34 protein-coding genes are annotated in these 40,501 nt (G+C 51.6%); 20 read left to right on the forward strand and 14 right to left on the reverse strand.

What is annotated here, in order from left to right:
* A partial coding sequence (locus RW092_RS02330; protein WP_316009408.1) for a transposase occupies window positions 1–314 on the reverse strand: 314 nt, incomplete at its 3' end.
* 980 nt (window positions 315–1,294) lie between these two features.
* Here RW092_RS02330 and RW092_RS02335 point away from each other — a divergent pair.
* From RW092_RS02335 to RW092_RS02345, 3 genes are all read left to right on the forward strand, one after another.
* Window positions 1,295–2,080 carry an amino acid ABC transporter substrate-binding protein gene (locus RW092_RS02335; protein WP_016313237.1) on the forward strand — a complete coding sequence of 262 codons (786 nt, stop codon included), beginning with the start codon at window positions 1,295–1,297 and terminating at the stop codon, window positions 2,078–2,080.
* An 86-nt stretch (window positions 2,081–2,166) separates the two neighbouring features.
* Window positions 2,167–2,826, forward strand: a complete 660-nt coding sequence (locus RW092_RS02340; protein WP_016313236.1) for an amino acid ABC transporter permease — start codon at window positions 2,167–2,169, stop codon at window positions 2,824–2,826.
* A gap of 12 nt (window positions 2,827–2,838) precedes the next feature.
* Window positions 2,839–3,588, forward strand: coding sequence for an amino acid ABC transporter ATP-binding protein (locus RW092_RS02345; protein ID WP_316009409.1), 750 nt, complete (start codon window positions 2,839–2,841; stop codon window positions 3,586–3,588).
* 80 nt (window positions 3,589–3,668) lie between these two features.
* Here RW092_RS02345 and RW092_RS02350 read toward each other — a convergent pair whose 3' ends face one another.
* Window positions 3,669–5,480, reverse strand: coding sequence for a stalk domain-containing protein (locus RW092_RS02350; RefSeq protein ID WP_316009410.1), 1,812 nt, complete (start codon window positions 5,478–5,480; stop codon window positions 3,669–3,671).
* A gap of 183 nt (window positions 5,481–5,663) precedes the next feature.
* Between RW092_RS02350 and RW092_RS02355 the strand changes: the two genes are divergently transcribed.
* The gene (locus tag RW092_RS02355; protein ID WP_316009411.1) at window positions 5,664–6,842 is read left to right on the forward strand and encodes an SGNH/GDSL hydrolase family protein; all 1,179 of its coding nucleotides are present in this window, start codon (window positions 5,664–5,666) and stop codon (window positions 6,840–6,842) included.
* A gap of 1 nt (window position 6,843) precedes the next feature.
* On the forward strand, window positions 6,844–8,850 hold the full coding sequence (locus tag RW092_RS02360) for a GTP-binding protein (RefSeq protein WP_410055502.1): 2,007 nt from the start codon (window positions 6,844–6,846) through the stop codon (window positions 8,848–8,850).
* Window positions 8,851–8,868: 18 nt separating this feature from the next.
* Here RW092_RS02360 and RW092_RS02365 read toward each other — a convergent pair whose 3' ends face one another.
* The 4 genes from RW092_RS02365 to RW092_RS02380 form a co-directional block, all read right to left on the reverse strand.
* The gene (locus RW092_RS02365) at window positions 8,869–9,972 is read right to left on the reverse strand and encodes a Ger(x)C family spore germination protein (protein ID WP_316009413.1); all 1,104 of its coding nucleotides are present in this window, start codon (window positions 9,970–9,972) and stop codon (window positions 8,869–8,871) included.
* The gene (locus RW092_RS02370; protein ID WP_316009414.1) at window positions 9,965–11,047 is read right to left on the reverse strand and encodes a GerAB/ArcD/ProY family transporter; all 1,083 of its coding nucleotides are present in this window, start codon (window positions 11,045–11,047) and stop codon (window positions 9,965–9,967) included. The genes RW092_RS02365 and RW092_RS02370 overlap by 8 nt, the downstream gene beginning before the upstream one ends.
* 9 nt (window positions 11,048–11,056) lie before the next feature.
* On the reverse strand, window positions 11,057–12,523 hold the full coding sequence (locus RW092_RS02375; RefSeq protein WP_316009415.1) for a spore germination protein: 1,467 nt from the start codon (window positions 12,521–12,523) through the stop codon (window positions 11,057–11,059).
* A gap of 175 nt (window positions 12,524–12,698) precedes the next feature.
* Window positions 12,699–13,421 (reverse strand): HAD family hydrolase, encoded by a 723-nt coding sequence (locus tag RW092_RS02380; protein WP_316009416.1) that lies wholly within the window; start codon window positions 13,419–13,421, stop codon window positions 12,699–12,701.
* 201 nt (window positions 13,422–13,622) lie between these two features.
* Here RW092_RS02380 and RW092_RS02385 point away from each other — a divergent pair, with 201 nt between their 5' ends.
* The 3 genes from RW092_RS02385 to RW092_RS02395 all read left to right on the forward strand — a co-directional run bounded on the left by RW092_RS02385 (window position 13,623) and on the right by RW092_RS02395 (window position 17,643).
* Entirely contained in the window at window positions 13,623–15,380 is a 1,758-nt protein-coding gene (locus tag RW092_RS02385) for a sensor histidine kinase (protein WP_016313227.1), read from the forward strand.
* Window positions 15,377–16,174 (forward strand): response regulator transcription factor, encoded by a 798-nt coding sequence (locus RW092_RS02390; protein ID WP_016313226.1) that lies wholly within the window; start codon window positions 15,377–15,379, stop codon window positions 16,172–16,174. Before RW092_RS02385 ends, RW092_RS02390 begins: the two co-directional genes overlap by 4 nt.
* Window positions 16,175–16,311: 137 nt before the next feature.
* On the forward strand, window positions 16,312–17,643 hold the full coding sequence (locus RW092_RS02395; RefSeq protein WP_316009417.1) for an extracellular solute-binding protein: 1,332 nt from the start codon (window positions 16,312–16,314) through the stop codon (window positions 17,641–17,643).
* Between the two features lie 61 nt (window positions 17,644–17,704).
* Here the strand turns inward: RW092_RS02395 and RW092_RS02400 are convergent, their stop codons facing one another.
* A complete protein-coding gene (locus tag RW092_RS02400) occupies window positions 17,705–18,628 on the reverse strand; it encodes an AEC family transporter (RefSeq protein WP_316009418.1) in 924 nt (307 codons plus the stop codon).
* Between the two features lie 229 nt (window positions 18,629–18,857).
* Here RW092_RS02400 and RW092_RS02405 point away from each other — a divergent pair, with 229 nt between their 5' ends.
* Entirely contained in the window at window positions 18,858–19,718 is an 861-nt protein-coding gene (locus tag RW092_RS02405; RefSeq protein ID WP_316009419.1) for a GNAT family N-acetyltransferase, read from the forward strand.
* Window positions 19,719–19,733: 15 nt separating this feature from the next.
* Here the strand turns inward: RW092_RS02405 and RW092_RS02410 are convergent, their stop codons facing one another.
* Together RW092_RS02410 and RW092_RS02415 are read right to left on the reverse strand one after the other, a co-directional pair.
* Window positions 19,734–20,192: a threonine/serine exporter family protein gene (locus tag RW092_RS02410; RefSeq protein ID WP_085278439.1), complete on the reverse strand. Its 459-nt coding sequence runs from the start codon at window positions 20,190–20,192 to the stop codon at window positions 19,734–19,736.
* 28 nt (window positions 20,193–20,220) lie between these two features.
* On the reverse strand, window positions 20,221–20,979 hold the full coding sequence (locus RW092_RS02415; RefSeq protein ID WP_016313221.1) for a threonine/serine exporter family protein: 759 nt from the start codon (window positions 20,977–20,979) through the stop codon (window positions 20,221–20,223).
* A 192-nt stretch (window positions 20,980–21,171) separates the two neighbouring features.
* Between RW092_RS02415 and RW092_RS02420 the strand changes: the two genes are divergently transcribed.
* Entirely contained in the window at window positions 21,172–22,236 is a 1,065-nt protein-coding gene (locus tag RW092_RS02420; RefSeq protein ID WP_316009420.1) for a GGDEF domain-containing protein, read from the forward strand.
* An 82-nt stretch (window positions 22,237–22,318) separates the two neighbouring features.
* Window positions 22,319–24,304, forward strand: coding sequence for a methyl-accepting chemotaxis protein (locus tag RW092_RS02425; RefSeq protein WP_316009421.1), 1,986 nt, complete (start codon window positions 22,319–22,321; stop codon window positions 24,302–24,304).
* Between the two features lie 58 nt (window positions 24,305–24,362).
* Here RW092_RS02425 and RW092_RS02430 read toward each other — a convergent pair whose 3' ends face one another.
* Window positions 24,363–24,659 carry a hypothetical protein gene (locus RW092_RS02430; RefSeq protein ID WP_016313218.1) on the reverse strand — a complete coding sequence of 99 codons (297 nt, stop codon included), beginning with the start codon at window positions 24,657–24,659 and terminating at the stop codon, window positions 24,363–24,365.
* Window positions 24,660–24,907: 248 nt separating this feature from the next.
* Here RW092_RS02430 and RW092_RS02435 point away from each other — a divergent pair, with 248 nt between their 5' ends.
* The 6 genes from RW092_RS02435 (at window position 24,908) to RW092_RS02460 (ending at window position 35,567) form a co-directional block, all read left to right on the forward strand.
* Entirely contained in the window at window positions 24,908–25,912 is a 1,005-nt protein-coding gene (locus tag RW092_RS02435; RefSeq protein ID WP_016313217.1) for a LacI family DNA-binding transcriptional regulator, read from the forward strand.
* Between the two features lie 158 nt (window positions 25,913–26,070).
* The gene (locus RW092_RS02440) at window positions 26,071–27,414 is read left to right on the forward strand and encodes a glycoside hydrolase family 30 protein (RefSeq protein ID WP_085169349.1); all 1,344 of its coding nucleotides are present in this window, start codon (window positions 26,071–26,073) and stop codon (window positions 27,412–27,414) included.
* 36 nt (window positions 27,415–27,450) lie between these two features.
* On the forward strand, window positions 27,451–30,684 hold the full coding sequence (locus tag RW092_RS02445; RefSeq protein WP_316009422.1) for a cellobiose phosphorylase: 3,234 nt from the start codon (window positions 27,451–27,453) through the stop codon (window positions 30,682–30,684).
* Window positions 30,685–30,816: 132 nt separating this feature from the next.
* A complete protein-coding gene (locus tag RW092_RS02450) occupies window positions 30,817–31,968 on the forward strand; it encodes a winged helix-turn-helix domain-containing protein (RefSeq protein WP_316009423.1) in 1,152 nt (383 codons plus the stop codon).
* Window positions 31,969–32,056: 88 nt separating this feature from the next.
* Window positions 32,057–33,376 carry an MFS transporter gene (locus RW092_RS02455; protein WP_316009424.1) on the forward strand — a complete coding sequence of 440 codons (1,320 nt, stop codon included), beginning with the start codon at window positions 32,057–32,059 and terminating at the stop codon, window positions 33,374–33,376.
* Window positions 33,377–33,647: 271 nt separating this feature from the next.
* Entirely contained in the window at window positions 33,648–35,567 is a 1,920-nt protein-coding gene (locus RW092_RS02460; protein ID WP_127575334.1) for a sensor histidine kinase, read from the forward strand.
* 43 nt (window positions 35,568–35,610) lie between these two features.
* On the opposite strand, the gene RW092_RS02465 is transcribed toward RW092_RS02460, so the two are convergent.
* From RW092_RS02465 to ytaF, 3 genes are all read right to left on the reverse strand, one after another.
* Complete coding sequence (locus RW092_RS02465; RefSeq protein ID WP_009226249.1) at window positions 35,611–35,856, reverse strand: NHLP leader peptide family RiPP precursor; 246 nt, start codon at window positions 35,854–35,856, stop codon at window positions 35,611–35,613.
* A gap of 97 nt (window positions 35,857–35,953) precedes the next feature.
* Entirely contained in the window at window positions 35,954–36,895 is a 942-nt protein-coding gene (locus tag RW092_RS02470) for a hypothetical protein (RefSeq protein WP_316009425.1), read from the reverse strand.
* Window positions 36,896–37,023: 128 nt separating this feature from the next.
* A complete protein-coding gene (ytaF, locus tag RW092_RS02475) occupies window positions 37,024–37,641 on the reverse strand; it encodes a sporulation membrane protein YtaF (RefSeq protein ID WP_009226251.1) in 618 nt (205 codons plus the stop codon).
* Window positions 37,642–37,801: 160 nt separating this feature from the next.
* On the opposite strand from ytaF, the gene RW092_RS02480 reads away from it, so the two are divergent.
* Window positions 37,802–38,029, forward strand: a complete 228-nt coding sequence (locus RW092_RS02480; protein ID WP_009226252.1) for a twin-arginine translocase TatA/TatE family subunit — start codon at window positions 37,802–37,804, stop codon at window positions 38,027–38,029.
* A gap of 139 nt (window positions 38,030–38,168) precedes the next feature.
* Here RW092_RS02480 and RW092_RS02485 read toward each other — a convergent pair whose 3' ends face one another.
* A complete protein-coding gene (locus tag RW092_RS02485) occupies window positions 38,169–39,128 on the reverse strand; it encodes an MraY family glycosyltransferase (RefSeq protein ID WP_028539018.1) in 960 nt (319 codons plus the stop codon).
* A 201-nt stretch (window positions 39,129–39,329) separates the two neighbouring features.
* Here RW092_RS02485 and RW092_RS02490 point away from each other — a divergent pair, with 201 nt between their 5' ends.
* Window positions 39,330–39,710, forward strand: coding sequence for a DivIVA domain-containing protein (locus tag RW092_RS02490; protein ID WP_016313209.1), 381 nt, complete (start codon window positions 39,330–39,332; stop codon window positions 39,708–39,710).
* Window positions 39,711–39,968: 258 nt separating this feature from the next.
* On the forward strand, window positions 39,969–40,433 hold the full coding sequence (locus tag RW092_RS02495; RefSeq protein WP_016313208.1) for a Dps family protein: 465 nt from the start codon (window positions 39,969–39,971) through the stop codon (window positions 40,431–40,433).
* The last annotated feature ends 68 nt before the right edge of the window (window positions 40,434–40,501 follow it).

A 40,501-nucleotide genomic window follows, 5' to 3' on the forward strand; every position in this document is an offset into this window, starting at 1 on the left:
ATCACCTGACTCAACCGCAGCGCCGAGATGCCATCTGGGAGCAGGAACAGCTCCAATGCTTGGAACCATTTCACCAAAGGCAAATGGGTTCTTTCAAAAATGGTGCCGACCAAAGGCGAGGCTTGATAGCCACATTTTCCGCATTCAAATAAAGGAATATGTCGAGTGGACAGACGGGTGCACTCGGTATAAGCACAGCGCGGGCAGACAAAGCCATTTGGCCACTTCATCGCGATAATCGCCTCGATACAGTCGGCCTCGCTTTGAAAACGGCTACTGATAGATTTAAGCCCCATGCTCGTACCTAATTCCATGTCCGATCCCTCCAATTGAAGTTCCTCTAGTCACTGAATACGCACGTGCGTTCCCTTTTTTCTCATTATAGCAAACATACGTTCTTGTATCAACTAAAAAATCCCAAATCTTCACGAAAAATGTGGATGTTCAGATCACTGTGCAGCCTTAGTTTAATCCCCCTGATCGATTCGCCAATTCTGAATCAAAGGGATAATCGTGCAAAAGGTGGGACTGGGGGGAGAAGCCCCCTAATCTCTCAATTCTGATCAAAAGGGATAATGATGCAAATAGGCACAGCAGGGCGTACTAAGGCGCGAAGAGCCGCAATAAGGCGAAAAAAGTTAAAAAGGCACAATAGAAGAAATAAATAAAATATGCAAAATAAATGAAATAAACAAAATAAGCGCAAAAAGCGAAAGAAGTAAAAGAAGTGAAAAAAGTGAAAGAAGTGAAAGAAATGAAAATAGCGAAAATAACGATAATAACGAAATAGCGGAAAAAGAGAAAGTAGAGAAAGTAGAGAAAGTAGAGAAAGTAGAGAAAGAAGTGAAAGAAGCGCCATAGGACCAATAGGGCGAAATTAAATTGAGAAATAAGACGCGAAGGGCGCCTCTCTTTCTCGATCTCTACATGCTGAATGAAAGTACTGAATGAAAGGGATAATGGTGTAAAAGGGCAAGCGGTTAGGTAGTCAAGGGTTCAATCAGACATGGGTTCTATCAGTCATACGTCCAATTAGTCATACGTTCAATTCATCAGTCATGGGTTCGAGCAGGATGGGTTCATGCGTTCAAGTATTCGTGTGGTCAAGTCAGTCAAGCGGTCGTGAAAATTGTTCGAAGACCTGTCACATTACTTCGGGAGTTTCTGACAAACGGCTGGGATTCTATCGACTCTTTTCTGGTAGTATGGTATTATGATAGTCTGATAACGTATTAGCGAACTAAAGCGGTGTTTTGAGTTGAGCTAATAGTATTACTCAGGGGGAGAGAGATAGATGAAAGTTAATAGAAAAATGGTTTTGATGAGCCTCGTGATGGCTCTGGTGTTGACGATGCTGGCCGGGTGTTCAGGGTCGGGAGCCGGGAAAGAGGATAATCAACTGGTGATTGGGATCGATGATAAGTTTGCACCAATGGGATTCCGCGATGAAAATAACGAGATTGTGGGCTTCGATATTGACTACGCTAAAGCGGCGGCGGAGAAAATGGGAATGGAAGCCACGTTCCAGCCGATCGACTGGTCGGCTAAGGAATCTGAGTTAAACAGCGGACGGATCGATCTGATCTGGAACGGATATACAATTACGGAGGAGCGCAAGGGCAAGGTCCTCTTTACGAAGCCTTATTTGAAAAATAGCCAAGTGGTCGTAACGCTGGCCGATTCGGAAATTACTCAGTTGAGTGATCTAGCTGGCAAGACAGTGGGTCTGCAGGCGTTGTCTTCCGCAGCGGATGCGCTGGATGCAGCTCCGATCAAGAGCGAGATCAAAACGATCTCGGAGTTCCCGGACAACGTACTTGCACTTACGGATCTCAAAACGAAACGGCTTGATGCAGTTGTAATCGACGAAGTTGTAGCGAGATACTACATGGCGAAAGAAGAAGGTACGTTTAAGCTGCTGGATGAGTCGCTGGCGCCTGAAGAATACGGCATCGGCGTGAAGAAAGGCAACGAGGAGCTGCTGAACAAGCTGCAGAAAGCGCTCGACGAGCTGAACCAGGACGGTACCGCTTCGGAAATTTCGAAGAAATGGTTTGGCGAAGATAAAGTGCTGAAGTAGATACGAAAGCGTAGAAACCGGATTGCTTCGGAATCCGGTTTTTTGCTGATTAAGTTAAAATTCAAGATGTTCCGAGGAGAGCGATCATGAGTCTGGAGTATTTGTTAAGTATCCTAGGGCCGATGCTGGAAGGAACGAAAACGACGATTTGGCTGTTTCTGCTTGCCATTGTGACCTCGATTCCGCTGGGCTTCGCCTTTACCTTTATGGTTCGCAGCCGAATCAAGCCGGTCGCTTGGTTTGCCGGAGCTTATATTTACGTCATGCGCGGTACGCCGTTGCTGCTGCAAATGCTGTTCGTTTGCTTTGGGTTGCCGGTTATCCCGGGTATCGGCGAGTACCTCGTCATGGATCGGTTTGTTGCTGCTTGCGTTGCTTTTACGTTGAATTACGCGGCGTACTTCGCCGAGATCTTCCGGGGCGGCTTGCTGGCGATTGACAAAGGACAATATGAAGCCGCAAAGGTGCTAGGGCTTAGCCGCTGGCAGACGACAACGCGAATCGTGTTGCCGCAGATGCTGCGCATCGCGCTGCCCGCTGTCTCCAATGAGTCGATTACGCTGATCAAGGATACAGCGCTGCTTTATGCAGTGGCTGTTCCCGAGCTGCTGCATTTCGCGCAAACGGCCGTCAACCGGGATTTTACGATCGTACCTTTTGTACTTGCAGGCGTGTTATATCTGTTGATGACATTGGTGTTGACCGTGCTGTTTAAGGCGTTGGAACGGAAGTTCAAATTTGAGTAAAGGGCTGGAATCATGGATCAAGCAATCGTTCAAGTCGAGCATTTACGTAAATCGTTTGGCCACCTGGAGGTGCTGAAAAACATTTCCTTTAATGTCGCTGCGAGCGAAGTGCTGGCGGTGATTGGGCCGTCCGGATCGGGCAAGAGCACGATGCTGCGCGCCTTGGCCCATCTTGAGGAAATTGATGGGGGGACGATCCGGATTGGCGGGGAGCCGCTGGTTGACAATGGGCGGTATGCCGGCAGCGCCAAGCTCAAGGAAATTGCTACCCGCATGGGCATGGTGTTCCAGCATTTTAATCTGTTCCCGCACCTTACGGTGCGCGGGAACCTGGAGCTCGCGCCTAAGCTGGTAAAAAGGCAGCCGTCTGCCGACATCCGCTCTAAAGCGACGGAGTTGCTGGAGAAAGTGGGGCTCTCCGATAAAGCGGAGGTCTATCCGTCTAACTTGTCCGGGGGGCAAAAGCAACGGGTTGCCATCGCCCGGGCCCTGATGATGAACCCGGAGATCCTGCTGTTCGACGAGCCGACCTCTGCGCTGGATCCTGAGTTGACGGGCGAGGTACTGCAGGTGATGAAGCAGCTCGCCGAAGAGCGGATGACGATGATTGTCGTCACGCATGAGATGGGTTTTGCGCGGGAGGTAGCCGACCGCGTGATGTTTATGGCGGACGGGGAGATTATCGAGTCCGGCCCGCCGGAGCAGCTGTTTGGTGCGCCGCAGCATGAGCGTACGCGGTCCTTTTTGCAGCGGGTGCTGTGATCACTAAATTCAACAACGGCGGCAGCCTCGGAACTTCAACTACGAAGTTTGAGGCTGCCGCCGTTTTTTACCACCCTATTTTATTTCACCGAGTAAACCCCTTCTTTGTAAATCAACGTATAAATCATGCCCGAATCGGTCAGAACGTACTGGTCCACGGCATCCTTGGACAAGCGACGTTGTTTCCCGTCGGCAGCAATATGGTATATGCCGGGCTCATAACCGTGGGATACGTAGTAGACACCGGACTTACTGACCTCAAAGGTCGTATCAGCCGTCGCACCGGGCGCCAGAGCAGCCAGCCTCTTCTCTTGACCTGTTGCTGGGTCAAACCGGAATAACTCCATGTCCGTGCCGCTGGCGGACGTATAATAAAATACGTTCTCATACATCCGGATCTGGGAAATGTTCCGTGACGACAAGGCAACGGCGGGCTTTCCGCCATTTAACCCGGTGCGCATCAAGTGACCCGAGCTGTCTTCTAGATAATACAGTTGCTCGCCAATCACCCAGAATTGGCTTGCACCCGCGGCCAGCTTCACATGTGCCCGGCCGGTTGTATCGATCTGGTACACGGAGTTCGGATCCTTCGGATCGCTGTCATTAAAGCCGATCGTATAAAGGGCTCCGTTTTTCAGCACCAACGAGGAATCGGTTCTGTACCCGACCCCGCCGTTTTCTTCCACCGAACGGGCCACGCCGTAGGCATATCCGGGCTCTCCGAGCAATTCCTTCTCTCCGGTTGTCATGTTAAACCGGCTCAAGTTGTTCGCCACTTCCGTCATAAACCGGAAATCGGTATAGTACAGGGCTTCCCGGTCTGAGGCAAGACCGGCCAAACTTTTCGCCGACAAGACCTCCTGCAATGCTCCGTTCTTCACCCGGTACAACATGTCCCCGCCCATCGTTAAATCGCCGACATGCAGGTTAACAAATAGTTCGTTATCTGATTTCCATACATCCGTCAGCCAGCCATCCTCCGGCCGCCAATCGCCGAGCGTGGCGATTTTTTCGGCCTGTTGCTTTTTAAGGTCATAGGCGTACAGGTACGCTTGATTCTTCACCGTGGACACGTAGTAGAAAAGATCGCCGATCCGTTTTCCCGAATGGAACACTGGTGTACCGGGTACCTGAACTCGCGTCGCTTTGTTGCTTCCCGATTTCCGGAAAAGCTGCTCTTCTACGGAAGCACCGTTGTTCAGGTATACAGTTTTCATGTAATAGACGTCGGTTTCATACTGCGTCAACGGGGTCGCTATCTTCTCATAGTCCACCCGTTTCCGTCGATCGGTCAGTTGTGTTTTAATCGAATCTTTGACTGCTAGCGTATCCGGGTGCTTCAGGTTAATCGGCGTATCGCCGATCAGAATCAACCCATCCAGCCAAGCGATCTGTTTGCCAAGTGCGGTCGCGGCATCCCTCAGAGGTAACATAACCCGCCCGCCAATTTTTTGCGGCGGCACGTCGAGCTTCACCGATTCATCGTTAACAAGCATGGTCTTGCTGTTCACTTTGAATTTGACCGTTCGCTTGAGTGTTACGTTCCGGAGGACCACATCGTCCGGCGTCTTTGCGTTCCAGACGACTTCCCAATACCCTTGGTTGGCCCCGGTGGTATGCTCGGCCAAGTATCCCATCAGACGAATAGGCACGAGGACGCGCCCGTTACGCTGGACGACTTCATAATCTCCGCTAATATCCGTCTTCTGTCCTTGCAAAAACGCTTTGCTTTGATAGTCGTAAGGAATGATCGCCAGCTCGTTGAACGCCTCTTTCAGCGAACTGCTGCTGCTTCCTTGGACTGGGCTGCTAGCTTTCTCAGCGGCATGAACTCCGGCTGTTCCCAGCCCTAGACATGCTGTTAATAGCAGCAACATGATTTTCTTCTTCAATACGAAACTCTCCCTTCAATAAACCAGACACAAGATGTCATCTAATGACTAGACGCTTCAACTCTTGTAAAAGTTGCTATGTCAAAGCTAGCGCAATTAGGAGGTAACGCGAGCATTTTTGACAACCCTGTTGTAGAATCAAAAAGAAGACGTTTACACCAGCAGGATGGAGGAACCTAGGAAATGTTAGATCAATATGCATCGGCCACCGTCGTTTCGACGGCATGCAATTATATCATGGAGCGTCCGGACAAGTTCACTCATACCTACCGGACCTATATTAAATTAAGAGAAAACGGAGCACAAGAGCTCCGATTCTGGCATAGCAATGCCATCGACTCCACATGGGATACCGGTTCGGTTGCCCGCGGCGGGGAATATGGCGGACAGTGGCGAATCGAAGCTGCTTACGTCGGGGACGGCGGCTTGGAACCGCAGGGTTCGGTCGTGCCCGGTTCACAGGTACGCGTTACGTTTGACGGCGGCAACGAAGTCAAAGCGGTTGCCCCCGGGGAGTTGTTTTGGAGCGATCCGGTCAAGATCGACCTGCCGGAAGGCCATCTGCTGGCGTTTACTTGGACGATTTCAACGGAGTCTGGAGGCAAAACGGTTCCCTACAATACCGAGCAGATGTTAGTAATGGCGTTTGATGCGCCGGGAGCATGTGCGGATCAAGCTGCTGCCGATGGCTTTGTGCAGTCGGAGAATCTGCTGGTCATGCCCGCATTGATTGCCAGCGCAAAGCCGGTGCAGCAACGCCTCATCTTCCTTGGTGATTCGATTACGCAAGGCGTAAGGACTCGCCGGGACGGTTACGAGTATTGGGCGGCGCGAATTGCCGATGGCTTAGGCAATGATTATGCTGTATGGAACCTTGGCTCCGGCTGGGCACGAGCCTACGATGCTGCCGCCGATCGGGCCTGGCTGAACAAGGTGAAGCTGGGGCAGGCTCCAGGGACGAACACCCAAATCATCCTGGCGCTTGGGGTTAACGATATCGATATCGGCGCCCGTACTTCAGAGGAGCTGCTGGCCGACCTGACGACCATCGTTTCCTTACTTCGCCAAAACGATCCGACTACGGAAATAATCCTGTTCACCGTTCCGCCATTTAATTTCAGCGAAGAGCGGGAACAGGTCTGGCGGCGGGTCAATGATCATATCCGCTCCGCCTCGCTTCCGGGCGTTGACCGCGTCTTTGACATGGCCGTTCATCTGTCCCAGCCCGCGCCGCAGGATCACCGGCTGCGTCCGGAATTCATGAGCTCGGAGTACGATCCCCATCCGAATGGAGCGGCAGGCAAGGTCGTGGCCGACGCATTCTTGGCGTGGTACTTCAGTGATGATGAACGGGAGCGCTGAGATGATGAGCACCCCTCTTCTGAATGTAGGGATCTTTGCCCATGTCGATGCGGGCAAGACAACGACGACGGAACATATTTTGTATACCAGCGGGCGGATTCGGACGCCGGGCCGTGTGGATGACGGCACCGCGCTGACGGACTCGCTGGAAGTTGAACGCCAGCGCGGGATTTCCGTTCGTGCGGCGATGACGAATTTTACTTGGAAAGGTACGCAGGTGAACTTGATTGATACGCCGGGCCACGTCGATTTCCTGTCCGAAGTGGAGCGTTCGCTGCGCGTGATGGATTGCGCGGTGCTGGTGATCTCCGCCGTAGAAGGCGTTCAGGCCCAAACGGAAATGATCTGGAACGCGCTTCTTAAGCTGCGAATTCCAACGATTCTATTCGTCAACAAAATGGACCGGGTTGGCGCGGACCCTGATGCGGTGCTGGCGCAAGCACGCAAATATCTGTCCCCGGACATCGTTCCAGTCCAGCATCCGCTGGGGATGTGGCAGGATTATCAAGGAGCGGCGGATTTGTGGAGCGCGGGAGGTGAAGCGGCGGCGGCTGATGCGGGAAGTCTTGAGGCGTTCACGGCGGCGCGGAGCGGCTTGATCGAAGCGTTGGCCGAGCGAGACGAGGCGTTGCTCGAGGCCTACCTTAGCGGGGAGGAGGTCGCGGAGGAACGCTGGGAACGCTGTGCGGAGGAGCAAGCGAGATCTGCCCGAATCTATCCGCTGCTGTACGGGGCGGCGACGAAGGGAATGGGTATCGCTGAGCTGCTGGATGCCATGGTGCGCTACTTCCCTCCGGCGGAAGGGGATCCGGAGGCCCCGCCCTCCGGCGTCGTGTTCAAGATCGAACGCGACAAGACGATGGGCCGGATGGCTTATGTTCGCCTTTATGAAGGCAGCCTCCGCAATCGCGATACCGTATACAACTATACGCAGAACCTCAGCGAGAAGGTGACACAGATCCGCAAAATCGACGGAACACGTTCGGAAGATATCGGTCTGCTGCGGGCAGGCGATATCGCGGCCGTCTGCGGCTTATCCCACGTCCGGATCGGCGATGTACTGGGGCGGCCGGATGCAGTGCCGGCTGAAGCGAAGCTGGCCGTTCCGCTGCTTACGGTACAGGCTCATCCAGCCAACGAAGCAGAATACCGCGCCGTAGCGGAAGCGCTGCAGGAGCTGTCCGACGAAGATCCGCTGCTGGACGTGCAATGGCTGCAGGAAGAACGAGAGCTGCACGTAAAGGTGATGGGGCCGATCCAGCTGGAAGTGTTAAGCAGCGTCATGGAATCCCGTTACGGCTTGAAGGTGACCTTTGGGAAGCCATCGGTCATTTATAAAGAAACACCGAAGCAAGCCGGGGAAGGGTTCATCGCTTATACGATGCCGAAGCCGTGCTGGGCGATCCTGCGATTCCAGATCGAGCCCGGACCTCGGGGAAGCGGCTTGGTCTACGAAGCCCGGGTGCGGGACGAGGATCTGCTGCCGCAATATCAGAACGAGGTGGCGCGCCGTGTTCCTGAGGCGTTGCAGCAAGGGCTGTATGGCTGGGAGGTTACTGATCTGAAGGTGACGTTGGTCTATGGCCAGCATCACGTATGGCATACCCATCCGCTGGATTTTGCTGTCGCCACGCCGATGGGAATTATGAATGGGCTGGCGAATACCGGGACCCAATTGCTGGAGCCTATTTTGCATGTCCGCATCGTTGTCCCCGAAGAGAATGCCGGTCGGGTAATGAATGACCTCGTGCAGATGCGCGGCCGGTTCGAGCCGCCTCAGCTGCAAGGAGAACGGGTGCTGATTGAAGGGCATGTACCGCTCTCGACTTCGCTGGATTATCCGATTGAACTTAGCTCGTACACCAAGGGACGCAGCACCTTTGCTTCCTCCTTTGCCGGCTATGAACCGTGCCCGCCGGATGTGCACGCCGAGCGGGTTCGGCGAGGGGTTAATCCGTTAGATCAGGCGAAATATATTCTCAGTGTGCGCAAAGCACTGCAAGGGTAGTTCATCAACAGGTTCATCTTAGTCGAAATAGGAACCGAATTGCTTAATGTAGAAGGAACAATGGACCTTGACCGGAAGCTGGCTGAACATCTCATGCCAATCGGTCTTTTTCCACTCATCATAACTCATGCTGTTGCGCACATATTTCCCGAGCCCAATCCCGTCGGTGCGGTGGCGTTGCATGGTCTTGATCACCCGCAGCGCTTCCGAAACGATATGTTCGCTGACCAGCTTTTCAACCTTTGTCCGTTCAGAGGTGCTTAGTTTTGCATTGCCAATGTACTCATCCACACTTCCATAGATCTTCAAATAAATATTCGCTTCATAATCGCCGGACGTGTTCTTCGTAATCACGATCCGGCGTTTGCTTTTTACCGCATTGACGGAAATCGCCTTCAAGTCGGGATGCTCCGTCGTCAGGGTAAACTCGCCCTCTTGCAGGTTCGAATACAACAGCATGAACAGGTAAACGTCTTCCCACGGCAGCTTCGCAATCATTCGATCATCCCGCATCAAGGCGATGCCGCTGATGGTAATATCCTTCTCCTTCTCCAGGACTAAGGCGGCAATTGGATCCTCCCCGTCATCGAAGTAATCGCGGGTAAATTCGTACAACGAGGTTCGGGGGAGCGATTGTATTGAGTATTCTTTTTGCAACAGCTTGTTGATATAGTTCGCCGTCTTGGTATGCCGCGGATATTCTTGGCTGATGATCTTCCCGGCATCTCCCTCGACGACGACCATTGAAGTTCGGATGGAAATGCTGGGATCGCGCAGAAACGTATCTAAATACGGCCAGAAGCCGCGGCGGGCTAACTCCTCACCGATCAAAAAGGTGCGAATTTGTCCGCTGGCAATGATTCGGCTGGTCCGCAACGACAAGGCCTCCCTCGCTTGCTTTGGACTTGAAGCGATCGTTGACAGCAATTCGTCGGTTGTTTTGCCATCCCGGGCGTATTGCGAAACCAGCGGAATGCTGACCGTAGCCTTAATCTTATTCTCGGGAGCCGCATCAAAAGCGGCCGTTTCAATATAACCAACTCGTTCCAGAATCCGCTGGTCCCGGCTGCAGCCGGTGAGTACAAGGATGAGAACGGCAGCGAACAGAAATCGTCTAAGCATGTTTCTTCAACCTCCTTTGCATGAGTAGAAGCACAATCAGCAGCAACGGGAGCCCGAAGGCAACACCTATCTGTACAAAGGTGAAATAGCTGGACCAAGACTCTACGACGATTAAGGTTTTGGGGATCATCCCTACAAGGATGGTTGCAACCATGGAAACGAAGACGATCACCTTCCAGGGGATTTGGGGAAAGACCTGCGCCAACGCCTCCTGACCGGCCCAATAGTACATGCCTGCCGTCTGCACGATTGAGAACAAGAACAGGCTGAAGAGAAAGTTCTGGATGCGTTCAATGAACGGAAACCGTAAATAAGCATACATATCGAGGATCGGAAACGACGAATGGACCAGAGCGTGATGACCGAAGAAGCCGTAAGCCATAATCGAAACGAGCAGATACACGAACATGGTAATTCCGTTTCCTAGATGGATATATTTCAACCATTTTTTGTTTTTTTCCGCATAGGGAAAAAGAAACAGGCACAACTCGTATCCCAAAAACGCGCCGTACAGGTTGTTCAGCCCCTCGTACATATCCGCTCCTTCCTTAAGCCAAAAAGGAGTAAAGCGGGAGAGATCAAACTCATGGACGAAGAGTACGATCAGCGGAATTTGCAACAGCAGGAGCAGCGAGAAGATGACATTCGCTTTAGACATGGTATAGATCCCTTTAGTAATGTAGAGAACCACCAGCACGTCCACGAAGGTTTTGAGAATGAGGTCAGAGGTCGCCGGAAAGATCAGCATCTGATATATCAAAGCGTATTGCTTGATGACAAGGCAACCGCTCATGCTGAATAACCCCCATAACAGCACATATAGAGGGATTAGCAGGAATCGCGGCAGTGAAGCGCTGAGAATGTCAAATATTGATTGGCCTCGGCCCATTCGGTACACCGCAGAGATCAGCATAATGTTCAGCGTCACCAGCACGAACATAGGAAGGATCATCAGCCAGCCGTTGGTCCCGAAATCGTGGGCCGTGAGGCGCGGCAGAGTGAACAGGACGGCACCGCTTTGGGTATTGAACACCATCAGGGCGATATGGAAGCGATTGAGTTTTTCCCGTTCCACTGGAGTCACCTATTTCTTCATTTTGTTGGACGTTTTGTTGGGAGTACGGGATTGCGTTGGGCGTTTGGACAACATCCAGAAGGGGCCCCGGATAAAGGTATCCTTCCAATCGCCCGGTTTAATCGGCGCGAGCGGAAGGGTGTACGGCGCACCTAAGCTGGTCAGCTTGGACAGATGGATAATCACCAGCCCGAGGCCGAACATAAATCCGAAGTTCCCGAGCATCCCGGATAAGATGATCAGCAAGAATCGAATCAGTCGAATCGAACCGCTCATCGTGTAGCTGGGAATGACGAAGGAAGCGATGGCGGACATTGCAACGGCAATGATCAGAATGTTACTGGTAAACCCGGCTTCCACCGCTGCAGTACCGATCACGATACCGCCAACGATACCGATCGTTTGCCCGATTTTGGTAGGCAGACGAACCCCAGCTTCTCGCAGCAACTCCAAGGTCGTTTCCATCAACAGCGCCTCCAGGACGGGAGGGAAGGGGACGCGGCTGCGCGATTCAGACATCGAAGCGAGCAAATTTTGCGGAATCATCTCGTAATGGTACGTTGTGATTGATACATACATCGAAGTTAAGGTGAGCGTAAGAATAAAGGCGACATAGCGCAACAGTCGAAGAAACGTCCCCACAGCCCAGCGGCTGTAATAATCGTCAGGCGAGGTGAAAAATTCAAATACGGTTGTAGGCCCAATGATGACCGACGGGCTCTGGTCCAAGAGCACAAGCACCCGGCCTTCATTCAACTTGGATACGGCAACATCGGGGCGCTCTGAGCTCAGATACAGAGGGAAAATGGTGGCAGGGTAGTCTTCGATCATCTGTAAAAACATGCTGCCATCCAAAACACCGCTGTACTCGATGCCCTGAATCCGCTCCGACATCCGATTGACGAAGTCCATATTGGCAAATCCGTCGATATAAAGCATACATACCTTCGTTTTGAACACTTCGCCGACTTCAAATTGTACAACTTTCAGACGATTGCTCTTCAGCCTGCGGCGGATAATGGACAGATTGGTATCCAGCGATTCATTAAAGGCATCATGCGGGCCGACGATGACAGATTCCGTTTCAGACTGCTCGATGGATCGGACGTCGGGACCGTAAGCCGAAATTAAATAAACCCCCTGAGGTACAAATAGAGCGGCTTCGCCCTCCAAAATCCCTTGAATCACGTTCTTCGTTTCTTCTTCGCGCACGAACTGGGATTGCTGCAAGAGAGCTCCCAGTTCCTCCCTTTGAATATTTTCCAGCGGAATGATCACGTTGTTGATAAACTTGTGGTTGTCGACTAAATGATCAAAGTAGATAATGTCAGCCTGGATGGACGGATACGACCGATGCGATAGATCGGAACACCCGTTAAATTCCTCCAACACCCGCTCCAAAGTGAGCGGACCAGGGGCTTGAGGCTCAGTAAGATGTGATGTTTGTTGCTCTGGTTTATGCTTTACCATCGTCATGATAGTTTTCAATAATCGGGAGTTCAAGGCGCAATTCCTCCAACTGAGGTATTTTCTTCTATTGTGTGTAGCATTGATCGAACTATGCAGTTTTGCTGGGACAGGGACAGAACAAGTGCAAAAAAAAGAATACTGCGATGGTTCGCAGCATTCTATGTATGGTTATTCTATGGATTCACTTCAGCAACAGCCGGGATAATTCAGCATAACTGATAACCGGGGTATGGGGGAGATGCGGATCTGATTCGGGCTGGATGCCGCGGTGATTAAACCAAATGGAGTGCCAGCCGGCGCCGGCCGCTCCCACGACATCGTTACGCCAGGAATCTCCGATATACCAGCACTGATCCGGTGACATCTCCAGCTTCCCGGCAATCAGATTAAACAAGCGGGCATCCGGTTTCGTTAAACCTACCGCCCCTGAGATGAAGACCCGTTCGGCAGGAATCAGCCGATCGACCCCGAGTGCCCGGATCTTTCGCCATTGATGGTCCGGCGGCCCGTTCGTAATGATTCCGACAACAGCGCCGCGCGCCTTAAGTTCGCCGATCAGCTCCAGCGCTCCGGAGAACGGATGAATGTCAAATTGACGGCTTAGGTAAGCGGCCTGTACCGCTGCGGCTTGATCGGTTGTCAGCGAAAGCCCAAACTCCCCTAAGGAACGTACGAAACGTTCGGTGCGCATTGATTCCAGCTCATGTCCGTGGGTGGGCGTCCCCCCGACTTGGGCAGAGAGATAATCGCTGTAATAACGCATTCGGTGGTACGCTGATTCATAGGGGAAGTCCGGCCCGGTGTGCAGGATTTCTTCCAGTGCCTCGCGAAAAGGCTGCAGATGGTCGTATAACGTATCATCTACGTCAAAAAAGATCGCGCGGTTTGAAGTCATTGCGTTCATTGTGATGATCCCCTTCTCTTTACCAGCCGCAGTAGAAAACCGCGGCCTTTTCCTATAAAATGCTTATGTATTGTCCTGGCTGCGGGAGCCGTCGCCTTCCCATTATACGTGACAATTTCGAAAAATCCATAGTTCGACCGGTCCTTTTCGGATATGATGGGATCGGACTGTATACTTTGGGCGGAAAGGTTTGGAGCGGACGTGAAAAAGCCGAAACGATGGTTTACCTTAAGAAATCAAATCTTCATCAGTTTTATGCTGCTGATGATTTTTGTCCTGGGCATCGCCAGCGTACTCACTTATTATCGGATGTCCGCGCTGCTGCAAACCAATGCGGAGAAGCATATCAGTCAAACCGCGATGCAGGCTAATGGTCGATTGGATGCACTGATTGCCCAGATCAATACGCTGACCACGCAGGTCGCCACCGATGCTTACGTTCAGAGGCTGCTGCTCGCTGAGGTGCAAGGGAAGGAGACGCCCTTTAGTTCGCGCCAATCGCTGCTACCGCTGTTTAGTGACTATCAGGCTTATGTGACCGGCATCAAGTCGCTGGAATTATATACCAATGATTACCGCCGTTTGTTCCCGCTGAACGAAACCCAGTTGATTGACACGATCGACTCGGAATGGATTAATGCAGCGAATTGGGGCAAAGGTTCGCTTGTCTGGATCGGGATCGATCCGCGCGATCCGTCCACCGTGCTGGCACTGCGCCGGGTGAGCTTGCTCGACCGCTGGTTTTCATCCGGGGGATATTTGATGGTGCGGCTCGATCGGACTTATTTTCAAATTCATGATCAGATCGACGAGGATGTGGGGGAGTATATTCTGCTGGTCGACGGGAATCAACGTCCTGTGGCAACCAACTTCAGCTTCCCTGCGGAAGAATTAAATGTGAAGGAACTGCTGAGCAACGAGGGGAAAAATATCACCATCGGCGAACAGAAGTTTATCGAGGTCAAGCAAGCCTCTAAAGCAACCGGGTGGACGCTGGTCTTCTTCACACCCATGAGCTACGTCACCAGCGGGATTTCCGCGCTGCGCACAGCTGTCCTCGCTTCGGGAGCCATCGGGGTGCTGCTGTTCCTGATCATGTCGCTGTCGCTGTCGACGATGATTACCCGCCCGATCTTCCGGCTCATCAAGGCGATGCGCGGGGCGAGATTCGGGGTGCTTCAGCGGAACCCGATGTTCTCAAGCACGATGGAAATTAACGAGCTGAACAATTCCTATAACCAAATGGTCGATAATATGAACGAATTGATCCGCGTCGTTTATGAGAAGGAGCTTCTGCAGAGCCGAACCGAATTAAAAGCGCTGCAGGCTCAGATCAATCCTCATTTCCTGTTTAATACGCTGGAGGCCTTCTATTGGTCACTGGAGGATAAGGGAGAGGAGGAGTTGGCCAACCTGGTCGTCGGCATGTCCAGCTTGTTCCGGTACATTATCAGCAGTCCCAACCAGGACGAGTGGGTGACGATTGAGGACGAGCTGGAGCATGTGGAACGTTATCTGCAGCTGATGGATATTCGGCTTGCAGAACGCTTAACCTGGTCCATTGATGCCGGCGAATTCCGCCACGTGAAAATTCCTAAGCTTCTGATTCAGCCGCTCGTGGAAAACGCGATTTGGCATGGGGTTGAAAAGCAACTCGGCCAGGGCAAAGTAAGCGTATGTGTTGAACCCTCAAACAAGGAAGGGTACTTAAAAATCACTGTGCAGGACAACGGTCCCGGCATGGATGAGGAGACGTTAAGCGGCTTAATGCAAGCGATGGAAGGCGGGCCTTCCATCTCCTCGAAGGGGACAGGCGTCGGGATTGTGAATGTACACCGGCGGTTGCGTTTGTATTATGATGAGCAAGGGAAGAAGCACGGTTTGCAAGTAACCAGCCGCCCGGGCGAAGGAACGTCCGTGAGCTTTGAAATACCTAGTGATTACGGGGGAACGGTATGAAGCAGACAAAAACCATACTTGTGGTGGAAGATGAACCGAGAACAAGACAGGGCTTTACGAAAACATTGGAAGCCTGGTCTGCCGGCCGATACCGGATCGAGGCAGCGGACAGCGGACAGGCGGCGCTGGCTTGGCTTGAACACAATGTCGCTCACCTGCTCATCACGGACATCCGCATGCCTGGCATCAGCGGGCTGGAGTTGATTGAGATGCAGCAACGCCATAAGCATTTCAAGCCGGTGGCGATCATCATTTCGGGTTATGCGGAATTCGAATATGCGCAAAAAGCGATGCAGCTCGGCGTCGTTAATTACTTGCTGAAGCCAGTGGACAAGCATAAGCTGGTTCAAGCCGTAGAGCAGGCGCTGCGGGTAGAGGACGACCGGCATCGGATCGAAACGATGGAGAAACTGGTGGATCCACGGTTGCTGGAGACCAAGGATACGGATACGCAATATACGCCTCAGGTCCAGGAGGCATTGAACTACCTGGACGAACATTTGCACGAGCCGATTACGATGCGTCAGGTGGCCGATCATCTGCATCTGAATCCAAGTTACTTTAGCGTGCTGTTCAAAGAGCAGACCGAGCTTACCTTCAGCGAATATATCACCCGATTGCGGGTGCTCCGTGCCAAGGAGCTGCTGCTAAGGACAACGATGTCCGTTGGGGAGATTGCGGAGCGTGTCGGTTATCAAAGCGACAAGTACTTTATCAAGGTGTTCAAAAATTACGAAGGAATGAGTCCCAGCAAATACCGCAGCCAGACGAAAGAGACGGAAGATGACGCTTAAGCCTTGACCATTTTGTCACAGATCTTTGCGGCGAAATGGGGGTTCAGCTTCGCGTGCTATGGAAGCGGAATCATCAACGTGATAAACTTGGATTGAAGCGGTTACACGAATAGCCGAGATAATTAGGGGGCTAAAGCATGTCCAACCAGAAAACAGCATCCATTCTGTGGATTGCGCTTCTCCTGTTGTTGGGACTTACCGGTTGCGTAGGCGACAAGGTGGCAGGAGGGGGCGGGGCGGATGACCATGAAGCATCGGCGGCCAGTGCGAAGGTCACGATCCAATTCATGCATCTGTGGCCGGCAGGTTCCTCTCCGCAGCAAAATAAACTGGTAAATGAGATCATTGACCAATATCAATCCGAGCATCCGAATATCACCATACAGCAAGAAGTGATGGAAAATGAGCAATACAAAAACAAACTAAAAATACTGTCTGCGGCGAACGAACTGCCTGACGTTGGTGTCACTTGGGCGGCGGGTTTCATGGACCCTTACGTGAAGGGAGATCTGTTTGCCCCGCTTGATGATGTGTTGGAACGCGGTTTGAAGGACCAATTCGTACCGGGGGCCACTGATGCCTATGCGGTACAGGGCAAAACGTACGGCTTGCCGATCGAACTGAACATCTCACCGATTTATTATAATAAGGCAATTTTTGATAAATACAATTTGGAAGTGCCGCAGACCTACGATCAGTTCCTGGACGTGATTCACACGCTGAACATCAAAGGGGTCACCCCCATCGCGCTGGGGAACCGGGATCGTTGGACGGGCTCGATCTGGTATATGTACCTGGCCGACCGGATCGGCGGACCGGAAACGCTGAAGCAGGCCATCGATCGCACGGGCAGCTTCGAGAATCCAGCGTTGATTCAGGCGGCGGCTGAAATTCAGAAGCTGGTGGATATGAACGCTTTTAATAAAGGCTTTAACGGCTTGTCTAATGAAGAAGGTAAAATGGTCTTCATCAAAGAACATGCCGCCATGTTCTTGGCGGGAACCTGGGAGGTGCCTAACTTTACAAGTAATCCGGACGTCCCTCAGCAATTTAAAGACAATGTTGGGTTCTTCAAATTCCCAACCTTCACCGGCGGTAATGGGGACATTAATAGCTGGGTAGGCGGACCGGGGGTTGGTTTGTTCGTTGCGGAAAACTCCAAGGTCAAAGACGAAGCGAAGGAGTTCGTGGAATATTTCATTAGTAAGTGGGGAGCTGAGTCGGTTAGCACGGCCGGGGTCGTTCCGGCAACCAAGGTGGATACGACAGCTTCGGATTTACCCAAGCTCTACATCGATCTGTTGGATGAGCTGAACAAGGCCAGCAACCTGACCTTATTTGCCGACGTGCAAATGAAATGGAACGCGGCCCAGACGCATTTAAATATGATCCAAGCCTTGTTCGGTAAAGCGGTGACGCCGGAGCAATTCGTGAAGGAGCATGAAGCCGCATTGCAGCAAGATGAATAAAGAATCCGGGCTTAAAGCAAGAACCTTCCGCCAATTGGCGCAAGGTTCTTATTTTTGGGGACTAGCCGACGTATTTAGATAGGGAGATCAGCGCCGTCATCGTAATGATGTTCAGCAGTGTGGAGATCAGCACGGTTTGAGAGGCGAAATCGGGTTCGTTGTCGTACTCCTCCGCCAGGATGGTGCTGTTGACACCGGTAGGCATACCGGAAGCGATCAGCAGGGCTTGGGCCGGAATTCCTTTGAGGTTCAGCACCCATACCAAGATGAACCCGATTGCCGGGCCAATCAACAGACGCAGAACGACGCTCACATAGACTTCAATCCGGTCGAGCCGCAGCGGATATTTGACAATTTGAGCGCCAAGCGTCAGCAGGGCGATGGCTACCATCGAGTCGGCGATGTAGCCAAGCGGCTTAGATACAAAATAAGGAATCGGCCATTGAAGCAAGTGCAGCGCCATCCCAAGCACCAAGGCGTAAGGTACGGGCATCTTGAGAAACCCGATCAACGCGGCCTTCAGCGTACCGCCGGATTTGGCCCGTTGCACGGACATCACGCCGTAGGTGAACGTGACCAGGCTTTGGAACGTCATGACCAGCGCTTGAACGGAAGTAGCCAACGGATCACCTTTAAAGGCCAGCTGATTAATCGGCAATCCGTAATTGCCGGAGTTGTCGAGGATCAAGCTGTTGGTGAAGGCGGCCCGCATGCCAGGTCTAAACTTCAGACGCCAGCTGACGAGCCGGCTGACCCCATAGAGCAGCAGGACGTACAAAACGTAAAATGCTGTCACGCTTCCCAGCAGCTCGGCGGACATCTCCGATTCGTACATGCTGACGAAGACGACGGCAGGTGTCACGAAGTAGAAGTTGATTTTGGCCAGTGTATACAAATCAAGCTTAAAGGCGCGTTGCATCAAGGCGCCTAATCCAATGAGGATAAAAATAGGCAAAACGACATCTAATACAATCTCGCCGATCATCTCTTGCTGTTCACTTCTTTCTGATGCGCTAATCTAGAATTAGACGCGGATCTGGAATCGAATACCGTTTAATGGCAGTCGCTAGTTATTATATCACGCCTGCCGCTGTGTAGAAGATGCAAATTGATCTGCTGCTGCAGGTAGGTTATCATAGCACCTGCTTGAGTGGATAATAAAAGACTTGTATACAAAATGAATGAAGTGAGAACGTGAAAAGGAGAAAGCGCCTATGATGACTCCTTCCAGACAGCCTCATCCTGTTCTTCGCGATGTGGAACGATTGATTCAACTGGAGATGGAGATGACGAAGTTTAATAACGAACGTTCTTTGTATTTGAAGGAATCTCATTTTACAGTGACACAAATCGGCGGGACGACGCTGCTGTTGGACGAGTTATCCCCGTTATCCAGTTATTACAATCGTGTGATTGGCTTTGGCCCTGCCGATTTGGAGCGGCTGCCGGAGATTCTTGGGAAGTATGCTGCCTCTGGTATCGATCCTTGCTTTGACCTGAGCCCGGACCGGCAAACCAGCGAAGTGGCGGAGGCGTTGGCCGCTAAAGGCTTCGTGCCGAGGCTTCAGCTCGCTTTTCTCAAGCATGAGTTCGATAAGGAAAACCTTGGATTAGAGTCTTCGGAACGAGCTCAATCGAGGGAAGGAATTCACATGGCTCAGGTCTCTAACGAAGCAGAGGCTCTTGCTTTTATCCAGTTGATCGAGCGATCACGCGGCGGGGACGGTTCATCGCTGGACGAAGGAATGGTGAAGCGGAAGATCCGGTATTACTATCGGGACGATTTTCGAAATTACGTTGCCTCTCTTGGAGGGGAGCCGGCAGGAATGGGTTCTTTGTTTGTGCGCGGCGATACCGGGTATTTAGCCAACGATTATACGTTCCCGGCGTACCGGAATCGCGGTATCCAAACATCGCTGATTCGGCATCGGCTGCAAACGGCGAGGAAGCTCGGACTGAAACGGGTTTACACCGATGTGGAGTTTGCTTCGGTCAGCCATGCGAACATGTTGAAGTGCGGTTTTGAGCTGGTGTATATGAATATGTTTTGGATGAAAACGGCGCTGCCGCGATAAGCGGTTAGCGCCGTTTTAAGGTTTGGCTGTTCGCTTGCGAGTCTGCCGCGGGATTCGCCGAATTAAGAGCTGGCCGAGCACCTCAGACAAGACAAGCCCTATCGCGATCGAACCGGATAGGAGGAAGGCCTTGGCGGCGAGCTCCACAGCCAAATTGTATTCATTCTCCACGAACCGCCGCATCGCATCATACGCGAGCCCGCCCGGAACCAAAGGGATAATCCCCGCTACGCTGAAGATAATGACCGGCTTCTTGTAAACGCGGGCAAACAGCTGGCTCAAGACGCCAACCAAGAACGTAGCCGCAACGGTTGAAAATACGCTCTCCATCCTTGGCTCCAGCAGGATGTAGACGAGCCAGCCAAGCATACCGGACAGGCCGCATTGGAGCAGCGTTCGTTTGGGGGCGTTGAAGAGGATGCCAAAAGCCCCTGAAGCGATAAAACTAATTAGCAGATGAACGAGTATGTACATTGGACGATAGGTCCCCTTTAAGTGCGATTTAAATCAAAGTGAAGACGACGGCAATTCCGGCTCCAATGGCAAAGGCGGTAAGAAAAGCCTCCGCTCCCCGGGATAACCCGGACACGAGATGTCCAGCCATCAGGTCCCGGACTGCATTGGTGATCAGCAGTCCCGGCACGAGCGGCATCACCGAACCGATAATGATTTTATCCAAGTCCCGGCCTAGCGATATCTGCACGAACCCCGTGGCCAACAGACCGATGATCAGCGCTGCGGTAAACTCGGCGAAAAATTTCACCTTCACCAGCCGATGGAACAGCAAATACGCGGCAAATCCTACTCCGCCGCACAATAAGCCTGGCAGGAAATCTTCCGCCTGGCCGCGGAACATCAAGGTGAAGCAGCCGCTGGACAAGGCCGCAGCCGCCATTTGCAGCGGCATCGGATAAGCGTGCTTCTCCGACTCAATCTCGCGGAGCAAGGCATGAGCTTCTGCTGCTGTGATATCCCCGCTGTGCAGCTTCCGGGAGATGTCGTTCACTGCAGACACTTTCTGCAGGTCGGTCGTCCGCTCCACGATGCGGATCAGCTTGGCAGATTCCGTTTCGCCGGATTGAAAGACGATCCCCGTCGGGGTCACATAACTATGCGAGCCGGAGAGTCCCAGTGCATCGGCCATCCGAGTCATCGTATCCTCCACGCGATACGTTTCCGCTCCGCTCTGAAGCATGATTTTTCCCGCCAATAGACACACCTGTACAGGCTCCTGTCCTTGGACCGCAGCCATGTCATTCATTACCGTCACCCTTTCAACAATCTGACGTCATTATATCATGACCCGCAGGGCAGAAAAACGCAGTCGACAGAAGGTGTCTAAAGATGTCGAATAAAATCGAAAAATAGTAGAAATATCTTATTTTTGTCGCTTTAATATGTTATGCTAGCACTACTTACATAATACTTTATATACACCTGAGAGGAACATTTGATGCTGCAAAGCTTACTGAATAATTTAACACTGCTGACGACGGGAATCCTTTTTGGACATATAGTAAAAAGCGCCTTAACCGAACGCCTGCAAAAGGCGTTAGGGACACGGCTCGCACTGGGCATTGTTTCTGGGCTGTTGGGCGTGCTTCTGATGCATTACCATTTTCAGATCTCCAGGCATATAGTGGTCGATTTCAGGCAGTTGCCCATCCTGATCTCCGTTTATTTAGGAGGCGGCATTTCGGGAGCGATTACGACGCTGTTGATCATGATTTATCGGTTGTTTCTGCATGAGTTCGGAACGCACGCTGTGATCGCTGCCTTGAATTCGCCGGTGACGTTTCTCATTGGGGTTCTCTTCTTGCGCCAGGAAAAGACAACGATGCCGCGTCTCTTCCTGGTGCTTGGGTTAAGTTCGGTGAGTATGGTGGTGATCGCTTGGATTCTGTACGACGGCTTTCCCTATTTGGAGATGGGGTTATATTTGCCTCTGTTCTTTATTGCGGGTGTGATCGCATTTTCCATTCTGCATTATCTCCGGAACAAGGACGACTCCATTCGTAAGATGAGGGAAGCGGCGAACCGAGATTTCTTGACGAGCTTATACAATTCTCGGGCTTTTGCAAAGAAAATGGAGCAAAAAATCGCGGCCGCCCAGCGCGACAACATTCCGTTCACTCTGCTAATCATCGACATTGACTACTTCAAGCGTGTCAATGATCAGTATGGTCACCTGGCGGGCGATGCTGTACTGCTGCAAATCGCTGATGTAATGCGAGAGACGTTCTCGCAGCGAGATCACATTGCCCGCAAGGGCGGCGAGGAATTCGTGATTTTGGTAGATCGTTGCGATGCGGACCAAATCAAAGTGATTGCCGAACGATTGCGCCGCAATGTGGAGAACCATCTTTTTGTTTTGCCGGATGGGGAGAAATTAAAGCTAACGATCTCGGGAGGAAGTGCAACCTATCCGAATGTTGATGAGGTGGAGTTATTCCTCAAGGCAGATCAGGCACTTTATCGAGCGAAGGAGGCAGGACGAAACCGGGTATACGTGACATAGACCATGCGCTAAGTAAGCATTACCTTACCTGTTCAAGGCGGATTCCAATGACTATTGAAGCGATTTTAGGGGGCATATCATCGTGAGTCGACAGTTATCATTTTCCATTCGTCAAAAGCTCATCATCACGTTTGTGATCATCCTGCTAGTTCCGAGCCTGGTGATCTCAAGTACAACCTATTGGAAAGCAAGTGATTACATCGAAGAGGAGATCATGTACAGCGCGGCAGAAAGCGTGTCAACGGCAAATTCGTTGATCACAAATGAGATTGAGAGCGTAGGATCGGATCTGGATTATTTCGTGAACGAACTTGGGCTCGAAACGGCATCTGTTGAGGCGGACCTGGCGTCGGGTGGAACGGCGGTGAAGAATCGACTTAGTCAGTACTTGGGCTTGCATAAAGAAGTTATTAATATCTATGTTGGAACTAATCAAGGCGGGATGTTGCTTGGTAAAGATGAGGAATTGCCAGCTGATTATGACCCGAGAACGCGGGATTGGTATAAGCTGGCGATGGACAGCTCCAAGGCCGTGGTTACACCCGTCTATCTCTCTGCTGACGGGAATACCGTCGTATCCGTTGCGAAGAAGCTTCGGGATGGGAAAGGCGTTCTTTCACTCGACCTGAACTTAACCAGCATCTCCAATCTGGCAAGCATGAAAGTAGGAGAAGAAGGATACATCCTGATTCTCGACAATACCAAGAATGTGATTGTGAATCCGAAGGGCGGCCTCGGAGAAGCAGCGGATGATACCATTGCAGCTCCAATGTTCGCAGCGGATGAGGGAACCTTCGAATACGGCATGGACGGCCAAAAATATAAAATGAAGTTCCTGACCAATGAACTGACGGGATGGAAAATTGGCGGAACGATGAATAAAGACGAGGTGACCCAGCAAACGGCAGCCATTCGCAATACGTCCATCCTTGTTGTCGTCCTTTCGATAGTTGGAGGAGCCCTCCTGATCATCTTTAATATCCGTTCGGTTCTGCTTCCGATCCGTAAATTAAATCGGGCGACTGCGATCCTTGGCCAAGGCGACCTGACGGAAAAGTTGGATGGATTTAACCGGGATGAAATCGGAGAACTTGCCGCTAACTTCCAGAAGATGGTTGATAGTTTGCGTGAAATGGTTGAAGGAGTCCGGGAGATGACCGATAACGTTTCCGCTTCAGCGGAGCAACTCTCCGCTGGATCCGAGCAGACCACGAAGGCGATTGAACATGTGACAGTAGCGATCCAGGACGTTGCTGCCGGCAGCGAGCAGCAGATGCAAAGCGTAGAACGCGGCGCAACCAGCGTAAATACGATGGTTCAGCAGGTGGAATACGTATCCGGCAATATGCAGCTAATTAATCGGACAATGGCAGGAATGGCCAACTCAGCTCAAGAAGGAACCCAACTGGTGGAAGGCGCCGAACATAAGATCCGTGACGTTGAACAAACGGTTACGAAGCTGACAGACATCACCAACTCATTAAACCAACGTGCGGAGCAAATTGGCGGCATCGCGGCTGTGATGGCGGAGATTGCACAGAAGACGAACCTGCTGTCGCTGAACGCGGCAATCGAAGCGTCGCGAGCCGGGGAAGAAGGTCGCGGCTTTGCGGTAGTTGCGAGCGAAATTCGCAAGCTGGCCGAAGGCTCAAGCCATTCGGCAGACCAAATCCGCGAATTGATCACCCGCATTCAGGACGAGATGAATCATGCGGCGGCTGCGATGATCGACATTCAGCATAAAGTAACCGAAGGCCGGGAAGCCGTTGATTTGTCGGGACAATCGTTTATTGCGATCAGCCAATCGGTGATGAATGCGGCGGAAGCCGTCGAAGCTGCTGCTGCCACGATGCAGGAGGTTGCAGGGGAAAGTGAGGCCGCCCGAGATGCGATTGAGCAAATTCGCATGCTTTCGGAGCAGACTGCGGGCAACACCCAAACGATCTCTGCGGCGGCAGAAGAACAGCTGGCGTCTGTGGAGGAAATCTCTTCCTCCTCGGCGGATTTAAGCCGGATGGCTGAACAGCTGCAGGCTCTGGTAAGTAAGTTTAAAGTTTATAAAGATTAACGTGATTAGGTTGAAGAAGCCTTCCATAGGACATGGAAGGCTTCTTACGTTGTGTGGTTTATTCGGTTTCGTCGCCATCAAAGCCGTTAAGTAAATCGGTGCCGTGCATGGCATCTGGATCGGGAGCGACCGGGTCGACGGGACTGTCCTTCTGGATCGCGTCCGCATCGGGTACATCAGGAAACGGATCATCTTCGCTGTTGACCGTACCTTTAGGTTCACTGATGCCTTGGACAATTCGCGTATCGTGCGGCAGCAAGTCATCGAAGGGAATGTCATTCTCCGGGCGATACTCCTGAAGCAGCTTGTAACGTTCATATTCGAAGTCCGCGGAGTTTTTGTTGTCATCGTCCATATCAGATCAGCGCCTTTCCTATTCAAAGTTGTGATTCCCCCAAAAGTTTGCCCCAAAATAATTCAGCAAATCCGGCAAATTTAACTCAATCACAAGGTTCAGGACATTCCTGAGCCTTGTGATTTTTTTTTCTGACCAATAGGACTCATAACGCTTGATATGGTTGACTTCCAGCGCCCCTGCGGCTACAATGGCCTGTGAATCCGGTTTCGAGCTCTGCTTGGATCCGGGCAGAGGAGATGAGAACGTTGATCACGATCTATGATATTGCACAAAAGACCGGCTTTTCGCCTACGACCGTATCTAAGGTGTTTAATGGATATTCCGATGTCAGTGAGAAGACGCGCCGCAAAATTTTAGATGCTGCGGACGAGCTTGGCTACTTGCCCAATGCTCACGCCCGTTCGCTGACCACCAAACGCTCTTGGACGATTGGCGTGCTGTTTATTGAGCCTTCCGGTGCGGGTATCCTGCATCCGTTTTTTGGCGGCGTGATCGAAGGCTTCAAGCGGGTGGCTACTTCTAAGGGATACGATCTGATGTTTCTTTCCAAGGATATCGGCGGCAAGAAAAGCAGTTATCTGGAACACTGTAAAATCCGCGGCATTGACGGCGTGGTTGTGGTGCTGCCGGATGCTACCGATCCGTATTATCAGGAGTTGCTCGAGTCGGATATTCCTTGCGTGCTGTTGGATCAGGAATCTTCCGTCAAGAGTACGGTGTACTCGGACAATATAGAAGGCGCCCGTCAGGCCGTGAAATATTTGCATTCCCTGGGTCACCGGAAGATCGCGCATATCGGCGGCGGTCCAACCTTCGCTGGTGAGCAGCGGTTAAACGGATTTCGGCAAGCGATGCAAGAGCTAGGGCTGACGATTCATCCGCAGCATATCGTACAAGGAAGCTACGACTATACCGTAGAGAGCGGCAGCAAAGCGATGGAGGAGCTATTGCAGGCGGACGAGCGGCCAACAGCTGTGTTTGCAGCCGGCGACAATTTGGCAGTCGGGGCCATGATAGCGATCAAGCGGCACGGTTTGCGCGTGCCTGAAGATATTTCGCTGCTAGGTTTTGACGATATAGAAATGGCGAAATATCTAACTCCTGCGTTAACGACGGTACGACAAAATACAGATGTACTTGGCAGCAGGGCGGCTGACATGTTAATCTATTCGATAGAAGGCGGGGAAGACGTGCAACAAGGCGTCATCCCGGTAGAGCTGGTTATTCGCGATTCTTGCCGATCGCTGTAAACCGCTCGGCCTCTATTTTTTTACAAGAGATCGAAACCGGTTTCGTTCCTTGTATGTCTTCGATTTATTGAAGATCGGCGCGCTTTTCCGGTACTGCTCTTGTTGATTTTGAAATCGATTACAGAAACACCAAATCAAAAACCAAGGAGAGGATTACGATGGCAAAATGGGTGAAAGTGCTCACTTCGCGTGATTCCGCCGACCGCTTGCAGCCGCAAGGGGAAGTGGCGGTTCAATCCAGCGCAGCAGCTGGCACGGAACAGAAGCTGAAGGTTCTGCCGGAGCAGACCTACCAAACGGTGATGGGATTTGGCGGTGCGTTCACCGAAGCGGCCGCTTATACGTTGTCTCGGATCAGCCCGCAGAAGCGGGAAGAAGTGATCCGCAAGTATTTCGATCCGCAGGAGGGGCTGGGATATACGCTGGGTCGCGTGCACATCCACAGCTGCGACTTCGCGCTGGAGAACTACACGTATATCGAGGATGGCGACGTGGAGCTTAAAACGTTCGATATTTCCCGCGATCACAAATGGGTGATCCCGTTCGTTCGTGATGCGGCGAAAGTTGCCGGGGAGAACATCACCATGCTGGCCTCTCCTTGGAGCCCTCCGGCTTGGATGAAAACGAACGGCGATATGAATCACGGCGGCCAGCTGAAGCCGGAATATCGCGAGGTGTGGGCGTTGTATTATACGAAGTTCATCAAAGCTTATCGCGAGGCTGGCATCCCGATCTGGGGCATCACGGTACAAAATGAACCGGCGGCGGTGCAAACCTGGGATTCCTGTATTTACAGTGGCGAGGAAGAACGTGATTTCGTACGCGATTACCTGGGTCCGGTGATGCACCGGGAAGGCCTGTCGGACGTCCATATTCTCATCTGGGACCACAATCGGGATATTATGGTTGAGCGTGCCTCTGCCGTACTGAGCGATCCCGAAGCGGCGAAATACGTATGGGGCACCGGCTTCCACTGGTACGTCAGCGAAGCGTTCGAGAACGTTGGCAAAGTGCATGAGCTGTTCCCCGACAAGCATCTTCTGTTCACGGAAGGCTGCCAGGAAGGCGGCGTAAAGCTTGGCGAGTGGTTCACCGGCGAACGCTACGGCCGGAACATTATCGGTGACTTGAACCATTGGAACGAAGGGTTCTTGGATTGGAATTTGGTGCTGGATGAAACGGGCGGTCCGAACCATGTAGGCAACCTGTGTGATGCGCCCATCATCGCGGATACGACAACCGATACCCTTCACTACAACAGCTCGTACTACTACATCGGGCATTTCAGTAAATATATCAAACCGGGAGCTACCCGCATCGGCTTGGAAGCCCAAGCTCCGGACTTGCTGGCTACTGCGTTCCGTAATCCAGACGGCAGCATTACGGTTGTCGTGCAGAACGAAAGTGATGTAGCGCAGCCGTTTGCCCTGGAGCTCGGCGGTGAGGCTGCAAGCGAAACGTTGCCGGCGCATTCGATTGCGACCTATATCATCCAAGGTTAGTTACATCCTTATTTAATGAACGGAGGGATAGTCCTTATGTCGAATTATTCTTTTGAGGGAAAGGCGTTCGTGATCGAGCAGTTTGACCGGGCCAAGCCGTTCTCCAGCTTCCTTCCCGGCCTTGCCGGCTTGAAGGGGATTCCAATGTGGACGTTTTATGTGAACCGGGGGCAGGCGGTCTGCAGCTTCGGGATCCGGGACAAAAACAGCCCGATCATGGAATTCTCCCCGGCCAGCATTACGTATCAATCGGTTGCGATGAAAGGCTTCCGGACGTTTATCAAAACCGCAGGGAAAGCGGGGATCTATGAGCCGTTCCAAAGTGCCTTCCCTGATGCGTCAGCCGTTCGCCGTATGCACATTTTGACCAATGAGCTGACGATTGAGGAAACCCATGAAGCGCAGGGGCTGCGGGTGAAGGTGAGTTATTTTCAGGTTCCTAATGATGATTATGCGGCACTGGCCCGTCAGGTAGAGGTTACGAATATTTCCGGAACGCCGGTGCAGCTAGAAATGCTGGATGGGATGCCGGAGATTCTTCCGTACGGGGTAGAGAACGCCGGCTACAAGGAAATCGGGAATTTGCTACGCAGCTGGATGGAGGTCGACAATATCGAGAATGGGATTCCGTTCTATCGGGTCCGTTCCAGCACCCATGATGAGGCCGAAGTGAGCGAGGTGCAAAGCGGACATTTCTACCTCACCTTTGGAGAAGACGGGAAGCTGCTGCAGACGATAGCCGACTTTGCGGTGATTTTCGGCGATAATACGTCGCTGGCGTATCCCGACCGTTTTGCCGAGCAGCCGCTGGCCGCATTAACGGCGGCACCGCAGTATTGTACCAATAAGGTGCCTTGCGGATTTTCGGCATTTGCTGCCGAGCTTGCCCCCGGCGAAAGCCGCCACATTTACACGTTGATCGGGCATATCGAAAGCGTGGAACGGTTAAATCGCAAGGCGGCCGAGATTGCCAACCCGGCTTACATTTCCCACAAGCATGCGGAGGCAAGCCAGTTAACCGAGGATTTGACCGCAGACATCGCCACGAAAACAGCTCTGCCGCTGTTTGATGCTTATTGCCGGCAGAGCTATCTGGACAATTTTCTGCGCGGCGGGTATCCGTTTATTTTCGAGAATGGCCGGGAAGGGTTCGTGGTTCACTTGTATTCCCGGAAGCACGGGGATCTGGAGCGGGACTACAACTTCTTCTCGATCGCGCCGGAATATTATTCGCAGGGCAACGGCAATTTCCGCGATGCCAACCAAAACCGGCGCAACGATGTCTATTTTAATCCTCGGGTTGGAACGTTTAATATCCGCACGTTCTTCAGCCTGATACAGGCAGATGGTTATAATCCGCTGGGCGTGGAAGGCACTACCTTCCGGGTTCCGGCTGAACGGGCGGCAGAGCTATCCGCCTTCCTGGAGAAGGCGGCGGCCGATCATCGAGAGGAGCTGGCTGCTCTGTGCTTGGGATCGTTTACTCCGGGCAAGCTGATTTCGCTCGTGAATCATCGTGGCGTAAGGCTGTTTGTACAGGAGAATGAGCTGTTGACCGGCGTGCTGTCGCTCGCTGAACAGCAAATTGAAGCCTCTTTTGGAGAAGGCTACTGGACGGACCATTGGACTTACAATATGGACTTGATTGACAGTTATCTTGATATTTTTCCAGATCGTAAAGAACAGCTGCTGTTTGGAGAACGGGAGTATACGTACTTCGACAGTCCGGCCCGCGTCCTGCCGCGCAGTGAGAAATATGTCATCAGCTGCGGTAAAGTACGCCAATACGGATCGCTGGTGCACGATGAAGAGAAGATGGCCCAATTCGGCTTGACACTCAAGAGCACCAACTGGCTAAAAACCGAACACGGCCGCGGTGAAATTTACCGAACGACCTTGTTCGTCAAGCTGTTGTCGCTGGGACTGGTCAAATTTGCCACCTTAGATCCGTTTGGCATGGGCGTGGAGATGGAAGCGAACAAGCCGGGATGGAACGATGCGATGAACGGCTTGCCTGGGCTGTTTGGCTCGGGGATGAGCGAAACCTTTGAGTTAAAGCGGCTGCTGAAGTTCGTTCAGGAAGTTTGTACTGAAGCTGTAGCCGCTGGCAACGACCTAGTCGTGCAAGTGCCCGAGGAAGTTGCTGCGCTGCTCAGCGAAGTGGAAAGGCTGCTGGAAGCGCGTTTGGCAGGGAGCCTGGAGGCGTTTGACTATTGGGATCAGGTGACGACGGCGCGTGAGAAATACCGGGATGCTATTCGTTTCGGGATCAGCGGGACGGAATCTCCGCTGGAGCTTCAGGCGATCGGACGGCTGGCGGATCGCATGCTGGAGCAGATCGAGCGCGGCATCCGGGAGGCGATCCGACTGGGCGGCGGCGTGACACCTACGTATTTCGCCTACGAAGCGGCGGAATTTGAGCCGGTGACCGATGCCCAAGGAAACCCGGTGATCAGCGGATACGGTCTGCCGAAGGCGGTCGTGAAGAAATTTACCGTGCGCCCGCTGCCGCATTTCCTGGAAGGTCCTGCTCGATGGTTGAAGACGGTTGAGGACCCTAACGAAGCCAAGCGGACTTATGAGCAAATTCGCCGCAGCGACTTGTTCGACACCCAGCTTCAAATGTATAAAACCTCCGTCAGCCTAGATACGGAGACCCATGAGATCGGCCGCATTCGCGCCTTTACGCCGGGGTGGCTGGAACGGGAATCGGTGTTCCTGCATATGAGCTATAAGTACTTACTGGCGCTGCTTAAGAGCGGTTTGACCGAGGAGTTCTTCTCCGAGCTTCGCACCTCGTTCATTCCGTTCCTCGATCCGGCAGTGTATGGCCGCAGCACGCTGGAGAACTCCTCCTTTATCGCGACGAGCGTAAATCCGGATCCGGATACCCATGGCCGCGGGTATGTCGCCCGGCTTAGCGGATCCACCGCCGAGTTCCTCAGCATGTGGATGACGATGATGGCGGGGAAACGGATCTTCCGCCTGCATGAAGGCAAGCTCCGGCTTGCGCTGAATCCGCGCCTGCCCGGTTGGCTCTTTGATGCGCAAGGCGAGGTATCCTTCCGCTTCTTGGGCACGACGGAGGTCGTCTATCGTAACCCGCAGAAGAAGGATACCTATGGCCCGGATGCTGCAGCGATTCGCCGGTTGGTGGTGCAGAAGCACGATGGAACGGAGCTTGCGATTGACGGCTCCGTAATCGACGGCGAGATCGCTGAGGAGGTTCGCAGCGGCAAGGTGCGGCGAATTGAAGCAGATTTAGTCTAGCGGGAGATCATCTAGGTTCAAGGAGACTCCGGATGAGTGCAGGCAGCGATGCCTTGCGTTTGTCCGGCGTCTTTTTTATGCGTGTAGATGATATAATTAGGTCATCATTTACGGGGAAGGCAGGAACCAGCGATGCATCTAGACATCAACAGCGATCGATTCGAGATTACCGCGGAGGGTTTTACGGTGGAGCTGTTACCGAAAGAGTTCGCGCTGTTTCAATTCTTGTACCGTAACGTTGGCCGGACATTTACCCGAGAGCAACTGCTGGACAAGGTGTGGCCTCTGGAATACCCGGTCGAACGTACGGTGGACGACCATATCTACCGGCTTCGCAAAAAGCTAAAGCCTATCCATGGGCTGGAGATCAGGACCGTTCGGGGCTTAGGCTACAGCCTGGTGCTTCCGGTTCCTCATCCCGCAGAGGGAGTCATTCCAACCTTAGCGGACCCGGAGCTGCATGAGACGATGCGAGCCCTATTCAGTAAATACCAGCTCTATGGCCAAGGGCGTTCGATGCTGACGCTGGCGCGCCAACAGGATGTGCTGGGTTATCAACTGGACCCGTTCTACTCGGTGTACATTCAGTTTGTTCAAGGCGATTTGGACTGGCTCTTAAATAAGAGCGAAGCCCCTTTGCGGGACCGCTTGTTCTACTTGCTGGTGTTCTTCTGCCTGACAAAGAGTCCGGAGCAGACCTTGCCGGTATGCGAGCGCGTGCTTGCCCTGAAGTTGCTGCCGCCCCCTTATCATAGGGAGATGGAGATTCTGACGATTTTGGACGTCTATACGCTGGCCGGTAAGCCGAACAAAGCGCTGGAACGTGTGAACTTCAGTTATCGCGTCATCGCAGATTTGAATTACGACAGCTTCATCCCGCAAACCACGATCGCTGAGATGCTGGCTCATGTGGTGGCAGGATCACCGGAGCCCCAAATTGCGAAGCTGGCGGATGCCGTAGAAAATGGGATGTTGAACGAGAAACCCTTCTTAAGAGAGATCGGCAGTTATAGGGTGGTAAAAGGGTTGTGGCTACAGCGGAAAGGGGAATCGACGGAGGCGGAAAAGCAGCTGGACGAAGGGCTGACGGTGCTGGAACGGTCTGGCTTCGTGCCGCTTCGATTACACTCCCTATACCGAATCGTGAATGTTTTCGCCATGTTCCCGCCCCCCTTAGCATTGCAGCAAAAATACCTGGAATTATACAACCTAGAACTGGATCGGATAGGCGCAACCCGCTTGTCGGCTGGGCTCGATGCGGTCATCCGTGAACAGTTAGCTTGATCTGGGAAGTCGCTCTGATATTCTTCTGACATTCCTCCGCTACATTGATCTTAGTTGATACGAAACTAGGTTGGTTGGAGGAATAATCATGACAGGTAATGTACAGGCCGGGCCTGCGGGTCTGCTTCGCAACAAAACTTTTACGCGCGTTTATGCGGCATATACGGCGGCGACATTTGGCGATTGGTTTGACATGCTGGCGATTCAGGTGCTGGTGGGATACCGCTGGGAGGCTGGACCGCTTATGCTAGCGCTGATCCCCGTAGCCAACGCTCTACCCAGTGTCCTGCTTGGGTCCTTTGCCGGCGTGGTCGCCGACCGCATCCATCAGTTGAAGCTGATGCGACTTTGCGATCTGCTGACAGCGGCACTCACCCTGATGATTCTGCTCTCTCCGAACATGCTGTGGTTGCTTCCGGTGTTAACGTTGCGCGCAACGCTCTCTACCTTTATAATTCCCGCCCAGCAATCATTGACGCGCAGGATCGTTCGGGAAGATCAGCTATTTCAAGCGACCTCGCTGAACGGCTTCGTCAACCAGGGCTCTAAAATCGCCGGTCCGCTGCTTGGCGGGTTCGCACTAGCCCTGTTAACCCCCGAATGGTGCATTCTACTGAATGTTTGCTTTCGGATGTTTTCATTGCTGATCCTGCTCACGATCAAAAAGGCGGAAGTTGAATTCCAGAAGGCCGGACGAAATCCTGGTCGATCTTCCTCCTCGGCTCTGGAAACGGTTGAAGATACGTCCCTCCGTACCATGTGGATCGAAGGCTTACGTTTTATCCTGAAAACCCGGCTTTTACTAGTAACTCTTCTGTTTGGTTTTGTCGCGACGGCAGCGATCCAAATGATCGATTTTCAATTCACCAGCCTATTTCGGGAAATTGCCCCTCTGAAGGAGGCTTATCTCAGTTGGATGGTTGCTGCGGCGGGAATGGGTGCTGTGTTGATCATAGCGGTGCTTAACCGTTGGAATCAGGGGGCGGCGGGTTATGCCTGGAAATTCAGTGCCGGATACGGGCTGATTGGAATGGCCGTCGGCGGTCTGGGCTTGCTTCCTACGGGGAGTTCGGCAGGTCCCATCCTGTTGCTGGGATTTGGATTAGGCGTCGGCAATGGGCTGGTGGTCGTCACGTTTAATTACTGCTTGCAGAAAGAAACGCCAGCGGACATGGTCGGCCGTGTCTTTGGTATCCAAACCTCCCTGCTGGGCTTAGTGATGCTCGTAGCTCCTTTACTCGGAGGACTTCTGGTCGAATGGATCGGACCAGGCCGATCTTTCATATACTTAGGTGGAGTCATCGCAGCGCTTGGCTTGTTGGTGCTCACGTTGGGGAAAGTACTGTGGCGTTCGGAAGAAGTGTCCGTTGTGCAAAGTGACGCGAACCGAGCAATAGAGGGAATATAGATCTGTTCGCCGGAAGGCGAACATTGTAAACGCAGGAGACAGCTCCTGCGTTTTTTTTTGATAGAAAATTAAAACTATTCATAGATAAAACTAGTTATCCACGGTAAAATAACTGTGGCACGTCTCTTCTAAAAAAAATTATCACTATTTCCATAAATTGAAGGTTATTGCGAGATTTTAATCGAATGGTATAAAGTAGCCCTACTCAGATCCTTTCGAACTGAGGCGCGTCAACCGGGTTAACACTTTAGAATATCTCCAGAGGTGTCTAATGAAGTCTTTGATCAAAGGATTTGTCGTCTTGTTTGTCATATTCATTGCTGCATTTTACGGTATTATTTTTCGTAATTCGAGTGCAGTGGGCTCGGAGGTACAGCAAATTAGAAACTGGCAGGTCACTTGGACGGATCAGTTGGATCCCAATCCGAGCAAGGAATGGCTAGAGGCACTGGACGGCTGGACGAGTGTAAGCGCGGGAGAAGAGAGCCCGGTGAAGCCGGAGAAGGGTAGTGTTCAGTGGATCAAAATCATCCTTCCTCAAATCACCGAAAATTCCCAGGTCGTATTGATCGATAAAATATATGGTAAACACATTACGGTAAATTTGGACGGAGCGAAAGTATTCGAATCCCAGCGCAAGTTTAACTTTAGTATCAATAGTGTGCTGGTACCGGTATCTCCACAAAATTCGGGTCAGACGCTGTATATCGGCGTATCCTCAACGACAAATACCATCGGGATCTTTGATCCGATTCGGATCGGAAATAACCAGGAATTGATCAAGAGCTTTGTACGCGGCAACATCACCGACTTAATTTTGGGCAGCACGCTGATTTTCATCTCGGTAATTATGTTGTTCTGTTCGGTTTTTCTGAAATATGTGAATATGCCGATGTGGTTCTCGCTGTGCGCGGTCATTTTCTCCAGCGGCTTGCTTGTGCTGACGTATTCACCGTTTGTCTTTTGGCTGTTTGACTATACGACGGCGGGCAGAATACTGGTGGTCATGTTTGACTTGGCTTTATTTATTCTGCTTCCTTCGTTTATCTTTTTCTTTGAAAAAATCTTTGGTCCTGGTTATTTTGCTTTAATTCGGCGCTCGCGCAAAGTGTTTGTGGCCTTCTCCGCGCTTTGCATCCTGTTGCTGTTAGCCAACGAGTTGTCCGGTAATCGTTACTATGATATCTATAAGCTCATTACGACTCAATTTGCCGGTTATCTCATTATCGCGCAGTTTCTGATCTTGGCGGGCATTTTAACCGTTTATGTGGCGAAAGGGAACAAAGAGGCTCTGATCTTTCTGGCCGGGGTCCTCTCGTTTACGCTGCTATCCGCAGGTGAATTGATTTGGTATTACTTTTACGACGGGTACTATAAGCTATTTTTGTGGAAATTAGGTATCGTGTGCTTCCTGACCTCGTTGATTATCATCCTGGGCCGAAGATTTGCAGAGAATCACAGGCAAGTCGTGGAATACTCCAAGCAGTTGGAGATGTTTAATAACGAGCTGCAGCGTTCGGAGAAGATGGAGATCATCAGTGAATTAGCCGCCTCGGTCGCCCACGAGGTCCGCAATCCGTTGCAGGTCACCCGAGGTTTTTTGCAATTGCTAGTTGAGAAGCAGCAGAATTCGGACAAGGTGTATTTAAGCATGGCGTTGGAAGAGCTGGATCGCGCTTCGGCGATTATTACGGATTTCCTCACGTTTGCCAAGCCGGAGGGCGGCAAGGTGACGACGCTGAACGTGCTGGAGGAATTTATTCATATCGAAGGGATCCTGATCCCTCTGGCAAACCTGCAGGGGGGCAAGATCACAGTTCATATTCCTAAAAATCTATATGTGCGCGGCAATTCTTCTAAATTTAAGCAAGCATTTATTAATATCATCAAGAATAGCATCGAAGCGCTTCGGGGCGAAGGGGACATCCAAATTTGGAGCTATGAAGAAAACGATGATGTGGTGATCCATATCAAGGACAACGGCGAGGGGATGGACGAAGAAGTACTGGCTCGCCTGGGTGAGCCATATTTCTCTAACAAAACGAAGGGCACAGGCCTAGGTTTGATGGTGACGTTCCGGATTATAGAAGTAATGAACGGTCAAATTCATTTTACGAGCAAAAAAGGAGCAGGGACCGAAGTCGTTATCCGCTTCCCCTCCGTTCAAGTGGAGGAGTATGCTTTGGGATAAGTCGTTCGGCCCCTGCTCGGGTGCTAGCGAAGATCGTAAGGGGTTATTCGCCCCAGATTCCTGCTGGTTTAATTTTGCTCATGACAACTTTCTCCGGTTGAGGCGGCAATACGACGTAAAATTCGTCGGTGCTTTCCTCGACCGCTTTAATTTTGATGTGATCCGGGAGAACTACACCGAGTGCCTCCTGGATCGCAGCTTTCGGGTCGGCAAGCAGCTTCGCTTTGAAGCTAGGATCTTGCCAAGCTTTTTCCACAACTTGCGTTTGAAGGAGCGCTCCTGATGTCATAAGATCACCCTTTCTAAGTAAAAATAGTTATATTTTCCTTATTACTATAACATGGAATTCGCCAGAACGCTAGGATAGGATCTTCTGATTGCTAGGTTTAGATCTTCTGATTCGCCAACCAATAGGCTAAACCGCCCTGGGCTAGCAAATTTCGTTCATCTTTTAAACTTTCAGCTCCTTGGCGGAGATTGGTTCGGAGATAATCGTGGAACTCGTGCAGGTGCGTTAGACCCGGGGCGTTCGCCTCTAATATCGCTGCGTTCTGATCCGTTCGTTCGGCAAAAATGAACAGGATATCCCGAACATGCAACGCGTGTTTGACTTCATCCGGTGTAGGTCTGCGATCGGAAGGAATCTGCAGTTCATGCTGTACAACGGAAATCAGAGAGTTATAGCTTCCTTCTCGCAAATCCTTCTCCCAATCCTCCCAATCATCCAGCATCTGCAGCGTCACCAGCACGGCATCCACGGCAGATTCGAAAGGAGCAATCAGTTGGTCGTGTTCGGTCAGGAGCAGCATGCCCGCCACCGACAGCTTCACAGGGGAGGCTTTATGCGCAATACGAACCGGATTGTCTTGGAAGAAGTCATGTTGATTTTCTAGCAAGACGGCTTCTGCCCATTCGGCAGTATACTTCCGGTAATAACTCCAAAACGGGGATTCGGAAGTAAACAAGGCGGCGTAAATCCGAGAAAATTCAAGCTGAAGCAAATTCGCCAGCGGCAACCTCCACTTGTCCCCTGCCTCTGGATTGTCCATCACTTCATCGATTAAATGGTAATGCAGCATGACCAAGATCATGGCTGCGGTCAACTCGCGGCTAAGCTCTGGCTTGGCACCGGCAGCCTCCTGCATCCAGAATGGAAGTAAATAGCATATGTAGTTCTGGGAGCCAGACTTTTTTAACGCGTGAAATTTCCCCAAATAATTGAGAGCATGTCCTCGGAATTCTTCCGGCAGCTCGGATAGAACCTTCTCAGTTTGATCGAAAGCCGCCTCTAAATCTTTTTCATAGCTATGAAACCAATTCCAGTTCACAAATCGAACCTCCTTTATAGGAACCATCCTCTTCATTATATAGGAAAATTTGTAGACAAGGTAGTTTGCTAGAAACTCTTGCAAAGCCCCTTAGGATGCGAGGGGCTTTGCCTTATCTTTAGTAAAGGTTAGAAAAGTTGATGAATGCCGATGAGAATTAACAGCAGACCGGAAATGACGGTGGCCCGATTCCCAAATTTCTCTGCGGCGACCTTCTCGGCCAGACCGGCGCATGCGGCCAGCAACAGGTAGCTGAACAAACCAACGGACAGCGAAGTATACCAGATGTTCAGTTGGGTGATACCGGCATTAAAGCCGCCGGCCAGCGCATTCATGGCTAAAGCGATCCCGAGGACAATCGATTCGCCAAGACTGATGGATTTGGAGCTGTCTTTATCTGCTTCTTCAGGATTGCGCAGCAGGCGGGTCAGCGGATTGACATCATCCTCTTCCTGAATCGAAATGTTCTTCTTCTCCAGAAATGGCTGCAACAGCACCCATACACCAACCCCAACGATCACAATCGTTCCGAGCAACTGTCCGATCCAGGGATGGACCCACGAGGATAACCAGCTTCCGAAATAACCCGACACCAGAGTGGCCAAAAAGGAAATGGCGGCGATGGCCAGATTGGAATACCAAGGAATGCGGATTTTTCGTACTCCATAGGCGATACCGACTCCCGCATTATCCAAGTTGGACGCGAGTCCAATGGCGATGACGGCCAACAGACTGTAAGAACCCATGATGTTCGCTCCTTTGCAATACATGATGACACAGCATATGCCCAGAAGAGGGAAATGGTTTATGGCCTAGCATCATCTTGTTTGCTGAGACACCCGGAACGGTTGATAAAGGGTTTCCATTGTATTCAAGAAAGTAGTATAATGTCCACAAGGATACTCGATGGGAGTGATAAATGTGCTTGAAAACTTGTTGCGTCCGTCTCACTTGCTGCTTCTAGTTATCGCAGCATTGTTGTTATTTGGTCCCAGCAAGCTGCCGGAATTAGGGCGCAGCTTTGGCACGATGCTCAAGGAGTTTAAGAGAGGCGCACGTGGGGACATTCTCGAAGACGAGCAGCCGCAGAAAGCGGAAGTTCAACCCGCTGCAGATACGAATAAATCATCCTGATGCCATTAACAAAGACCCTGTTTGGGGTCTTTTTTTGTGGGGGATTCCGTACAATACAAAGCGCGTGCTACCGGGAAGAACCGGGCACGCGCTTTTGGGTTGGAACGACTAGAAGGCCGTTCGCTTTCATTTCGTTTCGTTAGACTTGCAACAGCAGCAGAATGATGGACGACAGTCCCAGACAGGTGCTGATCAGGTACAGGAACATAACCACCTGCTTCTGATTTAATCCGGCCCGAAGCAACCGATAATGGACTTGGCTGGCATCGGCGACGTAAGGTGATTTTCCTTGCAGCATCCGTTTGATCACGACAAACAGATTATCGAAAATCGGTACGCCAAGGGCCAGCACCGGAATAAACAGGGACAGGACGGTAGCCTGCTTGAATGCGCCGTCCAATGCGATTACCGCAAGCATAAACCCAAGGAACGTAGCTCCCGCATCGCCCATAAAGACTTTGGCTGGCGGTTTATTGTACCGCAGGTAGGCCAGCGTCACCCCGATCAAGGCAACCGAAAGCATCGCCGAGTTGGTCTGCCCTTTGGTTAATGCCACTACAAACAGCGTCACGGCCGAGATCGCGGATAATCCTCCGGCCAAACCGTCCAGTCCGTCCGAGAAATTGATGACGGTGGTGACGCCAAAGATCCAGAGAATCGTTAAGATAAACTGGAGCCATGCCGGCAGCAGGACATAGTCGCCGCTAAAGGGATTCACGAAGCCGCTGAAGGTGATGCCGGATGCATAAACGAGCACCGCAGCAGACACTTGAACGATCAGTTTAGGCAGTGCCGGAAAGTCTTTGCCTTTCGTTTTGTACCAGTCGTCGACGGTCCCAATGGCCAGCAATAGCACTCCGCCTGCAAACAATGCTCCCGTCTCCCAGGAGAAGTTGCGCGTGAACAGCAGGTATGCAACAAAGAATCCGGCAAATATCGCATAGCTGGCTGTAAGCGGAATTGGCTGACGATGGATCTTGCGTTCGACGTCCGCTCGGGGTTTGTCCACGAAATCCAGACGGAAGGCCAACTTGCCGAGCGGGGGAATCAGAAAATACACGATCAGAAACGATAACAGAAAAGTACATAAGTATAAAATCGCTACTCACCACCAGATGTTAGACTCAGGCTATTGACTATTATAAAAAGAAAACGGGACAATGTCGAATACTTGTATCACCCGCATCCTAACGTGGAGATGAACGAAAGGGCAATAATGTGGTACATTAGAGTAGATACGACTGCTTTTGCAGATTAACTGCGCTGGATAACCTTTTAGGCAGGTACGGAGGGATTTGGAATGCAAGACGATTACGCGCGCAAGCTGGAAGACCAGAAAAGCTTGTTTCGACAATTAGGAATCAAGCTGGATGCGCTCTCCATTCACGAAAAAGATTTTGACGCCAAAATGCGGGGCTACGATAAGGAGGAAGTTGACCGCTTCCTCGATGACATTATCGTTGATTATGAACGCTTCTACGATATTATTACCGATCTGCTGGACAAATATAAAGAAATCCAGCGTCGGCAAGCGTATTGGGAAGAGGAGAAGAAGGCTTTGGCCCGCAGACCTTCCTTCGACATGGAAAATGCGGTGGACCGCAGACTGGTGGAGGACGGCATTCGCCAAGTGGAACGAAGCCTGGAGCAATTTAAGCTGCATTTGCGCGGCGAGCGGTAAATGGAGTTGAACCGAACCGGAGAATACTACCGGTTCGTTTTTTTTTTTGCATAGGTAAGGGAAAAGAGGTACAGAATAAACCTGATGTTGGTTGGTATTTCATGCAATATTCATGAAAATGATGGTTGCATATCTAAAAGTGGAGTGGTATGATATAAACAAGATTTAGATTTAGTCTAAATTTAATTTAGTTCAAGTTTTAGGTAACTGTCACAATGGTACGTTAAATATTTCATATGTTGAATGGAGGAATTCACAATGGCAAACCAAACCTTAACCCAAGCAAATCAAGAACTTCAGAAACAACTGAACCTGCAAATCGCAAACTGGACGGTCCTGTATACGAAGCTGCACAATTTCCACTGGTTTGTAAAAGGTCCGAACTTCTTTACACTTCATGAGAAATTCGAAGCCCTTTATGACGAAGCGGCTGGTTATATTGATGATATTGCTGAACGATTGTTGGCCATTGGCGGCACCCCGATTGCAACTTTGCGTGAAGCCCTAGCGACGGCCAGCATCACCGAAGCCAGCGGCAAGGAAAGTGCTGAAGAAATGGTAGCAGCCGTCGTGGCGGACTTTGCAAAATTGGACAGCGAGCTGAAGGAAGGCATGGAAGCGGCAGAAAGAGCAGAAGATGAAGCAACAAGTGATCTGTTGCTCGGTATCGTCTCCTCGCTGGAGAAACATCGTTGGATGCTGAACGCTTACCTCGGCAAATAAGTTCTTGTCGAATACATGAAAGACCTTGCCCAGCAAGATGGCTTGCTGGGCAAGGTCTTTTTTAACAT

It is taken from the genome of Paenibacillus sp. 3LSP, from assembly GCF_032465655.1.
In the GTDB taxonomy this organism is placed as follows: domain Bacteria; phylum Bacillota; class Bacilli; order Paenibacillales; family Paenibacillaceae; genus Fontibacillus; species Fontibacillus barengoltzii.

Bases quoted from the DNA above. Each gene is read 5' to 3' on its own strand.
- RW092_RS02335 (WP_016313237.1), top strand. From the start codon at position 1,295: ATGAAAGTTAATAGAAAAATGGTTTTGATGAGCCTCGTGATGGCTCTG.
- RW092_RS02340 (WP_016313236.1), top strand. From the start codon at position 2,167: ATGAGTCTGGAGTATTTGTTAAGTATCCTAGGGCCGATGCTGGAAGGA.
- RW092_RS02345 (WP_316009409.1), top strand. From the start codon at position 2,839: ATGGATCAAGCAATCGTTCAAGTCGAGCATTTACGTAAATCGTTTGGC.
- RW092_RS02355 (WP_316009411.1), top strand. From the start codon at position 5,664: ATGTTAGATCAATATGCATCGGCCACCGTCGTTTCGACGGCATGCAAT.
- RW092_RS02360 (WP_410055502.1), top strand. From the start codon at position 6,844: ATGATGAGCACCCCTCTTCTGAATGTAGGGATCTTTGCCCATGTCGAT.
- RW092_RS02365 (WP_316009413.1), bottom strand. From the start codon at position 9,972: ATGCTTAGACGATTTCTGTTCGCTGCCGTTCTCATCCTTGTACTCACC.
- RW092_RS02375 (WP_316009415.1), bottom strand. From the start codon at position 12,523: ATGACGATGGTAAAGCATAAACCAGAGCAACAAACATCACATCTTACT.
- RW092_RS02380 (WP_316009416.1), bottom strand. From the start codon at position 13,421: ATGAACGCAATGACTTCAAACCGCGCGATCTTTTTTGACGTAGATGAT.
- RW092_RS02390 (WP_016313226.1), top strand. From the start codon at position 15,377: ATGAAGCAGACAAAAACCATACTTGTGGTGGAAGATGAACCGAGAACA.
- RW092_RS02395 (WP_316009417.1), top strand. From the start codon at position 16,312: ATGTCCAACCAGAAAACAGCATCCATTCTGTGGATTGCGCTTCTCCTG.
- RW092_RS02400 (WP_316009418.1), bottom strand. From the start codon at position 18,628: ATGATCGGCGAGATTGTATTAGATGTCGTTTTGCCTATTTTTATCCTC.
- RW092_RS02405 (WP_316009419.1), top strand. From the start codon at position 18,858: ATGATGACTCCTTCCAGACAGCCTCATCCTGTTCTTCGCGATGTGGAA.
- RW092_RS02410 (WP_085278439.1), bottom strand. From the start codon at position 20,192: ATGTACATACTCGTTCATCTGCTAATTAGTTTTATCGCTTCAGGGGCT.
- RW092_RS02415 (WP_016313221.1), bottom strand. From the start codon at position 20,979: ATGAATGACATGGCTGCGGTCCAAGGACAGGAGCCTGTACAGGTGTGT.
- RW092_RS02420 (WP_316009420.1), top strand. From the start codon at position 21,172: ATGCTGCAAAGCTTACTGAATAATTTAACACTGCTGACGACGGGAATC.
- RW092_RS02430 (WP_016313218.1), bottom strand. From the start codon at position 24,659: ATGGACGATGACAACAAAAACTCCGCGGACTTCGAATATGAACGTTAC.
- RW092_RS02440 (WP_085169349.1), top strand. From the start codon at position 26,071: ATGGCAAAATGGGTGAAAGTGCTCACTTCGCGTGATTCCGCCGACCGC.
- RW092_RS02445 (WP_316009422.1), top strand. From the start codon at position 27,451: ATGTCGAATTATTCTTTTGAGGGAAAGGCGTTCGTGATCGAGCAGTTT.
- RW092_RS02450 (WP_316009423.1), top strand. From the start codon at position 30,817: ATGCATCTAGACATCAACAGCGATCGATTCGAGATTACCGCGGAGGGT.
- RW092_RS02455 (WP_316009424.1), top strand. From the start codon at position 32,057: ATGACAGGTAATGTACAGGCCGGGCCTGCGGGTCTGCTTCGCAACAAA.
- RW092_RS02460 (WP_127575334.1), top strand. From the start codon at position 33,648: ATGAAGTCTTTGATCAAAGGATTTGTCGTCTTGTTTGTCATATTCATT.
- RW092_RS02465 (WP_009226249.1), bottom strand. From the start codon at position 35,856: ATGACATCAGGAGCGCTCCTTCAAACGCAAGTTGTGGAAAAAGCTTGG.
- ytaF (WP_009226251.1), bottom strand. From the start codon at position 37,641: ATGGGTTCTTACAGTCTGTTGGCCGTCATCGCCATTGGACTCGCGTCC.
- RW092_RS02480 (WP_009226252.1), top strand. From the start codon at position 37,802: ATGGGAGTGATAAATGTGCTTGAAAACTTGTTGCGTCCGTCTCACTTG.
- RW092_RS02490 (WP_016313209.1), top strand. From the start codon at position 39,330: ATGCAAGACGATTACGCGCGCAAGCTGGAAGACCAGAAAAGCTTGTTT.
- RW092_RS02495 (WP_016313208.1), top strand. From the start codon at position 39,969: ATGGCAAACCAAACCTTAACCCAAGCAAATCAAGAACTTCAGAAACAA.